Source organism: Acetobacterium sp. MES1 (assembly GCF_002237635.1).
Taxonomy (GTDB): domain Bacteria; phylum Bacillota; class Clostridia; order Eubacteriales; family Eubacteriaceae; genus Acetobacterium; species Acetobacterium wieringae.
Map to the genome: position 1 here is coordinate 1 of NZ_MJUY01000017.1, position 52233 is coordinate 52233.

Consider the following 52233-nt stretch of genomic DNA (forward strand, 5'->3'; position numbering starts at 1 on the left):
ACACTTATTTGTGCTTGGAAAGGCAATCTACACATATAAATATGCAGTCACTCCAGAATGGAGCGGTCTACTCCTCCTCACGTGATTTGTAGTTTACTGTTATCCCTATGGCTATAGAATAAAAACAATAACGCTCGAACGCAAGATGTTTCAGGACGTTTTGTGCCTTGAGTGAAACGAAAGGAATGGTTATAAATATGAATATAACAGTATTGAATATTGCAGTTATCCTGATTATTCTTTTTTTATTTGGTCTGGGGCTGTATTTTATTCTTAAAAGAGGCAGAAAACGAAAAAAAGAACGGGAGATACGTCGGTTTAATGAGCTGGTTCAGACCTTCATCGAGTCTGAGGAGATTCCGGTATCCCTAAAAGATGATCAATTAAACTATATTTTTATCAACCTGGCCATGGAAGATTTTTATGGGATCAACTCCGAAGATATTATTGGTCAGGGTGATTTCGAAATCCTGGAAGAAAAGATGGCGATCAAAGAGCGAGAAACCGATAAAAAGGTTTTAGCGACCAAAACCTTTGTGACCGATGAGATGTTATGGAAGGGTAAGATTTTTAAAACCACCAAATTTCCAGTGGATCTGCTAAACGGCAAGTTTGGGGTTGGGGCCTATATCCGCTCGGCGTCGGAGAAGAATCGGGAAAAATACCTAAAAACATTGATGTCAATCAGTGATGGGGTTATGATTGTTGATCCCCTGGGTAAGATTGAGATGCTTAATAACACGGCGGAGGAAATGACCGGCTGGCCGGTCAGAGAAGCGCTGGGGAAACACTATTCTCTGGTTTTCGTCCTGGAGGACGAAAAACAGGCGGATCTCGTGCCGGATCATATTGCAGAAGCCTTTCGAGATAACGCCATGAAAGAATTCGACACCCATGTGCTGCTGGTTTCCCGGGATGGAAGAAAATATCACCTGGAAGACAGTGTTGCCCCCATCAGTGACGAAGAGGGCCATATTGACGGAGCCATTGTTATCTTTAGAGATGTTACCGAAAAGAAAGAAAAAAGAGCGGCCATTGAGTATAACAGTTTTCATGATGCCCTCACCGGTTTATATAATCGACGCTTTTTTGAAGAAGAACTGATTCGCCTCAATACCGAAAGAAATCTGCCCCTGTCAGTTATTATTGGTGATGTGGACGGGTTAAAACTGACGAATGATATTTTTGGCCATGATGCTGGCGATGAATTGATCAAAAAGGTTTCGGAAATATTTAAAAAGGTCTGTCGGGCCGATGATATTATTGCCCGCTGGGGCGGAGACGAATTTGCCATTTTGCTGCCGCAAACCGAAAAAAAAGATGCCCAAAGGCTTTCGGATCGAATTAAAGATAATTTCAGCAAAGAAAAAATTAAGTCGATCCAGGGAAATGTGTCCCTGGGTGTTGCGACAAAATATGAGCCGGAAGAAAATATTGAAGTCATTATTGCCAGCGCTGAAGACAACATGTATATGAAAAAAACCATAAATCGGGGGAAAAAGAAGGAAGATACCTTTAATAATATTCTCGATAAGCTGTATGGTGAATTGCCAGCCGAAGCTGAGCATGCCCGGAGAACCAGTGAGATTTGCAAAAAAATTGCCCGCAAAATGAATTTGTCTGAAGCTGAGATTAACAAGGTGTCAAAGGCTGCGTATCTTCATGATATTGGAAAAGTGGCCTTGGATAAAGAAATCGCCAGAAAAAATGAATATGTGATTGATGACACCTATAAAGAGATGAAAATGCATCCGGTGGTTGGCTTTCGGATTCTCAATGCCTTTGATCATACCGTCGATTTGGCCAATATTGTTTTGGGACATCATGAACGTTGGGATGGAAGCGGCTATCCCCAAGGACTCATGGGTAAAGAAATACCCAAGCTGGCCCGGATTATTGCAGTTGGTGAACGATTTGACGATATGACAGCAGATACCGACTATCGTCCAGCGATCAGCATTGATGATGCACTGGAAGAAATGAAACGGAATGTGGGGACCCATTACGATCCGGATGTTGTTGCGGCCCTGGAAAAAGTGATTCGTGATGAGCAAACCTATACAACTAAAATAACCCGGTAAGGGCACAAAAAGGCCTCAGTAATAAATTATTGCTGAGGTCTTAAATGTTGTTCAATAACTTTGCAGAAAATTTTTACCATACCGGGATCAAATTGGGAACCGGCACAGGAAACAATTTCATTGATGGCGGTTTCGGGGGAAAGTGCGCCCCGGTAGGGGCGGTCATTGGTCATGGCATCGTAGGAATCGACAATCGATAGAACCCGACATTCAATCGGAATGTCTTCGCCAGCGAGGCCCAGGGGATAGCCGGTGCCATCCCATTTTTCCTGATGTTTCAAAATCAGATGGGAAATATCTTTCAATTCCGAGGATTCATTGGCAATCCGCTCGCCGATGGCGCAATGGGTTTTCATCACCTTCCATTCGTCGGGGGTTAAAGCACTGGGCTTCTTGAGGATGCTGTCGGGAATACCGACCTTGCCGATATCATGGAATTTGGTCAGCAATTGAATTCGATCCATAACATTCTGGGGTAAACGCAGAGCCTGTCCGATGAGGGTGGCCAGGGTATCCATGCGACTGGTATGGCCTTCGGTGACGTAATCTTTAGCTTCCAGGGCTTTCATTAAGGTTTTAACCAGATTGTTACGGGTGCTGGATTCTTTTAGCAGTTTGTTCTGATACATATTATTGTCGGCTTCCTGAAAGAGAAAGTTGGTGTTGACCAAGCCACAAGGGTGATAGGAGTAACCATAGGAAAGCGATATTTTAAAGGTTGCATCCGGCAGTTCATTTAAGCATTTTAGATGGGAATTCATTTTTTCCAGGGCTGATTCGATGATGTCCGACGGCTGATTTTTGACAATTACCCCGAATTCATCACCACCAATTCGGGAAACAATTCCCAATGCTTGAAAACACCGGCCAATAACCTGACTGGCCGAGACAATCACCTGGTCTCCCAGTAAATGTCCCAGCGTGTCATTGACAAATTTGAGGCCATCAATATCCAGTAATAAAATGGTTAAATTCTTGATCTCCCGGTTGTTGAGCTGTTCCAATTCAGCCTCAAAAAAGCGGCGATTGGCGATATGGGTCAGGGTATCTTTATCGACCAGATCCCGGAGTTTCTTTTCCATGATGACCCGTTCGGTCATATCCCGGATCATAATCAGAACTTCATCAAAGCTGGAAATCTGAACCCGGACTTCAAAATAATGAAGTGAATCTTTAAAGGTCATCGAAAAATAATAATCCGATAAAACCCGGGTTCGCATAACCAGATTAATCACCTGTTTTAAATCAGCCATCAGAATCTGACTGCGCATGATTTCCAGAAGGGCATACGATCCGGTATTCAACGAAGGATTAAGGGGGGTAATCTGTCCTTCGCCATTACTGATCAGCAGGATATCGGGGATGGTGGCAATTAAAGCCCGGGTTCGGCTGTTGATTCGTTCCAGATCCAGCAGTTTTGTTTGCAGTTCAGAGTAGTAATTTTTTTTAAAAGAGTTTTCGCCCAGGCCGATTATCGTTTCCCGGGTGATCTCTTTTTTATTTTTGTGATTCCAATACTCGTCCATAAATAGTTCTCACCTCTTCTTTTGTCAAGACTCTGGGATTGGTCACCATGCAGGGATCATTGAGAGCGTTTTCCACCAGATAGTCAAGGGTGCTTTCTTTGAGATTCGGCACCATAATACTGGCAGGAATATTCAGGTTTTTCCGCATCGAAGCGATCCGGGTCGTGATCATTTCAAGCAGTAAATAATCACTGACATTATCTACCAGCAGACCAAGTTGTCTGGCGATATCCCGATAGCGGTCAGGTACAGTTTCAAAATTAATGCGGATAATGTGCTCAAGCAGAATGCTGTTACATTCGCCATGGGGTAAATCCAGCAGACCGCCCATGGAATGGGACATGGCATGGACAGCACCGAGACTGGCATTGGAAAAGGCCAATCCGGCCTGGAGGGAACCCAGCATCAGATGAAACATCGTTTCAATGCTTCGTGCGGGTGTGACGGATTGTTCGACGGCTTGATTAATCAGACCGATGGATTCCAGGGCATGAACGTCGGTCAGGGCTGAATGGGTATTGGATACATAGGCTTCGATGGCATGGGTCAGGGCATCCATGGCAGTACAGGCGGTTAAATAGGGATCCATGGACATCAGCGGAACCGGATCGATCAGGGCCAGATCGGGAACCACCTTTTTACTGATGATCGCCCGTTTAATATTGGCAGCAGTATCCTTGATAATGGCAAACTGGGAAACATCGGCAGAGGATCCGGCGGTGGTGGGAATACAGATCAGCGGTGGCCCGGGCATCTGCACTTCATCAACCCCTTCGTAATCAAGGACATTGCCACCGTTGGTAGCCACAATACTGATGCATTTCGCACAGTCGATGGCGCTACCGCCCCCAATGGCAATGATCAGGTCGCACCCCAGCGACAAAAAAAGCTCTGCACCGATCATCGCTTCGATATCCTTGGGATTAGGGGTGGTTTCATCGAAAATACACAGTTTTTCAACATGGGGACGGATCTGATCGACGGTTTCGTGAAACCAGTCAAAGTCATGAATATTTTTATCGGTGACAATCAGCGGTTTTTTGGCATTAAAATGAGATATGTAACGACCAATCAACAAGCGGGCATCGACACCAATGATTATTTCCGGGATCACAAATTTTCTTAGTTCCAATAGAGTTTCAGCCATAACAATAACCTCTCATTCTCGTGTGAAAATCTGTTATTTAAGTATAACAGTTGATATTCTTTCTGTAAACATTTCGAAGATGTAAAATATTATAATTAAAAAAAGCTTTATCTAGAATAGGTACCCGTATCCGATGAAAATTAACGTAAATTTAACCGGATGATAATATTAATAACCAGCTCTCATGGTTATAATTTGTGACATCAACAATGGGGAGGAATGTGTTTGGATATCAATCAGAATAAAGAAGAAGAGCGGTTGAGAGGAGAGCTCTTGGAAATACTCTATCAGAAGAAAATCAGCACCGTTTTTCAGCCCATTGTGTCATTGCAAGACGGAACCGTCCATGGTTACGAGGCGCTGAGTCGGGGGCCGGTTGCTTCGTTGCTTCATAATCCGGATATGCTGTTCAAATGTGCCCAGAAATTCAATAAGCTTTGGGAGCTGGAATTTTTGTGTCGGTCAAAAGCCTTTGAAGCGGCCTTTAAAATCGAAAGCGAGTTCAAACTTTTTTTAAATGTGAACCCTAATATTATGCAGGATGTCCAATTCAGAAAAGGATTTACCCGGGAGTATCTGGAAAAATTTGATATTGATCCCAAGCGTATTATTTTCGAGATTACCGAAAGCGAGGCCATTAATCACCTGGCGGATTTTATTAAAACCATTGACAATTATAAAGAGCAGGATTATCGGATTGCCATCGATGATGCCGGGGCCGGGTATTCGGGATTGAATTTGATCTCGGATATTCATCCCAATTATATTAAGCTGGATATGAAACTGATCCGGGATATCGACAAAGACATGACAAAACAATCTCTGGTAAGATGTCTGAATGAGTTTTCAGAATATACTGAAACGGCACTGATTGCCGAGGGGATCGAGACGAAGGAAGAACTGCTGACACTCATCGAAATTGGGGTTTCGTATGGACAAGGTTATTTTATTCAAAAGCCCAATGGAATTCTAAATTCAATCTCAAAGGATGTGCTTGAAATTGTTATGAAAGAGAATGCCAGGAAAAGAAAGTTGTTGGATAATCGGGTTCTTGATGATCGGATTGAGAGCATCTGTAAGCAGGAGAAAACCATATCGCCGGATATCCTCGTTTCACAGGTTCATGAAATGTTTAAAGAAAATGAAACCCGCTCCGGCTTTTGTGTGGTTGAAGATCAGCTTCCGATCGGGGTGATTACCCGAAACGCCCTTTATAAACGGATTAGCGGTCAATACGGCTACATTCTTTATGCCAATAAACCGGTTCGCAATATCATGGATACCGATTTTATGGACGTGGATTGCCTGGCCACCATTGATGTTGTCGGGAAAAATGCGATGCAGCGGGATTTTGATAAAATTTATGATTTTATTGTGGTAACCCGGGATAATCAGTTTCAGGGCATTGTGACGGTTAAAGACCTGATGGAAAAACTGATCGAAATTGAGTTTGTCTATGCGAAACACCTGAATCCGCTGACTGAACTTCCGGGAAACCTGATGATTGAACAACAGCTGGAAAAGGCCCTTAAATCCAAGGACAAAAAAACGATTCTATATTTTGATCTGGATAATTTTAAGGCCTATAACGATCTGTATGGCTTTGAAAATGGCGATCGGGTATTGAAGGAGTTTGCCGAGATCTTAAAAACCCGGATTCCAAGCGAGTATTTTATTGGTCATATTGGTGGGGATGACTTTATTGCCATTGTCCCCAAAAAGAAAACCGAGCAGCTGTGTATCAGTATCATGCATGCCTTTAACGAGGCCGTGATTAAATATTACAGTAAGGAAGACATTGACAAAGGCTATATCACCTCCAAAGATCGCAAGGATGTGGAGGAGAATTTCCCCTTTTTGTCAGTTTCAATTGCCGGTGTGGCCAGCGATCACAGCAAAACGATTTTTGAACTGGCCGAAACAGCCGCAAAAATTAAAAAGAAATGCAAGAAAAAACCGGGTAGTAATTACCTGTTGAGTTAAACCGGGCAGTCCAAAAACAGATGCGCAGAGCGTGTCTGTTTTTTTTCGGCAACAGGACTGAGAGCTTTGATGATTGAAGCTTTTGGCAAATGGGTAAATAGGGTTTGAGATAAAGAAACGAGGTGACCAAAATGGAAAAGGAATTAAGACCCCAGGTTGTGGTCAGTAAATGCATGGGCTTTGATGCCTGCCGATATAATGGACAAACACTGCCGGATAAGTTTGTCGAAAAACTAAAAGACTATGTGGACTATCATCCGGTTTGCGCCGAGGTGGAAATTGGCCTGGGGGTGCCCCGCAACCCGGTTCGCCTGGTGATGGAAAACGAGCAGCTTGTTTTGTATCAACCGGCCTCGGATACCGAATATACCGGAGAAATGATTGCCTTTAGTGATGCTTTTTTTGACAGCCTGAAGGCCGTGGACGGTTTCATTTTAAAAGGGCGTTCACCATCCTGCGGTACCAAAGACGTCAAAGTTTATCTGGGTAAAGCTAAGACCACGGGTTCGATTAAAGGTCAGGGCATTTTTGCGGGTCAGGTATTTAAACGCTATCCCGATCTGGCCATCGAAGAAGAGGGCCGGTTAACTAATTTTAGAATTAGAGAGCATTTTCTGGCTAAACTCTATACGCTGTGCCGTTATCGCCAGGTGGAAAAAGCCAAAACAATGGCGGCGCTGGTTAAATTTCAGGCCCAAAACAAATATTTGCTGATGGCTTATAGTCAGAAAGAGCAAAAAGAATTGGGCCGAATTGTTGCCAATCATGATAAGTTGCCGCTCGAACAGGTTTTTAGTAGCTACAAAGCCCATCTTGGCATTGCTTTTTTGAGAATTCCCCGGTATAGTAATTATATTAATGTGATGCTGCATATTTTTGGTTATTTTTCAGAACAGCTTTCCAGCGGTGAAAAAAACTTTGTATTGGATAGTTTTGAAAAATATAAAAGTGGGAAAATCCCCCTCAGTGTACCGATCAATGTTCTTAAGTCTTATGTCATTAAATATAACGATCCCTATCTTCTGGATCAGACCATCTGGGCCCCGTTTCCGGAAGAACTGATGGATATCAGTGATTCGGGAAAGATGGCAGAACTAATCAGTAAATAAGCAAAGACTGGGGAGTATAAAAAATTTGAATTTTTAAGCCGAACTGTTCTCTGACTGGATTCTATGGTATGATTTATATGAGGTAGTAATGAACATTTATGAAATGCCCGAATTGCCCATCAAAGATGAACTGATCTCGGTGCTGGAGCACAATCAGACGATCCGGATCGAACGGATTATCAGTACGGGGCAGCAATCAAACTGGTATGATCAGCAGGAACACGAATATGTGGTTTTGCTGGAAGGCAGGGCTCAGTTAGTCTTTGAAGATGACCGGAAGGTCACGTTGGTAAAAGGGGATACTCTTTTGATTCTGCCGCATCAGAAACATCGGGTCGCTTATACCTCGACAGATCCGCCCTGTATCTGGCTGTGTGTATTTTATTAATAGGGTCGTTCATTACCCAATGGGCACAAACCGTAAAGATTAGATTCAATACCAAAGGATAAGCACGGAGATAAGAATGAAAAATGAAATGACAGGCAAAATAAAGATCTTAAAAGACGGGCCCTATGTGGTTACCGGGAATATTAAACTTTCTGAGAAAATAATTACGTCCCAGGGAAAAGGCTATGTTTATCGGGAGGGGCGGGAGTTGCCGCAGGCGAAAACCTATACCCTATGCCGCTGCGGAAAGTCAAAGAATCCGCCTTTTTGTGATGGCGCCCATTCAAAATGTGATTTTCATGGTGATGAAACCGCATCAAAAGCCGATTTTGTCGATCGGGCCGAAGTGCTCATTGGGGCTGATTTGGATATGCGAGATGACCACCGCTGTGCATTTGCCAGATTCTGTCACCGCAATGATGGTACCGCATGGGAGCTGATCAGGCAGTCCGATAATCCCACCCTCAAAAATGAAGCCATTAAAGCCGCCAGCGAGTGTCCGGCCGGGCGGTTAGTGGCAGTAGAAAAAAGTGGCGCATTCATTGAACCGGAATATGAACCCGAAATTGTGATTCTTCAGGATCCGGAGCGGGGGGCCAGTTGTGGTATTTTTGTTAAGGGGGGGATTCCCCTTCAATCGGCAGATGGCAGCCTATATGAAAAGCGCAATCGCCTAGTATTGTGTCGCTGTGGCGAATCGGTCAATAAGCCCTTTTGTGATGCGACCCACATTCATATAAAATATCTGGATGACCAGGTGTAAAACTTGGTATATTTTTATGTAAAAAATAATACCAGACAAAGGTTCGTTTAACCTTTGTCTGGTATTATACAGGTTCAGTCAAGATTGATAATGCTGCTTTTTATCAGCTGATTGGTAACAGCAGAATTTTCGGACGCGTTCTGGAATGAGGAAGTGGATGGATTTACAAAAGGTATTCTTAAATTTAATCGTATATGCATTACCGATCATTGCGGCCGGCTATAGTGTTGTGGGAATAAAACTCTTAAAGCAAAAAGTCGAGGGCCAGTTTAATTATTTTTCGGCCCTGATGTTTTCTTCGGCAATTTATGCATTGGGGTACTTTCTGTCGCTCAACTCGCAAAACATTGAAATGATGATCCTGGCCCGGGATCTTGCGAATCTGGGCGTGATATTTATTCCAACGTTTGGAATCTTATTTGTTTCCCAATTTGCAAAAGTCAAAATTTCCCAGCCAATTAAATATTTGCTGGTAACTCTCTCAGGGGGACTCTGGATACTCTATATTACCAATCCGATTCATCATCTGGCGTTTAACTGGGTGGAATTGATCAAAGTTAATGGTTTTTCGGTTGCCAGTACCTCCAAAAACATCGTCTATTATCTGATTCTTGCCTACTACATTGTTTTTCTGCTGTTTTTAATAGTCACATTGATCAAAGCATATCAAAAAACGAATTCCCTAAGTTTGAAAAAAAGTTATCGTTTCATCCTTGTGTCAATACAGGTGTCATGGCTTGCGGTACTGGTGATCCTGATGGGGGGTGATAAATATGTCGATCCGACGCCAGTGGTGATTTTGTACATTTCAGCCATGATTGGTTTAAACGAAGTAAAAAATGATTTATTTGAATTGGAAATCAATCGTTGGAAACAAACCTTCTGGAATATCGGCGAGGTCGCCTTTCTGATCAATGGTGATGCGGAGATTATTTGTATGAATCCCGCTGCCAGGCTTTTTTTTGCGGGAAACAAGGAAAGTGTTTCTGAAATACTGAGAATTCTAAATCGGGGGGATCATAAACGCACGCCGGTAAAGGTCAGAACGGATGAAACCATCCGCTGGTTTTATGTAAATAAAAATGATTTCGATCTTAAGCGAAAGCTGGTCAGCTATATGCTGGTGGATTTTAGCGATCGTCATCAGGCAGAAATAGCTTTAAAAGAAAGTGAAGAAAAACACCGGCTACTGATCACCCAAATGGCCCAGGGACTGGCGGTGCACGAAGTTATTTTTGATCAGTCCGGCAATCCTGTGGATTTTAGATATCTGGATGCCAATGAAAGCTATGAAAAGCTGGTTGGTATGAAACGGAAGGAGATTATCGGCAAGACTGCCCTGGAAGTGGCACCGGCTATGGATAAGCAGTGGATCTTAAAATACGGTCAGGTAGCCATGACCGGTCAGCCAGTGCGGTTTGAGTTTTATGACCAGTTTGTGGGTAAATATTTTGAAGTTGTTGCCTATTCACCCCGATTCAAGCAATTTGCGGTGATTATTACAGATGTTACGGAGCGCAAACAGGCGGAACAGGAAATCCGCTATTTGAGTTACCATGATTATCTCACGGGTCTCCATAACCGGCGGTTTTATGAAGAGGAACTGGAGCGGCTGGATGTTCCGGATAATCTGCCTATTACGATGATCATGGCCGATGTCAACGGTCTTAAACTGATAAACGACTCCTTTGGTCATGCGATGGGAGACGAGTTGTTAAAAAAATCCGCCCGATTGATTACAGAAGCAGTTCCAAAGAACAGTATTGTTGCCAGACTGGGGGGCGATGAATTTATTGTGATTTTACCACAGACGGATATTTTTCAGGCAGTTGAGGTGATCAATGACCTGAAAGCAAAGACCTTAAATGAAAAAATCGACGCCTTTGATATTTCGATCTCATTTGGTTGCGAAATAAAGGAAAGCGAAAACCAGGACATTCAGGAGATATATAAGCGGGCTGAAGATGACATGTATCGGCATAAGCTCTATGAAAGTGCCAGCATCAAAAATAAAACCATCGAACTGATTATGAATACTCTTTATGAAAAGAGTTGTCGGGAAATGCTTCATTCCCGGAGAGTCAGCGAGATCTGTAAAGCCATTGCGATCGAGATGAACCTGAGTAAGGATGCGGTTAACCAAATTGGGGCGGCTGGGCTGATGCACGATATTGGCAAAATGGGGATTGATGAAAAAATCCTCAACAAGGTCGGCCATTTGAATTTCGAGGAGTGGCAGGAAATGCAGCGGCATCCTGAAATTGGTTATCGGATTTTGAGTTCTTCCAGTGAATTTTCCGAAATGGCAAGGTATGTCTATGAACATCATGAACGCTGGGATGGGAAAGGCTACCCCAAAAAATTGAAGCAGGAAGAAATATCCATGCAGGCAAGAATTATTGGGGTGGCGGATGCCTATGATGCCATGACCTGTGATCGCTCCTATCGTAGCGGATTGAGTCAGGCCGATGCCATTCATGAACTAAAAAAGCATGCCGGTACGCAGTTTGATCCGGAAGTGACACGGATCTTTATTGAAAAAGTGCTGACTAAAAAATGATAATTTGTTGGCAAATCACGGATACCGAATTAGAAAAAGAACGGCAGGTAAAAGTTACCTGTCTACAAAAAAGCAAAAAGAGCCTGAAATCTGGCTCTTTTTTAGGTCGAAAATAAATGAAATATCATTGATTTAACGACCATTTCACTTCAGTTTCGCAATCATTTCTGATATAATGAACGAAATCATTGGGGATATCGGATCGAACGGGTTTATTTATGCGACATAAGTGGCTGTTGGATGGAGATTTTTGATAATGGTTATTTTTTAGGCTTTAATAATCACTTTGAAAGTAAAAAGCGATTAAAGTAGTGGGAACGGATAGGAAAGAAGGTTATGATGAGGATAGGATATGCATGTTTAACGGTGGGTGTGCTTAATACGGAATTGAAAACGTGCTTGCTGAAAAATGCGTCCGAAGAAAAATTGACTGAATTGATTAAACACAATTTGAACGCCCTGGAAAAGATGATTGACTATAATATCGAAAATCAGATTGAGTTGTTTCGCATCAGCTCATCACTGATTCCGTTTGGATCAAATCCAGTCAACCGGATTGTCTGGTGGGAAGTTTTTGAAAAACAGTTTAAAAAAATCAGCAAGAAAATTGCCAAAAGTGGCATGCGCGTTTCCATGCACCCGGGACAGTATACTGTGTTAAACTCGGCGGACGAAAATATTGTGGCGAATGCCATTGCCGATTTGGACTATCATGCCTGTGTCATGGATAGCCTGGGACTGGGTCCGGAAAATAAGATTATCCTCCACGTCGGGGGAATATATAATGATAAAAAACAGGCAATTAAACGCTTTCTAAAAAATTACCAGCGGTTGAGTGAAACGGTTAAAAAACGATTGGTAATTGAAAACGACGATAAATCATACACCATCAGTGATGTTTTAATCATTGGAAAAGCCCTGGACATTCCGGTGATTTTTGACAACCTGCATCACCAGGTGAATCCGTGTGATGAAAAGCAGCCGGATACATATTGGATTGATATTTGCAAAACTACCTGGAAAAGTCAGGATGGTAAGCAAAAAATCCATTACTCCCAGCAGCATCCCGATAAAAAACCGGGTTCGCATTCCAAGACCATCGGAATAAACGAATTTATGGCCTTTCATCAGGAGCTGGATGGCAGAGATCTGGATATCATGCTGGAAGTGAAAGACAAGAATTTATCGGCGATGAAGTGCATTAATTGCATAACCACAAAGAAAGAAATTAATCGCTTGGAACATGAGTGGAGTAAATATAAATATGCAGTATTGGAAAGATCTCCCCTTGATTATCTGGAGATTCGAAAACTGCTGAACAATAAGGACAGCTATCCCTGCATGGAGTTTTATAATCTGATTGAAGCATCTTTTCAAAAAGAAACCACTATGGGCAACTCAATTAATGTGGCGCAACATATCTGGGGGTATTTCAGAACGATTGCCTTGCCCAGTGAGAAGAAGTATTTTCTAAAACTACTGGATCAATACGAAAAAGGGGAAGCCTCCATTAAAAAGGTGAAGAAAAATCTGTGGAAAATGACGGTTAAGTATGAGCAAACCTACCTGTTGGATTCGTATTACTATGTTATTATCTGAATAAAATGAATGGGAACAGATTGGCAAAAAAACGTTTCGATGATGAGTCAGAAAGTTGTGAAGGGAAGATCATGTTAAATGCTGAAATCAGAGAATTGATTAAATACCTGAAAAGCATCGTTGCGGAGGAAAAACCGGACAATGATGTTTTAGAAAAATACGGAAATGATCCGGATTTTATTGAGCTCAATGAGATGATCGGGGGTATTCGCAGTGCCTGTAAAAAGCATTTTGAGATGATTTTTGACTTATTTCCTGACCCAACCATTATCACCACCATGGAAGATGGAAAATTAGTGTCCTATAACCGGGCCTTCCATAAATTGATAACAACCAGAGGGAAAAATATCATGACTGGTGTGACGAATATTCATGATTTATACTTTGAATTGGATAAACGGGATCAGCTAATTGAAGAATTGAAGCGAACCGGTGTCAGTGAGAACATGGAAATCATGGTAAATGATGTCAATGGTGAAATGTTTGTCGGACTGGTATCAGCCCAGGCCATCAGCATTGAGGGTGAAGCGCACATCTTGAGTGTCATCAGGGACATTACTGCAATCAAAAGACTGGAAGAGGAAATCAAAAAGCTGTCGATTAAGGACAAACTGACCCAGGTGTTTAATCGTCAAAAACTCGATGAATTTTTGCAATTTGAATTGGAACGCTCCGAGCGGACAAAGGCACCTTTTTCGGTTATGCTGGTTGATGTGGACTCGCTTCGTACGATCAATGAGACTTACGGGCATCAGGTTGGGGATGAGATGCTGGTGGCAGTGGCCGCGATGCTTATGGACAACGTTCGGGTGACGGATATTGTGGGACGCTGGAGCGGAGAGGAATTTTTAGTGATCCTTCCCGATACCGATGAAAAAGGTGCCATTACACTGGCAGAAAAAACCCGGACAATTCTTGAAAATACTCGTTTCAATACCGTTGGGAAGCTTACCGCCAGTTTTGGGGTTTCCGCCTATCGCAAAGACTTACTGCCGGCAACCTTGATTTCGCGAGCCCATACAGCCCGAAACCGGGCGAAAGAGAAGGGGCAAAACCGGGTGGAATATCAGTAGTGATCAATAATATAAAAAATCATGGACGAGGTGACCTGTGGAAACAAGACAATTAAAGATTTTAGTGATTGATGACAACCCGGATAATGTGATTGTCTTAAAAGCCATGATTCGTGATGTGTTTTCAGATGCTACTGTTTTGATGGCTTTTACTGGGCGAACGGGGTTTGAAATGGCGGTGTCGGAAGACCCGGATATTATTCTCATGGATATTATCATGCCGGAGATGGATGGTTTTGAGGTGTGTCGTCAATTAAAAGCCAGCCCCGATCTGGCCGATATTCCGGTGGTCTTTGTGACCGCTGCCCGAGGCGATCGGGAACATCGGATTTTGGCGCTGGAATGCGGCGGTGAAGGTTTTATATCAAAGCCGATTGATGAACAGGAACTGCTTTCTCAGCTTCGGGCAATGGCAAAAATCCGCTGGGCCAATCTTCAAAAACGCAATGAAAAAGAGCGACTTAACAACCGGGTCAGAAAGCAGAATGTGGCCCTAAAGGCCGCCCATGCTCGAACCCTCAAACTGCTGAAATCGCTGGAAAAAGAAAATGAAGCCCGGAAAAAAAGTGAGAAAGCGCTGGTCGAAGCGCAAAAACTGGCGCATCTGGGAAGTTATGAGTTTGATTTCAAAAATGACAAAATCAGCTGTTCGGAAGAAGTGCTGAATATCTTTGGGATTGCTTCCATTGATGAAGTGGATACCAAAGAGCAATTTCTCCGGTTTGCCCAGCCAGAAGAGATTCCTGTTATTCTTGAAAATATCAATAAGGTAATGGTCGAAAAATCAACAGCTGATTTTATTTTCCGGATCTTTCGTCAGGATGGTGAAGAGCGAATTATCAATATGCGGATGATTCCCCAGTTTGACGAAGAGAAAAACCATATTGGAAATTTTGGAACCGTTCAGGATATTACCCGAATTAGAAAAACGGAGGAAGAAATCAGGTATTTGAGTTACCATGATTATCTGACCGGTTTGTTCAACCGACGCTTTTATGAAGAAGTCCTGATAAAACTGGATACGGAAAATAATTACCCATTAACCCTGGTTATGGCCGATGTCAATGGCTTAAAAATGATCAATGATTCCTTTGGCCATGCAGTAGGGGATGAATTGCTCCAGAAAGCTTCCAATGTTATCAAAAGCGGTTGTCGTGAGAACGATGTAATTGCCCGACTGGGTGGTGACGAATTTGTTATTATTCTAACTCGAACGGATGCTGAAACAGCGGCTCTGATTATCAAAAGACTGGAAGTATTGGCAGCCCGGGAAAAAATTCGCGGATTGAAACTTTCCATTGCTTTTGGTAGTCGCACGAAAACCAGAAAAGAAGAGAATATCCAGCAGATATTAAAAAATGCTGAAGATGATATGTATCGTCATAAGCTCTACGAAAGTGCCAGCATGCGCAGTAAAACCATCGAATTGATTATGAACACCCTTTATGAAAAAAGCAATCGGGAAATGATGCATTCAAGCCGGGTTGGTCACATTTGTGAAAAAATTGGTTTGCGAATGAAGCTGGATCAGGATGAAATCAATCAGATCCGGACAGCAGGACTGATCCATGATATCGGAAAAATGGGAATTGATGAAAAAATCCTGAATAAAACTGGCGCTCTGAGTGATGAAGAGTGGCAGGAAATTAAGCGACATCCTGAAATTGGATATCGGATTCTCAGCTCGGTAAATGAGTTTTCGGAAATGGCCAATTGTATCCTGGAACATCATGAACGTTGGGATGGACATGGATATCCCAAAGGTCTAAAGGGGGAAGAAATCTCGCTGCAGGGAAGAATTGTGGCGGTGGCCGATTCCTTTGATGCCATGACCAGTGATCGGGCCTATCGCAAAGCACTGGCCTATGATGAGGCCATTACGGAAATCAAACGCTGTGCCGGAACCCATTTTGATCCCCTGGTGGCCAAAATGCTGGTTGAAGTTGTGCATTCGGAAATGATTCGTTAGCGACACCTGCTGATTTGGACATCAGGTAGGATACTAGGGGGATACGGATGGGAACACAGGCAAATAAAACCATTTTTGAGCTGATTCGGATTATGAAAGAGGTTTATAAAAAAGATCTGACTATTTATGATGATGCTTTTCTGATTAAATCACTGGAGCGGCGGATGGCAGGCATTAAGCTTAGTGCTGCGGAATACCCCTTGTATTTACAGCAAAATCGCTTGGAAGCCGATTTATTAATGGCATCTTTTCAGATCACTTACAGCCAGTTCTTTAGAAACGCATTGACCTTTGCGGTGCTCGAAAAGCTGATTTTGCCGCAGCTCTTCAGTCAAAAACCGGAAAACGGGGAAATCAGAGTATGGTCGGCAGGTTGTTCCACTGGCCAGGAAGCTTATTCGATCGGAATTTTGTTAGAAGAAGGGATCAAGTCTGTGTCAAAGCCGAGGCGATTTCGAATTTTTGCCACCGATCTTTCATCGGAAGCCTTAAGCGTTGCCAGAACGGGCCTTTATGATGGCGATGATATTGCAAATATTCGTATGAAACAGCTGAAAAATTATTTCGAAAAACAGGGCGATGCTTACGCCATTGGATCGGAACTAAAAGAAAAAATCGATTTTTCGGAGTATGATTTATTGGATTCCCATTCGAGCAATCCTCCAGATAGCATTTTTGGTGATTTTGACATCATATTTTGTTGTAATCTGCTTTTTTATTATAGCACCGATGTGAGACGGTCAATAATCAGAAAACTAAAACGCTCTCTGGCCAAAGGCGGTTATTTGGTCACGGGCGAGGCTGAATCCATCTTTATGGCAAAAGATCAGGATTTAAAGATGCTGTCTTCCAGTGTGCCTATTTTTCAGATCAGTCGGTAATGGGATGAACAGAATATAATACCAAAATTCTTTTGCACAAAAGAAAGACTAACTACCATTGTGCGGTGTTGTCAAAATTGTTGCACCTCATAGTCATGGTTCCGGGAGAAAAGATGAACATTAAAAATTTAAAAGTAAAGACTCAGCTTGCGATTGGTTTTGTGAGTATCATATTTTTTGTTATTTTATTGGGGATTTTGGTTTATATGCAAACCAATACCATTGTAAATCAGGCAGAAACCATGTATGACCACCCCTTTAAGGTTACCCGGGCAATTGATCGGCTGGATGCGGACATTTTGAGTATGCGGGTGGGCGTTAGAGATCTGCTCTTGGCCAATACCCAGGAAGAACGTAATAGCGCCATTGAAGCGATGCAGCAATATGATGCCGATATCCAGATCCAATTTGATATTTTGCGGGAGCTTTATCTAGGGCCTAAACAGGATGTGGATGCGGCCTATAATGCTTACATCAACTGGGAAACGGCCCGGGCCGATATCGTGGCAAATGCTCTGGCCGGAGACCTGGAAACCGCCCGAAAAAGTCTGCTGCCGGGTGAAAAGGTGGGAGTCTATCGGGAGACCTTAACTGAAAAAATGGCAGTAATCGAAAATTTCGCCAGTAATAAAGCCGATGAACTCTATCAGGGCACAACGGACTTATATAGCCGAATAAAACTGCAATTAGTCATGATTGTATTAATCATTATGGTGTTATCCGTATTGATAAGCGTTCTTTTACTTCGAAATATTCAGGAACCGTTAAATGAGCTCACCCGAACAACGGATGAATTTCAAAACGGAAATCACAATGCCCGAAGTGTTTATGCTTACACGAATGAATTTGGGATCCTATCGGCTTCTTTTAATACGCTGGCTGATGACATTCAAAAAAACCTGGAGCTGAATGAACGAACAGCCAATTTTATTAAAATTATGCTAGCTGAAGAAGATGCCCAAATTTTCTTTAGAAAGACCCTCAATACCCTGTCCCGCTATACCGATTCCCAGGTGGCGGCGGTTTATCTGAGAAACGCCGATACGAATCAATTTGAGCATTTTGAATCAATCGGATTGGATGAAATAGGCCGGGCGGCGTTTGCCGGAGACACCCTGGAAGGAGAATTCGGAGCATCGCTTGCCAGTGGTCATTACACCCATATCAAGGATATCCCGGAGGATTCTCGATTTGTCTTTTATACGGTCAGTGGGAAGTTTATGCCCCGGGAAATTATCACCATTCCGATTATTTTTGGCGGTGAGGTTATTGCTGTGGTGTCCCTGGCCGCCATCGGAAAATACAATCAAAAAGCCATTGATTTTATCGAAAAGACCATTAGCACCATGAGTGCCCGAATTGAAGGGATTTTAGCCTATCGTACCATCAAAGCCTTTTCCCAGAAGTTGGAACATCAGAATCGGGAGCTGGATGCGCAGAAGAATGAAATGGAAGAACAGTCGGTGGAACTCATTCATCAGAACATCGAGTTGGAAATGCAGAAAAAAGAACTCAATGAGGCGAACCAACTTAAAACGAACTTTTTATCCAATATGAGTCATGAATTGCGGACACCGCTTAACTCGGTCATTGCCCTATCCGGAATTTTAAACCGGCGCCTTAAAAATGAGATTCCCGAAGAAGAATACAGCTATCTTGAAGTCATCGAACGGAATGGTAAAAATCTGTTGGCACTGATAAATGATATTCTGGACATTTCCCGGATCGAGGCGGGTCGTGAAGAGGTTGAAATCACCACCTTTAATATTAACCAATTGATCGATGAGGTGGTGGAAATGCTGGCACCTCAGGCCCGTGAGAAAAATGTGATCTGTCGTAACGGATCGGGCAACACGGCCGTTTATATTAACAGTGACAGCGATAAGTGCCGTCATATTCTGGAAAACCTGGCTGGCAATGCGGTTAAATTCACCGAGCAGGGTCAGGTCGAGTTATTCATTGGTCAAGATGACGAAAACATAGAGATTCGGGTTACTGACACCGGCATCGGAATTGATGAAAACTATCTGCCCTATATTTTTGATGAGTTCAGACAGGGAGATGGTAGTACTTCCCGTAAGTTTGGGGGCACCGGGCTGGGGTTGGCCATTGCACAAAAATATGCCCACCTGTTAGGGGGAACCGTTCGTGTGAAAAGCGTGGTCAATGAGGGATCTGAATTTATTTTGTCACTACCGATGAATTACGCACCGGATAAAAAGGTAGGAGAACCCGCCTATCAAGGACAACGGGGAAGCGGTCAATCAGCAACGAGTATATCAGCACCCCAATTGTCCGGAAAACCTTCAGCAGATCCCTCAAGCAAAACCCTGTTGATGGTTGAGGATAGCGAACCGGCGGTGATTCAGATTAGAGATTTGCTGGCTGAAAGCGGCCATACGATTAAGGTAGCCCGGAATGCCCAAGAAGCGTTTGAAATCATGGAAGAAGTGATTCCGGATGCCATGGTTCTGGATTTGATGATGCCGGGAATTGATGGATTTGAACTGCTTCAGACCCTCCGGGAAGCTGAAGCGACAGCGCATGTACCGGTGCTGATTCTGACTGCTAAGCATATTACCCAGGATGAGCTCAACTGTCTGACTAGAAATAACATTCATCAATTGATTCAAAAAGGTGATGTCAACCGGGATGAACTCAAAAAAGCCATCGATTCCATGCTTTATCCGGTAACGCATAAAAAAGAGATTAAGCCCCGGAAACCCCGGACGGATCAGCGTAAGCCATTGGTGCTGGCGGTGGAAGATAACCCGGACAATATGATCACGGTGAAAGCTTTGCTAAGCGATCATTTTCGGGTGTTGGAAGCAGCCGATGGTCAGGAGAGTATTGAGATGGCCAAACAGTTTGTTCCCGATCTGATTTTGATGGATATTGCCCTACCGGGAATTGATGGGATCCAGGCCTTTAAAGCGATTCGGGCCGTGCCGGGATTGGAGAAGATCCCGATCATTGCGTTAACCGCCAGTGCCATGACCCAGGATCGGGAAGGAATTTTAGCCCAGGGCTTTGATGCCTTTATCCCAAAACCGATCATTGAACGGGAGTTTTTAAAAGTAATACGGGAGGTACTCTATGGCTGATAGACAATTGAAATTTTTAGCAATTGATGATAATCAGGATAATCTGATCACCATGCGGGCACTGATCCGGGAAGCCTTTTCCGAAGCCAGGGTGCTGACAGCCACCACCGGAATCGAGGGGATTGCGATTGCCGGGGCAGAAGATCCCGATGTCATTCTACTGGACATTGTGATGCCGGAAATGGATGGCTTTGAAGTATGTCAAAGACTTAAGAGCGATCCTCAGACAAAAGAAATTCCAGTTGTTTTTGTCACCGCCATTAAAGGGGATCGGGAGCACCGTATTCTGGCGCTTGAGTCTGGTGCGGAAGCATTTTTAGCCAAACCCATCGATGAATCAGAATTGACTGCCCAACTCCGGGCGATGGTCAAAATAAAAGCCGCCAACCGTCAAAAGCAGGACGAACAAGGCCGCTTGACCCAGATGGTGGAAGAAAAAACGGCGGCCCTGAAGGCCGCCCATATCAAGACCATGGAACTGCTTAACAGCCTTAAAATCAGTGAAGAAAGAAACCGCCGACTGATTACTCAGATGGAGCAGGGCCTGGCCGTACATGAGGTTCTGGTCGATCATAATGGGAAACCAGCAGATTGCAACTTTTTGTATGTTAACCCCAGCTTTGAACGGCTGACCGGATTAAAAAGTCAGGATATTCTGGGGAAAACCCTATCAGAAATCATGCCCGATTCAACGAATTTTCTGGTTGAAAAATATGCGCAACTAATCAAAACAGGCGCATCAATGCGCTATGAAATGTATTTTGAGCAGTTTGCAAAATACTTTGAAGTGGTGGCTTATTCCCCAGAGCCCCAGCAGGTGGCGGTGATTATTTCCGACATTACCGAAAGAAAACAGACCGAAGAAAAGATCCGCTACTTAAGCAATCATGATTATCTCACCGGGGTTTACAATCGCCGCTATTATGAAGAAGCCCTGATTAACATTGATCGGGATGAAAATCTGCCGCTGAGTCTGGTTATTTCTGATGTCAATGGTTTAAAGCTGGTTAATGAATCGTTTGGGCATGCCTTGGGTGATGAGTTGCTAAAAAAAGTGGCCGGGATCATCCAGGCAGAGTGCCGGAATCAGGACGTGGTGGCCCGGCTTAGTGGGGATGAATTCATTGTACTGCTACCCCAGACGGATGAGGATCAAACGGCAAAAATTGTCAAACGGATGAAAGTCGCAGCACTGGAACAATCCGTTGGAAACATTGATTTCTCGATTTCGTTTGGCTATGAAACCAAAACCGAAAGTCACCAGACTATTCAGGAGGTGCTAAAGAACGCTGAAGATAACATGTATCGTCACAAACTCTATGAAAGTGCCAGCATTAAAAACAGAACCATCGATTTGATTATGAATACGCTTTATGAAAAAAGCAGCCGTGAAATGCTGCATTCTCAGCGAGTCAGTGAAATCTGCGAAAAAATCGCAGCAAAAATGAATTTTGATCAGGATGATATCAGTCAGGTAAAGGCCGCCGGATTAATTCATGACATTGGAAAAATGGGGATCGATGAAAAAATACTCAATAAACCTGGGGGACTGAATCCGGACGAATGGAAAAAAATCCAACGACATCCTGAAATTGGCTATCGGATTTTAAGTTCATCCAGCGAATTTTCAGAGTTGGCCAGATACGTACTGGAGCATCAGGAACGCTGGGATGGAAAAGGTTACCCGAAACAACTGATGGGGGAAGAAATCTCAATCCAGGCTCGGATTATCGGGGTGGCGGATGCCTTTGATGCGATGACCTGTGACCGGGCTTATCGTAAAGGGTTGAGTGTTCATGAGGCGGTGGCTGAAATAAAAAAATGTGCTGGCAGTCAGTTTGATCCGGAAGTCGCCAATGTCTTTATCGAAAAAGTTTTAAATGAGTATCCCGCCCAAGTGATTGATTAAAAAATACTCAATGGCGATTGTTGATACGATAAAACTCCAGGCAGGGTTTTAAGCAAGTGCGTCGATAACCTCCATTGAGTAGATCACTCAATGAAATATATAAATCACGACTAAATTTGAAAAGAGGTTTGCTATGTGTGAAAAAAAACAGGATGTCATTGAAGCGGTAATAAAGAAGTTACAACAGGGGAATCAGGTCTTTGTGACAGCGGAAAAAAACCCTGGTGATGTTTCTCCAAAGGTACGAAGCAAAAATGTGGAAGCGGGTCAGAAACCCGATGCGGTAGTTGTGACCTGTTCGGATTCCCGGGTGCCGCCGGAACATATTTTTTCGGCTGGAATCGGTGAGTTGTTTGTGATTCGAACGGCTGGCAATGTGATTGGTGATTTTGAACTGGGCAGTATTGAATATGCCGTTGGTCATTTGGGGACATCCGTAGTGTTGGTGCTGGGGCATAATCACTGTGGGGCAGTGGCTGCCGCCATGCAGGGGCATGGTCACGGGTATATTACATCGATTGTGGAAGAAATACAACCAGCCATTGCAGGCGAGGAAAATGTTGCTACATGTGAAAACCTTAACATTGATAATAGCATTAAGAGAATTCTTCAAAGTGAGGCCATTAATGAACGAATCAATGCGGGCGAGGTCAGGGTTTTGGGTGCAAAATACAATCTGGAATCGGGAGTCGTGGAGTTTTTCGGGTAATCGCTTAAAGTAAAACGTAGTTATGGTGTGCCAGTGGGGTTAAAGAAAAAGGAGACCAAGATGAAACGAAAACTGCTAATACTGATGGGCGTGTTTGGAATGGCGGCTCTGTTATTTATGGGCTCTGGTTGCAAAAAAAACGAGATATCAAAACCATCGACAGAGGTGTTGAATTCGTTTGACACATCCTTGGTTGAAAAGACCAATGACTTTGGATTCAATCTCTATAAAAAGCTGGCAACGGAAAAGAAAAACAGCATGATCTCACCTGTTGGCATCTCCCTGGCCATGGAAATGGCCTATAATGGCGCAACCGGAGAAACCCGGGAGGCGATGGCAAAAGCCTTAAATATTCAGGGCATTGATGGTGACCGTCTAAACGAAAACAATCAGGCCCTGTTGTATTTTTTAACCTCGACAGACCCCAAGCTGACCTTAAATATTGCCAATTCGATCTGGATGAGGGAAGACTTTAAATTTTCAGAAGCGTTTGTCAAAACCGTGAAGCAAGATTATCAGGCGGATGCCCAAAAATTGGATTTTGCTGATCCCAAGTCGGCCGATGTCATTAACAAATGGGTTAAAGATGAAACTCAGGGCAATATTGATCAGATTGTTACCCCGCCCATTGACCCGGAAACGATCATGTTTTTGATAAATGCCGTCTATTTTAAAGGAGCCTGGAGCAGTCCTTTTGAAAAGGATCTTACCAGCGATCAGAGTTTTACTCTGGCTGATGGACAGAGCGTGACGGTGCCGACAATGTACCAGACCGGTTCCTTTGACTATTTAAAAACAGCCAGTTTTCAGGCCTTGCGGCTTCCCTATGGTGAAAATGAGCAGATGGCCATGGTGTTATTTTTACCCAACGAAGATTCCAGCCTGAGTGACTTCCAGCAGCAGCTCAATCAGGATAACTGGTCAAACTGGATGAGTCTTTTTGAAAAAAAAGAGGGCAGCCTGATGCTGCCGAAGTTTACTTTGGAATATGAAAATTCATTGAACCAGGCCTTAACGGATCTGGGGATGGGAGTTGCTTTCCAACCGGGAAAAGCGGATTTTTCAGGAATGGCAGCAACCGACACCGCAGCTGATATTTATATCAGCGATGTTAAGCACAAGACCTTTGTTCAGGTAGATGAGGCCGGTACCGAAGCCGCCGCCGTGACCTCGGTGGAAATCAGCGTTACCAGCATGCCTGCCTATGATTTTGAACTTAAATTCGACCGACCATTTTTCTATGTCATTCAGGACAGCAAAACCGGAGCCATTGTTTTTATGGGAACGGTGTTTGACCCAAGTAAATAATAATTAATTCCGGTGTTATTATGACTGATAGCACCGGTTTTTTTTCTTTGGTTTTATTTAAGATTCCGGTCTGTTTTCAGCATTATTCCATAAAAACATTGTAATTTCGGGCATAAAAAAGTAAACTAAATGATATGAGTTTATTTTTTGTTTCAAGGAGATGTGATCGCAATCGGATCGGTCTTCGAGACAAAGCGACTTAAAATTACAGGCAAGAGAGAGGAAAAAATGGGGTTTGTAGAAATTTTAAAGGCAATCTTTCTGGGGATTGTGGAAGGTGTAACCGAGTGGCTGCCAATCAGCAGCACTGGGCATATGATATTAGTGGATGATTTTATAAAACTGAATATGTCCGACCCGTTCATTGAAATGTTTTTATACGTCGTTCAGTTGGGCGCCATTCTGGCAGTGGTTTATATCTATTGGCATAAACTGGTGCCGTTTTCATTTAAAGATAAAAAAATAATGATCCGTAAAAACACGGTCATCCTCTGGTCAAAAATTGCGGTGGCTTGTATTCCGGGAATCCTGGCCTATTTGCTGCTGGATAGTCTCTTCGATACCTATTTTATGAATTCAATCGTTGTGGCAGCGATGCTGATTCTCTATGGGATTCTTTTTATTGTGATTGAAAATTACAACAAAAAGCGTAAACCGGAGATTGTCAAGTTATCGGAACTCAGTTATAAACGGGCCCTGCAGATTGGTGCCTTTCAGGCTTTATCGATTGTACCGGGGACATCTCGATCCGGGGTAACCATTCTGGGGGGGATGATTTTGGGGACATCCCGAACGGTGGCTGCCGAATTTACCTTTTTTATGGCCGTTCCGGTCATGTTCGGGATCAGTTTATTAAAACTGATTAAATTTGGTTTTGCCTTTACCCTTTGGGAAGTGGTAATATTATTAGTAGGAATGATCTCGGCCTTTATTACTTCCATATTGGCCATTAAATTTCTGATGACCTATATTAAAAAGCATGATTTTAAAATTTTCGGCTGGTACCGCATTGTACTGGGTGTCATCGTGTTGTTCTATTTCTTTATCACCGGTAATTAGGATAATTTGAAATGGCATTTGATGTTGAAAGGAAGAAAAAATGATTAAGATTGATCAGGAAAAATGTATTGGTTGTGGCGCATGTGTTGAAGATTGCTTTACTCGGGATCTGGTGATTGAAGCGGACAAGGCCAAAGTCCTTAACAAAACCTGTATTAAATGCGGCCATTGTATCGCCATCTGTCCGGTAAATGCCGTCAGCATCAGCGACTACGACATGAGCGAAGTGAAGGAATATGAAGCCGCCAGCTTTGACATCGAACCGGAAAATCTGCTGAATTTCATTAAATTTAGGCGGTCGGTCCGACAGTTTAAAGACCAGCCCATCGAAAAAGAAAAACTGGAGACGATTATTGAGGCTGGCCGATTTACCCCAACTGGCGGAAACCGTCAGCCGGTGTCTTTTGTGGTGGTTCAGGATCAACTTTCAGAGTTGACCGGACTGGCCCTGGAAAGCCTTAACAATCTGGGAAAAGTGCTGCTGGCCGATAGGGAAAAGACCCCACCGCTGATTGCCTATTATGCGGAGCGGTGGCTGCAGATGTATGAAGGCTATCTGGCAAATCCGCAAAAAACCACCGATTTGTTTTTTAATGCCCAAGCCGTTGTGATTATCGTCTCGGAATCACCCATTGATGGTGGCCTGGCTTCATCGTCGATGGAACTGATGACCCATGCCCAAGGACTGGGAATGTTCTACAGTGGCTTTTTTGTCCGGGCTGCGGCCAACAGCGAAAAAATAAGACGTTTTCTGGGGATTGAAGAGACCAACAAACAAGTGATTGCCTGTCAGGTGATGGGCTATCCCAAGGTCTCTTATCAGCGCACCGTGCCCCGAAAGAAGCCGGTAGTATCCTGGCGATAAGGCGATCAGCCGGAGTGTAACAGCGTTTAAAATGAGGTAAAAGATGGCCTATCTGGAATTTCGGAATATTTTCTTAAACTATGATCAGCGGACAATCTTTTCCGGTTTTAATCTGGAAATTGAGCGTCAGGAAAAGGTTCTGCTCTGTGCGCCGTCCGGCCGGGGCAAGACCAGTCTGGTTAAAATGCTGCTGGGTTTTGTGGTACCGGAAGCCGGGGAAATCCTGGTTGACGGGATGCGGCTGACCGGGAAAACGGTTAATGACATTCGCCGCAAAATTGCTTATGTGAGTCAGGATGCTGATATTCCCAGGGGAATAGTCAGTGAAGTTTTCGCGAGCGTTTTTAATTTTCCGGTCAACCGTCATTTAAGTTATCAGGAAGCGGTTTTACGGGACTGGCTTAAAACCATGTCCCTGCCGGAAGATACCCTCGAGAAAAACATCGATGCCCTTTCCGGCGGCGAACGGCAACGGCTGGCCCTGGTTCTGGGGATTCTGCTGGATCGGGAGATCTGGATTCTTGATGAAATTACCACCGGTCTGGATCAGGAGCTGAAGAAAAAAATGGTGGAGCTGCTTTTAAGCTACGACAAAACCATTTTAGTGGTCTCCCACGACGATATTTATAAAAATCAGAGACTCCGGGAGGTGAGCTGGTAATGGGCGTTCAGGAAATACCCTTTTATACCCCTTTTTATCTGCTGATTTTTGTGCTGCCGATGGCCATTATCAATTTTAAACTGGGAATCGGCCTTAATAAACGGACGATTTATGCCCTCTTCCGGATGACCATCCAGCTGGTGCTGGTGGGCTTTTTTCTGCAGTACATCTTCTTGTTCAACAACCTCTGGGTAAACTCGGCTTATGTTTTATTTATGATTGGGGCGGCCGGTTTATCCACCGTTAAAACCTGTGGATTAACCGTCAAAAAACAGTTATTACCGATTGTCATCGGCTTTGGTCTGCCCAACCTGGGGATGATTCTCTTTATCAATCAATTTGTCATCGGTTTGGACAACATCTTTGACGCCCAGTATTATATTCCCCTGATGGGAATGCTGCTGGGCAACAGCCTCAGCGGCAACATTATCGGCATCAATACTTTTTACAATGGCTTAAGGCAAAATGAACGGCTCTATCAGTATCGGCTGGCTTTAGCCGCCAATCAGTGGGAAGCCACCCTGCCCTGGTATAAAGAAGCCGTTATTGCCTGTATGAACCCCATCATTGCTTCCACCGAAACTATTGGTCTGGTATCCCTGCCCGGCATGATGACGGGCCAGATTCTTGGCGGTTCGATGCCGATGACAGCCATTGTCTACCAGATTGTGATCATGGGTGCGATTCTGATTTCCCGTTATTTCGGCATTCATTTCTCGATTTTATTAACCCGGAAGCAGGCCTTTGATGACTATGATCGGTTAATCCGGTAGAATCGATGCAAAAAATTCCCATTAGTCAAATAATTAGTTCATTTATTTCGCCCTCGCAACGTGATAAACTATAAAATATTGAATTCGTTTAAAAATGCGAGGTAGCAGATGTCCTATAAAGATTTAACACCCAGTACCGTCATTGAGTACATCAAAGCAAATACGGATATTTTTCCAGCTGCGGCCAAACTTGAAGTTTATGAAGTTGGCGGCGGCGAAGACGACGGCGATGGTTTTGTCAATCACATCTATCGGGTATGGGATGAAAGCGGGCGATCGGTTATTCTCAAACAGGCCAAACCCTACCTGAAACTATTTGGCGAAGGGGCACCGCTGACGGCCAAGCGCAACCAGCTGGAATCGGAAATGATCAAGTTAAGAACGGCTATCACTCCGGAATATCTGCCGGAAATGTATCACCTTGATCCAGACAATAATCTTTTTATTTATGAAGACTGCGGACGCCTGAAAATTATGCGTTTTGAATTGACCAAGGGGAAACGGTTTCCTAAATTCCCCCAACAGATGGGTGAATTTTTGGCCAAATCGAATTTTTATACCTCTGAGATCTATCTGGATCAGGTTGCCCACAAGGTACTGGCATGTAAATTTATGAACCCGGAAATGCGGGTGATTATGGAAACCATTTTGTTCCTGCGGGAATCTTTTATTGAGGGGGAAGTCGATTTACCGCCGGGAGATCCCAATCATCTGGTGATGAGTGATCTGCTCTGGGAAAAACGGGAACTGCGGGTTGAGCTCCTGAAGCTGCGGGGCATTTTCATGAAAAAGAGTGAGTGTCTGGTGCATGGCGATCTGCATACCTCCAACATTATGATTGACGAAAATGAAATGAAGATCATTGACATGGAATATCCCTTCATGGGGCCGTCCTCATCTGATAGCGGCTATCTGTTGGGGAACCTGATCTATGAATATATTGCCTGGTTCCACCATGATGAAGGAACCAAATCGTCTCGGAAAGCCTATCGTCAGGAAATACTGGGCTACATCCGCGATTTCATCAGCGAGTATCAGCGGGTTTACTGTGCAAGCTGGGATCAGGATGCTAAACCAATGTATCGTGAGTATACCGAATATCGCGATGAGCTGTTACGTACCTACATCAAAGAGGTCTGCGGTTTCGCTGGTTGCCAGATTATCAGTCGGGTCGGTAACATTGTGCCACTGCCGGATTTTGATGTGATTAAAAACCCGGTCAGCCGCAACTGTGCAAGACGTCTGTCGTTGCTGATTGCTGATGCGTTGGTTATGAAACGGGAAGAAATGGAATCGGTAGAAGACATCATTTCCTTAATCGAAACCATTACCTACCGCTATTTTGATGTGATGAAGGCGTTAAAGAACCGCAGTAAAAGCGGCCAGGCAAATTAGAAGGAATCATAAACTCAAGCGATTTTTGGCTTGAGTTTTTTGTTTGCTGAAATGTCGGCAGGGGAATGTTTATTTTTACGGAAATGTGGTAGAATAAGAATACGAAAATAGGTTGGAACGAACGGAAATCTTTTTTATAAAAAAAGGAGGGCTAAGCGAAACAAGAGGTTATAAAAAGCCGGATGAGTAACTGAAAGCATGTCTGAAATCGGTTGCAAGTAAATTAGCCGGTCAAGCTGCAGTTAAGAATTTAGGATAACAGGCAGAAAGGGGATTCCAGCTATTCGCGTAAAATTATCATTCAGGAGGAAAAAGTCATGAAAAAAAATAAATTAACACTTTATCTTGTGGCCATAACGATTATGATGGTTTCGGTTCTTTTGATGGGGGCCAGCTGCAGCGCAACATCAGCCAACGTCAGCAATGCAGTGATGACAACCGGGGTAGATGACAGTTCATTGCCGATTGATGAAGTCACTTCATTTCCAGTCAATACCGACGTTTATGTAGCAGCGGAACTCCACAACGCCCCGGATGATACCGATATTACCTTTATCTGGTATCTGGAAGATCAGGTAGTCGATTCTGTGACCATCAATAACGGTGATGTCAGTGATGCACCGCTGTGGGGCATTCTGCCAGCTGAGCTGGTTACCACACCAGGCAACTATGCCGTTGAAATTTATATTGATGACCGGGAAGATCCCGATACGGTTACTGAATTTACGGTTAAGTAAAAAAATAAAAGCGCAGGTCGCCTGCGCTTTTATAATGCCCTTAAAAGGCTGCGTTAGATAATTCAAACGGTGTTTCCTGATAAACGTAGTAATTCAGCCAGTTGCTAAACAGCAGGTTGGCATGGCCCCGCCAGCGCACCACCGGTGGCTGAGTCGGGTCGTCATTGGGGTAGTAGTTGATGGGAATATTGATTGGTTTACCCTGGGAAACATCACGGTCATATTCACCCTTTAGGGTTAGGGGGTCGTATTCGCTGTGGCCGGTGACAAAAATCTGGCGACCGTTTTGGGCCATGACAATATAGACCCCGGATTCAGGGGATGCCGCCATGATTTCCAGATCGGGATGGGCCTCAAGTAGTTCCCGGCGGATTCCGGTGTGTCGGGAATGGGGCACATAGAAGGTATCGTCAAAGCCCCGAAAGAGTTTGACATAGGCCTGTTCCAGGTGGTGTTCAAAAACACCAAAGGCTTTTTCGGGCAACAAATACTTCTCAATTCCATAATGATAATAGAGTCCGGCCTGGGCACCCCAACAGATATGCAGGGTGGAAAAGACATTGGTTTTGCTCCAGTCCATAATCTCGGTGAGCTCGTCCCAGTAGTCTACCGCTTCAAATTGCAGGGTTTCAATCGGGGCGCCGGTAATAATCAGGCCATCAAACCGCTGCGCTTTGATATCTTCAAAATAACAATAGAAAGAGCCTAGATGTTCGGACGGGGTGTTTTTACTTTCATAGGTTTTTGTTTGCAGTAGGGTTACCTCAATTTGCAGCGGTGTATTTCCTAAAAGCCGCAACAGCTGGGTTTCAGTGGTGATTTTAGTCGGCATCAGATTGAGAATGGCAATTTTTAAGGGCCGGATATCCTGATGACTGGCCCGGTCAGCATCCATCACAAAGATGTTTTCATTGGCCAGAATCTGACTGGCGGGCAGATTAGTGGGTATTTTTATCGGCATTGGTTCACCTCCGGGTGATTGATTAAAAACTAAAGCGCCTGAGAAAAGGCCTGATCGAGATCAGCCAGAATGTCGTCACTGTGTTCCAGTCCAATCGACAATCGGATCATATCTTCAGTAACACCGGCAGCAATCAGGTCATCACCAGACAATTGCTGATGGGTGGTGGTGGCGGGATGAATCACCAGCGATTTGGCATCGGCAACGTTGGCCAGATGGGTAAACAGGGTCAGGCTGTCAATAAATTTACGGGCGGCGGCGATGCCGCCTTTGATGCCAAAGGTGAAGATCGAACCAGGGCCTTTTTTAAAGTATTCGTCAGAAAGAGACTTATATGGATTATCAGAAAGTGACGGATAGTTAACCCAGGAAACCTGAGGGTGGTTGGTCAAGTAAGAGACCACTTTCTGAGTGTTTTCAAGATGCCGATCCAGGCGTAACGACAGGGTTTCCAGACCCTGTAACAGTAGAAAGGCATTAAAGGGACTGATGCAGGCACCAGTATCCCGGAGCAACTGAACCCGGGCTTTGACAATAAAGGCCGCGGCACCAATGTCGGTGGCGTAGGTAATGCCGTGATAGCTGGCATCGGGGGTGGTAAACAGCGGGAAGCGGCCGCTGCCAGCCCAGTCAAAACTGCCGCCGTCAACGATGATGCCGCCGATGGTGGTGCCGTGTCCGCCGATAAATTTGGTAGCCGAATAAACTACGATGTCGGCACCAAAATCCAGTGGCCTAAATAAGTAGGGGGTGGCAAAGGTGTTGTCAACAATCAGTGGCAACCCGTTATCGTGGGCGATTTGGGCCACGGCTTTGACATCAACAATATTAATAGCCGGATTCCCCAGTGATTCGATATAGATGGCCTTGGTATTTTCATTGATGGCAGTGCGGAAATTCTCAGGGTCATCCGGGTTAACAAAGGTTGTTGTAATACCGAGCCGGGGCAGGGTGGCGCTTAAGAGATTATAGGTACCACCATAAAGGGTGGATGCGGCCACCAGTTCATCTCCGCTACCGGCGATATTGAGAATGGTGGCAGTAATGGCTGCCGAGCCGGAAGCAAAGGCCAGGGCACCGACGCCGCCTTCTAAAAGCGCCATCCGTTCTTCTAGCACACTGGTGGTGGGATTCATAATCCGGGTATAGATATTGCCCGGTTCTTCCAGGCCAAATAGCCTTTGGGCGTGTTCGCTGTTGTCAAAAACATAAGAGGTGGTCTGATAAATGGGAACCGCCACCGCATGGGTGGTGGGATCAGGGCTTTGACCGCCATGGAGTTGGAGCGTTTCAAATTTTCGGGTATCCTTCATAATCGTATCTCCTTATATCATTATTAATAAATTACATATCATTCCAGTAGGAATTATAAGCAATATAACATAAATAACCAGATCTTGTCAATATGTAAAGCAAAGAATGAAAAATTAACACGTTTTTAATCACTATTTATTTGACATTGATAAAAATTAGGTCTATAATAAACCAAAATACACGTTACAGGTCAACAAGGTTGTGGAAAAGTTCATTTTCTTTGTTGTAAGGTGTCCTGAGAGGAATATCATGGCAGAGTTAAGAAGAAACTTAAATGAATATTATTACGTTAACACCCAAAGCTATTGGTTTTTTAGCTTTGGTTATTTTGCGTACAATCAATTAAGTTCCTTTGAGAATCCCAACCCATGAGAAATTTTTAGCGATACCGGTGTATTGAGTAAAAGTTGATTTTTAGGAGGCTTCTTAGGAAGTCTCCTTTTTTTTCGCAAGTCAAAGGCCAAAGATCATGCTGGCAATTTGGACGCTGACTGCGAATCACCAGAAATCAGAAAGGCGCTTTCTGGTGGTCTTCGGTGCACAGAAGATAAAAATGGGGCCAAGTGATCAGTTCGTAAATTAATGGAGGAAGAAAATGATAATAGTTGTTAAACCCAACACCAAAGAAGAAGATATTCAGAGGTTAATCAAGATGATTGAAACACAGGGGTTAAACATTCATTACTCAAAAGGTGTGGATCACACCATTCTAGGAATAGTAGGGGATACAACCTTGGCAGATGTGGAAAAAATCCGTTCAAACCGTATTGTAGAAAATGTACTCAGAGTTCAGGAACCCTATAAGAAAGCCAATCGTCTCTTTCATCCCGATGACACCATCATTAACGTTAAGGGCCGAAAAATCGGTGAAGGGACAATCAGTGTGATGGCTGGCCCCTGTTCGGTGGAGAGCGAAGAACAGGTTGTAGCGATTGCCAGAAGTGTCAAAGCTTCCGGAGCTACTTTTCTGCGGGGCGGAGCTTTCAAGCCACGAACATCACCCTATGCGTTTCAGGGGTTGGGATATGAAGGGCTAGAGTTACTTAAGATCGCCAGAAAAGAAACCGGATTGCCAATTGTTAGCGAACTGATGTCGCTGGAGCATTTGCAAGCTTTTGAAGATGTCGATATTATTCAGGTAGGTGCCAGAAACATGCAGAATTTTGATTTGCTCCGGGAATTGGGAAAAATTGACAAGCCGATCCTGCTTAAACGGGGGATGTCATCGACGATGCAGGAATTCCTGATGTCGGCTGAATACATCATGAAGGAGGGCAATGATAAGGTCATTCTCTGTGAACGGGGCATTCGCACCTTTGAAACCGCCACCCGAAATACCCTGGACATCAGCTGTATTCCGGTGCTCAAGCAAAAGAGTCACTTACCGATTATTATTGACCCCAGTCATGCCACCGGGCTGTCCTGGACGGTTGAAGCATTGACCAAGGCCGCCATCGCTGCCGGTGCCGATGGGGTGATGATTGAGGTTCATAACAATCCGGAAGAAGCCCTGTGTGACGGCGAACAGTCGATTACCCCGGAACAATTCCATAAAATTATGATCACGGTCAAAAAATACGCCGAATTTGAGAACAAGGTGATGTAATGAAAAAACGTGAAGATTCCATCGTTGGCTTTATCGGCCTGGGTCTGATGGGTGGGGCTTTGGCCATGGGACTCAGGAAGCAGGGGCCCCGAGAAATCTGGGCTTATGATTTAAACCCGTCGGTGATTAAAAAGGCCTTGGATCAGGGCGTGATTGATCAAGGGGTCTGGGACTCAGCGGGGCTTCAAAAAATGCTGCCCCAATGCGATCTGGTGTTTATCTGCCTGACCCCAATGGACACCCTGGCTTTTTTAGCCCTGTACATGGAAGACTTCAAGCCGGGGGCGATTGTCACGGATATTATCGGGGTCAAAGAAGTGGTCTTTAAAAACCTCGGCAATCTGTTGCGCAAAGATATCGATTATATTCCCGGACACCCGATGGCGGGCAGTGAAAAAGAAGGCTTCGGCGGGGCCGATGATCGGATCTTTAAGAACCGGAATTATATTTTGACCCCCTTACCCTCCAATCAGCCGGAGAATATTGGGTTGATCCGGGACATTGTTACGGATCTGGGTTTTAATCATATTGTTGAAACCACCACCGAAATTCACGACCAGAAAATAGCCTTCACCTCCCAGCTTTGCCATGTGATTGCGGCGGCCCTGGTTGATTGTGAGGATGATCTGTCGATTACTGATTTTGAGGGCGGCAGCTTTGGTGATCTGACCCGGATTGCCATGATCAATGCCCCCATGTGGACGGAATTGTTTATGTGCAACCGTAAAAATTTGCTTGATCAGATTGAGAAATTTGAGACCAGCCTGGCTGCCATGAAAGACATGATCCGTTTGGATGAAAAGGAAGAATTGATTGATCGACTTCAATCAGTTCGGGAAAAACGCATTGCCATGGGGGAGATTCGGGCGGCGAAAAGCTTAAAAAATCTGTGAGTTTGCTTAAGAGATGCGCTGTGAAAACTATTACATCAGCCTGAAAATGATTACGCTATTGACTTAATTGAATATGGGAGTATACTCTAGGTAAAGAAACATTTGAAATCATAATTTTTAGTGGGAACAAAACGAAGAGGGTAAAAGTTAAATAAATAATTGGAGCAAAAAGATCATGAAATTATGTCATCTGCCATCCCTTGGTATGAGAAACATAAAAACGGTGCTGGCAGTATTCATCTGTGTGGTGGTATTTGCAATAATGGGACCGGAGTTTAATCCACTGTTTGCTGCAATTGCAGCGGTGCTTACCATGGGGCCGAGCATTGAAAATTCCATCGAAACTGGTTGGAATCGGATATTGGGAACCATCTTTGGTGGAGCAGCGGGACTGCTGGGCATTTTTGCCGCTAACTTAATTCCTTATGAATTTGCCTATGTGGCTATTATTCCGCTGGGTATTATGTTACTGATCTATCTATGTAATAATTTTCATAAAGCAGGTGCCATTGTTATTACCTGTGTGATGTTTCTCAGTGTCATGACCACCTATCCCCAGGACGCTGGCAGCTACATGCTGGCAATGTTAAGGCTGCTGGAAACAGCATTTGGGATCATTGTGGCGTTTTTAATCAATCGTTTTATCAAGGTTCCGGAATGCGACGAAAAGTCAGCTGATGAGGGATCAGAAACAGAAAAAGAGCTGGTCACCGAGGCAGAAAAACCGGGTAATGACCATCAGAAGTTTAAAGTATCAAGTTTTTTGTATATGCTATTCAAACCATAGGTTTTACGTTTATTCTGGATTTTTGTGACGTCTGGACAAACTAAAATATAATTACCCCTCCCCTTAAAAAAGAGACCACCCGAATACCAGGTGGTCTTTTTTTAGTAAAAAAAATTATTTAAGATGACCGATTACCGTCAGTTTTGCGTTGAAGACCGCCGCCAGTTCGGGTAAGGCAAAAGGTTTGATACTGGCAATTACGGTGGTGGCCGGACCGGCAGAATCCACTACATTCAGATTATTGGGCATCGCTTCAAATTGGTACTGATGAATGGCGGCAAGATTGGTGGCTTCGTATAAAATTCCCTTGGAGCCGCAGGGGACAATCTCATTAACAGCGGGATTTTCGGTTAAGGTTTTAAGATCCTGATAATCGGCGATTTCCGGATCACCTTCGAGAACAAGAGCGGCCCCGAATTTGGGTTTGCCAATGCAGATCACTAAATCCCCGGGTGCAGAGGGGGTGATTCGTAATCGCTTGGCGATGCCCACAACAAAAATGCCAAAGCCGGTCATACAGGTTTTGAAATTTTCTTCAGTTGAACCGTTAATGGGTAGTTCCCCGATGCCAGCCCGCGCCAGTTCTTCCTTAATTCCCTGGATCAGGGCAGCGCCAGTGGGCTCCATTTCACCGACGATGGTGTTGGAAAGACTGATAATCTCGGTGCCGCAGGATAGCAGCTCAAAAAGACAGACCCGGGCGGCAAAAATCGAAATATATTTTGTAGGAACACACAATTCGTCCCCGGGCTTCTCTCCGACACCACCACTGCTGTCACAGGCCGTGACCAGGAGGGTATCGGGAAGCTCAAGGACCGACAGGTCACGATATTGATAAGTTTTCATCAGATCCTCCTTTGGGGGATTGGTTTGCTAATAGTGAAAGTGTCCTGGGCTTGGTGAGTCATTTGGTAATAGCGGCAGTAGGGTAAACACTAGCCAGTTAAACCTGGGTTGAGGTTACCGAAGCGACCTGATTTTTAACTGACAGTGGTAAGGCTTTAAAGATCAGAGCGGCAATCAGAGCGTTGATGCCGCCGACCAGCGCCAGGGGAAACATCATTGCGATAACTCCAGGCCAGGTTAACATTGGAATCAGTAGCGGCGAACACAGTAACAAAAGGATCGGGCCGTTACAGACGGCGGCAACGATAACGCTGACAATCAGAGCGACAATTTCGCTACTGGCCTTTTTAACAAAAACATAAGTATACCAGGTGGCTACCATGATTAACCCCATTCCCAGGCCAATGGCCAGGTGAACCGGTAGGGTCATCGGGAATCCCGAGGTAAGGGCGGTTAAAAGATGACCAATAATCGCAATAATTGCGCCCGCCACAGGGCCCATCAGCAGGGTGCCTAAAAAAGCCGGTAGTGAATCAAAGGCAATGGTGCCAAAAACTTTTAACTGGGCGCCTACAAAAGAAAGGGCAATTAAAAGTGCCATAAAAACTAATTGTCGGGTGTTGATTTTCATAACGAACTCCTTGATTTTTATTATAAAGCATTTGATGGCCAAAGAAAAGACGAACCGATTCCGGTGCCAAACAAAAAAGCCCACATCCAATACAGATGTGAACTTTACCGTCGTCCAAATGGAATCATTTTTGGCAGGTCTCCTGAGTCCGTTTCATCGCATCTTGTCCCTTCCCGTGAGGTGGTGATGACAAGTGCTCCAACGATACAGTGGTGGGTCCCTACAGGATTTTAACCTGTTTCCCTATTCTCCTTTTACAAGGCACCAAAAAAGCTTTATTTACATGGAAGCATAATAGCATATCCGGGATTGGCTTGTCAAATTAAAATTGACCGGGACTAATAATCAATACAAGCAAAAAAGCAAAGCGGGAATGAAGAATTCCAGGATTGGGGGTAAATTCTGGTGTAAATCAAACCCGAAAAAACCGGACCAACCGAAAATTATCGCCAAATATTCCAGCTATAATTCATTGTCTAAAACCCTTGGAGTATGATACAATACAGCTCAAAATGATTAATACTATGAGGTATAAAAATTGATTCTAATGATCGACAACTATGATTCTTTCACCTATAATTTAGTCCAGTATCTGGAGGGACTCAATGAAACGGTGATCGTAAAAAGAAATGATAAGATCACTCTCGACGAGATTGCTGCGATGGCACCGTCGATGATTGTTTTATCACCGGGGCCATGTACGCCCAACGAATCCGGCATCTGTCTGGATGTGGTTCACCGTTTTAAGGGACAAATCCCGATTCTGGGAATTTGTCTGGGACATCAGATCATTGGTCAGGCCTTTGGCTGTACGATTACCAAAGCGCTGGAGCCAGTGCATGGCAAGGTTCATGCCATTGCCCATGACAATGTCGGAGTCTTTGACGGTCTTAATAATCCCCTGAAGGTGACGCGCTACCATTCTCTGGTGGTGGAAAACCGGGATATTCCCGATTTTTTTGAGATTACCGCCAGAACCGATCAAAATGAGATTATGGGGATGCGCCATAAGGATTATCATATCGAAGGGGTGCAGTTTCATCCTGAAGCGATTCTCACCGAAATGGGCATGGAATTACTGGATAACTTTTTTCAAGCGACAAAAGAAAATGGTGTGCGATGCTAATACAAGAAATAAAAACCGACCTAACAAGTTTTGAAAGCTATCTTTTATTTAAGGATGAGCCCTACAGTTTCTTCCTCGACAGCGGGAGAGACCCGGACAGCTTGGGACGTTATTCATTTATCGGCGGGGATCCGCTGCTGGTCTTTACCAGCAAGGATAATGACATCACCATTAAAACCAAGACGGAGACGAAAACGGTTACTGGCGATCCTTTTGATGAACTGCAAAAACTATTAAAACAGTATAAAATGGATTATTCATCGCCGTTTCCGTTTATTGGCGGGGCGGGCGGGTATTTTGGCTATGATCTTTGTCATCATCTGGAAGCCTTCCCCCGGACGGCAGTGGATGATGTTAATGTCCCGGATTGTTTTATGGGCTTTTACGATGGCATTGTGATTATCGATCATAAAGAAGAAAAAACCTATGCGGCGGCTCTGGGGATTGAAGAAAACGAAGCCGATATTGTCAGCCGCTTAGCCGCTCGATTTGCCGGTGATCCCAAGGTCGCCATTCGTTCGGACTTTAAAATCAATGAAAATCTGGAATTCCGGGGTAATTTTACCAAACCGGAATATCTAAAAGCCCTGGATGCGGTGCATGAATATATTTTAGCTGGAGATATTTACCAGACCAATCTGACTCAGCGCTTTAATGCTGATTTACAGTTAAGCCCATTGGAATTATACAGTGAACTTAGAAAAATCAACCCGGCTCCCTTTGCCAGCTATATTGATTTTGGGGTCGGTCAGATTGTCTCCAGTTCGCCGGAGCGTTTTATTCTGGTTCAGGGAAAAAACATTGAAACCCGACCGATCAAGGGCACCATGCCCCGGGGCAAAACCCCGGAAGAAGATGCGGCCAATCGTGAGACCCTGGTCAACAGTGAAAAGGACAAAGCCGAGCTATTGATGATTGTCGATCTGGAACGGAATGATCTCGGTAAAATTGCCAAAACCGGCACCGTCAAGGTACCGGAATTGTTTAAGCTGGAAGAATATCAGACCGTTTTTCACCTGGTCTCCACAGTGACGGCCGAACTGAAGGACGAATTGGATGCCATTGACTGTGTCAAGGCGACCTTCCCTGGTGGTTCAATTACCGGGGCACCAAAGATTCGGGCGATGGAGATTATTGATGAATTGGAGCCGACCCAGCGAAACATTTATACCGGTTCGATTGGCTATATTGGTTTTAACGGTGATCTGGATCTGAACATCGTCATCCGCACGATTGTCTGTAAGGATGGCAAAGGCTATTTTCAGGTCGGCGGCGGAATCGTCTGGGATTCCGACAACGAGTCCGAGTATCAGGAAACCTTCGATAAGGGTCGTGCCCTGATGGATGCATTGAAACGGTATTAAAATGGACTACGTCAGTTATAACGGGGAAATTTCAAAAAAACCGCAGATGCCGCTGGATCAGGGCTTTCTTTATGGCTATGGGGTGTTTGAAACCATCAACGTAGCCCAGGGCAGGCTGGTTTTCTTTGAGGATCACATGGAACGGTTCAAACAGAGTGCCCTGGTGTTGGGCCTGAAGTTGACCATTAATCCTGATCAGATCCGAAGCGAGTGTCAGCAGATTATTGACAAAAATGCGATGATTCGGGGTGGCCTAAGGGTTACTCTCAGTAAGGGCGTAAAAGCGGATAACCTGCTGATCACGGCCCGGGAAAACCATTATGACCGTCGGATGTTTGAGCAGGGTGTAAAAATTTGCACCGCTGATACCATCCGCAATGAAAAATCCCGGCTGGTGAGCATTAAGTCCAACAATTATCTGGAGAATCTGCTGATTTTAAATGAAGCCAAAGCCCTGGGCTTTAGCGAAGCGGTTTTTTATAACACCCAGGGCTATCTGGCTGAGGGCTGTATGACCAATATCTTTTTAATTAAAAACGGAACCGTCTACACCCCGGCAAGAGATTGCGGACTGCTGGCCGGGATTGTCAGAAACCGGGTGATCGAGTTGCTAAATACCAACCAGATCCCGATTGCCGAAGGGTATTACAGCAGGGATTGCTTGCTGGCAGCGGATGAAGTTTTTATCACCAATTCGCTGATGGAAATCATGCCGGTGAAGCAGCTCGATAAACGATGTTACGGGGTTGGCCCGGAAACTCTGACGGCCCGGATCGATGGGTTATTTCAACAAGCCTGGGGGCAGTGTTGAGAAGTTGTAGAGTTTGAATGATTAATTAACAAAATTAAACACCAGCCTTGCCATGGAGAGAAAAATTCGTGGCAGGGCTTTTTGCTGATGAAAAAAGCCTAATAATTTGTGCCAGCTTTTGTCGATTGGACGAAAACTGTGTTAAAATACCTTTAATAAGCGAAGTAAATAGTAAAACCAAGGCAATGGTTGTTTTGGCATTGCAAAATGGCAAGCGGCCAATTAATTTTAAGAAGCATGAGGTGATAAAATGAGTACACAATTGGATCGTGAAAAAGCACTGGCATTATTAAAAGAATACAATGAAAGTGAATCACTGGTTAATCATGGCCTGGCAGTTTCAGGGGTGATGGAACATTTTGCCCGGCTGGAAGGGGAAGATCCGGACTACTGGGGCATTGTTGGACTGCTGCATGATCTGGATTATGAAAAGTACCCCGATCAGCACTGTGTTAAGGTGGTCGAAATTCTGGAAGCCAACGATTACGAGCGCGCTTTTATCAATAGTGTGGTCAGCCATGGCTTTGGTCTTTGCGCTGACGTTGAGCCCACCCACCAGATGGAAAAAATTCTCTATGCAACCGATGAGCTGGCCGGACTGATTACTGCCTGTGCCTATATGCGGCCATCCAAAAGCGTTAATGATCTGGAACTGAAATCGGTGAAAAAGAAATTTAAAACTGCCAGTTTTGCCGCCGGGGTTAATCGTGAGGTGGTTACCAAAGGCGCCGAAATGGCCGGTTATTCGCTGGACGAGCTGATGCAGGAAACGATTCTGGGTATGCGGGCCGTGGCCGATGAGATCGGCCTGGGAAGTAATGAAGCTTAATCTCCCGGTTGCGGTAGAAAAGGCCTTTAAACAACTGGAAAGCTGTGGATTCTGTGGATATCTGGTGGGCGGCTGTGTCCGGGATTTTCTGCTGGGCACCCCGCCGACGGACTTTGATATGACCACCGACGCCACCCCAGATGAAATTATCGCCTGTTTTTCTGACCATCGGGTCGTTGAAACCGGCATCCGCCACGGTACCGTAACCGTCATGATTGAAGGGATGGCGATTGAAATAACCACCCATCGGACTGAAGGTGATTATTCGGATAATCGCCGTCCGGATACGGTAGCATTTACCCGAAATCTGGCCGATGACCTGGCCCGGCGGGATTTTACCATCAATGCGATGGCCTATCATCCTAAAAAAGGTTTGATCGATCTGTTTGCGGGCAGTCAGGATATTAAGAATAAAATGATCCGCTGTGTTGGCGATCCGCACAAGAGAATGGCCGAAGACGCCCTGCGGATTCTGCGGGGCCTGCGTTTTGCCGCAGTTCTGGGCTTTACCCTGGAAACGGAAACCGGCATAGCAATCCGGCAGAATTGTGGACAACTTTGTTATATTTCGGCGGAGCGGATTGCCGCTGAACTGGATAAACTGATCTGTGGAAAAAATGCCAAAGCGATCATCCTGGCCGAAACCACCGTACTGGGGGTGGTGATCCCGGAGCTGTTGCCAGCTAAAAACTTTGATCAGATGAATCCCCACCACTGCTATGATGTCCTGACCCATACGGCGGTGGCCATGGAAACGCTGGCGCCGGTGCCCCGGTTGCGCTGGGCGATGTTGTTTCACGATCTGGGAAAACCCGCAACCTTTACCCGGGATGAAGCTGGTGTTGGTCATTTTAAAGGTCATAGCAAGGTATCGGAAGCGATGGCCCGGGAACGATTAACTGCTCTGCGGATCCGTAAAAGTATTATTGATTCGGTCTGTCTGCTGATAAAATACCACGATACCCTGATTGAGTCTGATAAAAAGAGTGTCAAGCGGTGGCTGAACCGCTTGTCGGAGCCCCTGTTTCGGGATCTGATTGCAATTAAGCGGGGTGATAACCTGGCCCAGGCGCCAGAGTATCGTGATCGGTTGGCATCGCTGCAAAGACTGGAAGTGCTGCTGGATCAGGTGATTGCCGAAGCGGCCTGCTTTTCACTAAAAGATCTGGCTGTTAATGGTCATGATCTGATTGGCCTGGGGATCACCAACGGGGCTGAAATCGGCCGGATTCTGAAACAGTTGCTGGCCGGTGTCATCGATGAAGTTTATCAAAACGAAAAAAAAGTTTTAATGGAAAAAGCAAAGGAGATACACAAATGCTAATTGACAGCCATGCTCATATTGACGATCAGAAATTTAACGAGGACCGGGAAGCGGTGCTGGAAAACGCCCGGGCTGCCGGAGTGGAGTTGATCATTAATCCCGGTGCGGATGAAGCCTCCAGCTTCCGGGCCGTGGCCATGAGTGAAAAATACCCGATGGTTTATGCCACTGTGGGGATTCATCCACATGATGCCAAGGATTACGACGCTCACAAACACGATGCCCTGTTAAGGGAATGGGCAAAAAAAGAAAAGGTGGTGGCGATTGGCGAAATTGGTCTGGACTACCACTATGACTATTCCCCCCGGGATGTCCAGCAGGAGGTCTTTATCCGCCAGCTGATCATCGCCAAAGCGGTGGCGCTGCCGATTGTGATTCATAACCGGGAATCGATGGAGGATATGATTAGGATCTTAAAGGAATATTTTGCGCCGGAGTACGGTGGCATCATGCACAGCTACAGTGGCTCGGTGGAAATGGCCAAGGTCTTTCTGGAGATGGGCTTTCATCTATCGATTTCCGGGCCACTGACCTTCAGCAACGCCCGGAAACTGCCGGAAGTCGTCGCCATGATGCCCTTGGAGCGGTTACTGATCGAAACCGACAGTCCCTATCTGACACCCACCCCCCATCGCGGCAAACGGAATGAGCCAGCCTATGTGGGTTTGGTGGCGGCCGAAATTGCCCGGATCCGGGGGATGGCGGTGGAAGAGGTGGCCGAAATTACCACCTGTAATGCCAAAAGAGTGTTTGGTATCAGCGAAAAGACGAAATAAATAAAAAAAGCAAATCAATTATTCATTTTCCTTGACAATCAATGTAAATTCAGATAAAATGTTTAGCGTACCTTCGGGACAGAAAATGAATAAAGGGGTATCGCCAAGCGGTAAGGCAATGGACTCTGACTCCATCACTCGCAGGTTCGAATCCTGCTACCTCTGCCAAATGAAAGCTAACCTGCTTTTTAAGATACCTTAAAAAGCAGGTTTTGTTATATCTGTGCAGCTGGAAAGACCCGTTGCACAAAGTAATAATCAGGAGAACAAGATGACGGATCAGAAAATCAGCGCTTTTGATATTTATGAGTATTTGCCGCATACCAACTGTAAAAATTGTGGTGAAAATAACTGTATGGCTTTTGCTGAAAAACTGCTGCAGGGTAAAAAGAACATTGGCGGCTGTTCAGCCCTTAGAGGTGACCAGTATGAAAAAAAACGCCAGGAAATTCAAACACTCATCGATGTAACCAGAGACTAAAGAGCGGGCAAACAATCAGCATTGTTTGCCCGCTCTTATCTTTTTTAGTATAATCTAAATATCGATACATAGAAATGATCCCGACTCGTCTGATGAAGATTGACCTGTGGTAAGCGGGATTGCCCAACGAAAGAATCAGGTCAGCAAGGGAGAAGAAATGGAAAACCAAAAAAACCGGATTTTTATCGCCGATGTCCGCAGCTTATCTAAACCCCACCGTTTAGCAGCAGCCCTGAGGGCGGTATCAACAGAACGGCAGAAAAAAGCCCGGCGGTTAAAAACCCCGGCAGCCAAGGCGCTATCGGTGGGTGCTGAAATATTATTGCAAAAGGCGGTAGCCCAGAGTTATGGTATCGATGGCCCACTGGTGCTCGAGGCCGGAGCATCTGGTAAACCATGGCTGGTTGATTATCCACAGATCTGCTTTAACCTTTCCCATTCCGGCGATTATGTGGTCTGCGGTCTGGGTTCCCGACCAGTCGGGGTGGACATTCAAAAAATGGCTCAACCGAAACTAAGGCTGGCTAAACGTTTTTTTGCCCCGAGTGAGGTAGACTGGCTCCTGACCTTGCCGCAGGAAGAACAGCAGCAGGGTTTTTATGATCTCTGGGCGCTAAAAGAAGCGTATATGAAATACACCGGAAAGGGCTTCAATTTACCGCTGCATACTTTTGCGATCGATTGTCACCGGGAAGCGGCAATAACCGCCGCAACGGCTAGCATCTCTGAAGGGGATAGAATATCCGTGGTGATTAAAAATTATCCGGAGCTGGAAGGTTATGTTATCTGGGCTGTCACGGATACAGGTGCTTTTCAGGAGTGTCTGGAATGGATCACATTATAGGAGCGAATTAATGGGAATATCAACAAATCAAAAGGAAAAACTGCAAACCCTGTTCATTACCTTTTTTAAAATCGGTCTGTTCACCTTTGGTGGCGGTTATGCGATGATCCCACTGATCGAATACGAAACAGTCGAACGGCATCGGTGGATAAAAAGCGAGGATATTCTGGATATTTTTGCCATCGCCGAAGCCACCCCCGGAGTCATTGCCATCAATACGGCAACCTTTGTTGGTTACAAAGTGGCTGGTTTTTGGGGTTCTTTGTTGGCAACCCTGGGGGTGGTGATTCCGTCCTTTACAATTATCAGTGTAATTGCTCTGTTCTTCCAGGCGTTTCAAAGCCTGGAATGGGTAGGGTATGCCTTTAAAGGGATTCGGGCCGGGGTTATTGTGTTAATCCTGGGGGCGGTGGTTAAAATGGGCAAAAAGGGGGAGTACACACCCCTGACGGTGTTGATCTTGATGCTGGCCTTTTGTCTAGCTTCCTTTACTGACATCAATGTCATTTACCTGTTACTGGGTGGTGCTGTATCGGGCCTTTTATATCAGGTCTGGTTAAACCGAAAACAAGCGGATGATAAACGTGACGAGGTGAAAAAATGATGTATCTCGATTTATTTATCACCTTTTTCAAAATCGGCTTGTTTACCATCGGCGGCGGATATGCGATGATTCCGCTGATTCAGCAGGAAGTGGTGGCTCACGGATGGCTGACGCTATTGGAGCTGACTGATTTTATTGCCGTGGCGGAATCGACCCCGGGGCCCTTTGCGGTAAATATTGCCACCTTTGTGGGCATGGAGATGGGGGGGCTTCCGGGAGCACTGACCACCACCACAGCGGTGGTGTTGCCTTCATTTATCATTATTTTGCTTATTGCCAAAGCGTTTACCAACTTTCAGCAGAACAAATGGGTGCAGGGCGCTCTTTATGGAATGCGACCGGTGGTAATCGGGTTGATTGCCTCGGCAGTATTGCTGTTGATGTCCAGTGGGTTTATTGGTCATGAGGCCAAAATTCACTCGGTCAGCGATTTCTTTGCCAGTCTCCAATATCTGGAAATTATTATTTTTAGTATTGGTGTCTTTGTCTATTTCCGCTACAAACTCCATCCGATCAAACTGATTCTGATCTCTGCGGCCTTGGGGATGTTGTTTTTTGGGGTAGTGCCGATGTTTTATTAGGTACCGAGATCTACTGCTATGCAGTAGATCTTATTTTTTTGTCAAAAACGCCGATGCGATTTTGGCAGAAATGACTTAAGGAATAATTAAAAGGGTGTGATGATCACAGAAACATCACAAAAGCATGATATATTAATGAAATTGACACAAAGATGTCATAATCGCCTGCTATGATAAATAAAAAAGGAGGAATTGAGATGACTGTTATCATTAATGTATTAACGGCCTGGCTAAGCGTCATTTTTGCCGCTTTGTTGGCCATCATCTACTTATTGCGAATTGTCAATAAGGGCACCAGAAAAAATGAATTCATCGCAAAAATCAATCGAAATTTGAGAAATTCACATAAAACCATGGGAATCGCTTTTGTGATCACCGCCTGTGTTCATGGGTTCTTTTCCTCGGGAGCAATTCTGTCATTTAACTTTGGAACCCTCTGTATGATGATGGGAGTTCTGTTGGGACTAACCTATTTTCTCAGAAAAATGCTGCGGGGTAAGTGTGCCTGGATTAAACCACACCGCTGGTTAACCGTGGTACTGATTGTTTTTCTGGGGGTTCATCTTTGGGAGGTTGGCGGAATCATGGGCCCAGAAGCTTTTTTTAACAGTTCGTTAAAGGAAGTGGAGGCTTCAGTGGAAAAATTATATGGAACAAAAACGGTTTCGGCGACAGCCGCTGATCAGAGCAATTCCGTAACAGCAGAAAATTCCAGTGCATCGACAACGGAAAGCACCCCGGTAACGACACCGGATGCCTCGGTGACCGATACAGTGGTGACCAAAGCCAATCTATTTTTGGGCAGCGTCGATTTGCAGGATGGCACCTATACCGGGGTAGCCGAAGGTTACGGACCGGAGCTGACCGTTAGTGTGTCGGTGGCCGAAAATGTGATTACTGCTGTTTCGGTGGTTTCTCACAATGAAAACAATGTCAAATATTATGGCAAGGCCATTGATGCGGTACCGGCCGCCATCATTGCCGCCCAGACTCCGCTGGTTGATACCGTTTCCGGGGCAACTTATACTTCAACGGGAATTATGCAGGCCGTTATCAATGCACTGGAGCCAGCCGTGATTTCGGGAACCTTGCCCAGCCTGTAAGACAGTTAAGTTGATTTTAGTTACCACGAAAAAAATGGTCATAAGCGATAAAACACCTCTGCTCTTTAAGTTTCTTAACGAAAGAAATTTAAAGCGTAGGGGTCTTTTTTTAAATAAAAATTATTTCAATATTTAGGAAAAAAGAGGGTAGAAATATTTAAAAAGCGCAATTTAAGTAGGCAAAAAAATTTTAAGGAGGGTCAGACATGCCAAAAATGTCAAATATTGAAACGATAAAACAGCGGGAACAGCCCACACTGGTTATTCGAACGATTACCAGGGTCGAAGAATTGCCGCAGTTAATCGGTGAGAGCTACGGAAAGATTGTCGCCTATCTCAACGAGATCGGGGAATTGATGACCGATATACCATTTGTTGCCTATCATAACATGGATATGCAACATCTTGATGTAGAAATCGGATTTCCGGTAGCCAAATCATTTCCCGGACAGGGCGATGTCAAACCGGGTCTGATTCCGGAAGGAAAAATCATCTTTTGTATGTATCGGGGGCCTTACGCTGAAATGGAACCGGTTTATGGGGAGATGGCACAATGGTTTGAGACCAATCACTGTCAACCGGAAGGAATTGCCTACGAATATTATTATAATGATCCCGCGTTTCCGGAAAGTGAATGGCTCACTAAAATTGTAATGCCGATTAAAGAATGAGTGATCAGTTTTACAAAGGGTAAACTGATCTGTCAAAAAATGTCAGATCGCATGTTTTTGCCAGACAAAAGCTCTTTTTAACAGGGCATTGGTTTGACATAGCATGACTAATTCTAAACAGGAGGAAGAAAGATGAAATTTGAATTAAGAGATTGGAAACTGGATGATGCGGAAAATTTGGTTCGTTATGCCAATAACCCCAAGGTTGCCTGCTTCTTGCGAAACTCGTTTCCATCACCCTACACGTTGGATGATGCCCATATGTTTATTGACCAGTGTATGCACCGGGATCAGACCAAACAGTCAATTAAAGCCATTGTCATTGACAATGAACCGATTGGTTCGGTAGGATTGCTGCTGCAGGATGATGTCAGCTGCAAGACGGCCGAATTGGGGTATTGGTTGGGTGAACCTTTCTGGGGAAAAGGGATTATGACCAAAGCGATTATGCAAACCTGTGAAAATGGCTTTGCCAATTTTGATATTTTTAGAATTTATGGTCGTCCTTTCGTTGTTAATACTGGTTCCCGAAGAGCCCTGGAAAAGGCTGGCTTCCAGCTGGAAGGAATCTGTAAGAAAGCGATATTCAAAAACGGTAAGATCACTGACTATTGCATGTATGCCCTGATTAAATAAATAGAATAATAAAATGGCAAAAAGATGCTGGATGAGGTAAAAATCATTCAGCATCTTTTTGATTATTCCTAAGCTGAACAATTGCTTAAAAAAATGTTGGGAAAACTTACACAAACTGAGGTGTTGTTAAGGTAAAACAGCCTATGTTATGGTTCGACATGAAGTTGTCACGATGCAAATTTACGACTTCAACCAATTTAAAAACATCCTATGTTATGGTTCAGCCACAACGGCAGATTGCCCTATTTAAAAGCCATCGCTCTAAGCTTTTTTCTTCCCAAAATCCCGACAGTCGTGGCAGTCCTGTCAGCAACCATTCAAAACTGTCGGCACTGACGGGACTGACGGCAAATACGGGAGAAATTTTTTGGAGATCAAGCATTTGTTCAGTGATTGGTGGCACTCCATCTGCCCACTGATTCCGTCATCATACATTAAATCAGATACCTAAGAACTTCCTGACATCTTCGATCGAGTTTAAATCATCGATTTCGTAATTCAACATTTCCAGAGAATTCAGATCAAGGGTATTGATTTTTTCCCGATACTCTGAAGGCATTATTCCAAATCTCTTGGTCAATCGATTAATTGCAAGACCAATCGCCAGTTCTTTTTTTCCTTCTTCAATTCCTTCTTTTTTTCCTTTTTCAAAACCTTCTTCAAAACCTTCTTCTCTTAAAACTTCAGCTAATGTCATGGTTACTTCACTCCCTTTCTTGTAGGTTACGGCTAATTGCTTAATAACGGTATTCAATTGATCCTTTGACAGCGGTAGACCGGATGTTAGAATATAACGCATGCAGGTTTCAAAATACTGAAGTCCAGTTTCCATTTCCTCCAACTCATCCAGGGCTCTGGCTGCCTTAAAAATCGTTTCCAGAAATTCCTGACTAGTTTTCTTGAAAACATCTCTGAAAATGGACAATGCAATCATCAATTCTGCATTTCCTTTAATTTCTTCATCTGAAAACTGTGATAAGTCATAGAGCTGGTAGCGATAATCCGGTGTCATTTGTTTGACTTCTTCCGGTAACATTTCAAAATCCATAATCAGATCGCTAAGCATCGGTCCAATCTTCCATTGCGTTTTTCCATGGTAAATCACCAGCGGGATGATCACTGGGATATGGGTGTCATTTTCTCTGTTGACTTTCTGGTTCCAGATTCGAACCATGTACGTCAGTAACTGCAGTGCAACCATTCTGTCAGGATAGCTCTTGTGTTCAAACAGAAAATAAAGATAACCGTCCCGCTGATTGATTTTTGTCCTGAATAACATGTCTGAGAATAACTCACTGAGTTCTGCATCAACGTGGCTACCATTCTGAATTTCCAGTTCATTTAGATCAACTATTTTAAAATCGGTTCAGGTAGGTAGTTCTCGATGAAATCTCTGGCCACTAACGGATTAGAGAATATTTCCTTGAAAAACTTGTCATGGGGATTCTGTATTTTTGTCTCACTATTTTTCATTCGTTCACCTTCTTCAATGTTGATATCATTATAATTGATTTCCCTTTAAAATGCTATTAAAACTGCTGGCATCTTCTTTGCTGATGAATTGATCATGTCAATCCTTTGATTATCTCACTCCCATCTTTTTTCCTCCGTAATTGCCGTCAATCCCGTCCATCCCATCAGAAAATTGTCACGACTGACGGTATTGACGGGAAATATGGAACAACTTTTTGGGGGAATTCGGAGTTTGAAATCGTTAGATCAACGTTTCTGTAGCAGTTTGTCCACTTCCCGCTGATAGCCATAGCGTTTAAAATATTCAATTAGAGCAGCATCCACGACATCCCGCTGTTTGAGATTCCGGCTGTCACAGAATTCCTTCATCAGTCGCACCAGCAGTTCGGACATGTAGAGGATTTGGGTCTTGGTTGTTCTGGGAACAGCATACTTGGGAACCGTCCCATCAGATTGGGGCATGAGCAGGGTGATTAAGCGCTCTTTGTTTTGAAGCAACATGTCTAAGATCAGGAGATAGATTGTTAATTAGCAAATTATAAGTGTCAAAACAGTCTTGATTTAATCAAACTATTCCGGCTAAACCCGGCTTTTCAACTATGGTATAATGATTAATCATTAAGCACTTTAAGGAAGCATCAACCATGGTTCACCTGGAACACTTTTCTGACCACCCGCTGGATTACATCACTGAATTCTACATCGCCGAAAAAGTTCGCATTGACAACTGTTCTCATCTTATGTTATGGTTCAGCTCCACCAATCGAAGAACCAGTAGACCCACCTCCCATATTAAAAAACATCTTATGTTACGGTTCAGCGATACCAATTGTGGAATTATTGGAGCATTATCACCATTTAAAAACATCTTATGTTATGGTTCAGCATGCTTTGGTGCTGTCTGTGGCTTAATAACATCTTTATTTAAAAACATCTTATGTTATGGTTCAGCACACTGGCCCCGATTATGGGTGGCAATACTGAGTTATTTAAAAACATCTTATGTTATGGTTCAGCAAGCCAGCGGGAAACAATCAGGGAACAGCAGGAGTATTTAAAAACATCTTATGTTATGGTTCAGCTTAATCGCTGAGCGGATTTTCAAGGCCTTTGGCGAATTTAAAAACATCTTATGTTATGGTTCAGCCGTCCAATCTCGGAACGTGCTGGGTGTTCTCCCAAATTTAAAAACATCTTATGTTATGGTTAAGCCCCGGGGATGTCCGTCGCGATGGTATCACGATTGGCATTTAAAAACATCTTATGTTATGGTTCAGCGGATCAATCGGCACACCATCCTGCAGTATTTCAAAGATTTAAAAACATCTTATGTTATGGTGTAAATTTTCGCATTATTTCGGACTGGTTTAATCACAATAAAACGGATCGAAATGTGCGAAAGAGTGTGAAAAATATGGTGAGTTGAAAATATAATGCCAGTTTTTAATCACATAATCACGCTTCATTTCTCCAGAAAAAAAGGGAAGTAACGCCATAGGCGTTAAATCCCAGCTTCCGCAGAAGCGGCAAAAACAATCTCTTCATCAATGAGGTCGGTTTGCTTCTGAAAAGCAAGAATCAGACACTGGGTAACCAGATTACCGACCAGTCGCGGATAACCGCCAGTGGATGACGAAATGGCTTCATAGGCGTTCTCGTTGATCAGATTCCGTGAAACACCGGCATGCTTGAACCGGTGTCTGATATAGTCCCTGACCTCATCCGGTGTAAGCGGCGAGAAATGAAACCGGGTCACCAGTCGCTGATCGAGGGAACGATTCTGATTTAAACCCAGGCGGTTGGCCAGCGTTGGTAAACCGGTGAGAATCAGAATAAAAGGGTTGCGTTTATCCATGTCAAAGTTAAAAATGATGCTCAGATCGTGAAGAAACTGGGCGGTCGCCGACTGCATCTCATCGAGGATAAAGACCGGCGTGATGCGGCGCTTATCATAAAGATCGGTAATGGCGTTCTGAATCTGAAAGAACAGCTCCACTTTGCGGAATTTCGGCTGTTCCCCAAGCGAAAAGGCCAGACCCCGGTAAAAATCCATGGTTGTTCCGGAAGACATGGGGAAATACATGACCTTGTATAATGACGGGTTTAAACTGTCGGCAAAGACCCGCAGGGTCGAAGTTTTACCAACCCCGGGATCACCGGTAATCAGACCAAAACCTCTGGTGGTTTTGAGATAATCCAGACGGGCCAGAACTTCCCTGTAAGCTTCCGATTGAAAGAGCATCGATGAATCAATACCCTTCTCAAAGGGCGCCTGCTGGAATCCGAAAAACGATTTATACATGAGGCACACCACCTAACGCGCTGTAGCTGATGGGATTGTTATTGCGTCTGGCAATGGCATTGTCCGTCATGATGACTTTTTTGCAGGTAAGAATCCGGACACTGTTTTCATAAAGATAGATCTCATCCGGACATTCATTGGGATAACGGATATCGACGCTTTTACCAATAAACATCGGCGAAGCTTCGAAAAGGGCATTGTGCAGCGAGATGGTGGCATCCGACTTGACCTTCCGGGTAACCCGGATTAGAAAGGCTTCATCAATGATCCGGGGATCCGAAAAATGCTTAATCCGGTCACTCCCCCGCAGATAAAAGATCATCGGCGCTTCATTGATGGACGAATGAACCTTGTGATGATAGTCCCGAGCCAGCCAGGCCTCAAAGCGTTGGTTGAGCACATCAAGATCCATCAAGTCACTATCGGTCAAAAGTGGATAGAAACGGCTGCGGACGGTTTTGAAAAAGCGCTCGATTTTGCCCTTGTTATGTAAAGCTTAACATAACAAGGGTTATGTTAAGTATTCCGTTATGTAAAGATACGTATCATAAACGCCTGAATCCCTGATGTTTATAATATATTTCTTTACATAATATACCCGCCATGATAATCATAAATCATCACAATTTAAGGAGGATCGATTTATGGTTACAGATGTTAAAGAATTAATC

Annotated in this window: 45 protein-coding genes, 1 tRNA gene, 2 pseudogenes, 1 CRISPR repeat array and 1 riboswitch; of the genes and pseudogenes, 37 read left to right on the forward strand and 11 right to left on the reverse strand. The window is 44.4% G+C overall.

Translation table 11 applies throughout. The annotated features are described in order from the left end of the window. Window positions 1–197 precede the first annotated feature (197 nt). Window positions 198–2081, forward strand: coding sequence for a sensor domain-containing diguanylate cyclase/phosphohydrolase (locus BI182_RS06925; RefSeq protein ID WP_286806478.1), 1884 nt, complete (start codon window positions 198–200; stop codon window positions 2079–2081). Between the two features lie 26 nt (window positions 2082–2107). Here BI182_RS06925 and BI182_RS06930 read toward each other — a convergent pair whose 3' ends face one another. Continuing rightward, complete coding sequence (locus BI182_RS06930) at window positions 2108–3607, reverse strand: bifunctional diguanylate cyclase/phosphohydrolase (RefSeq protein WP_286806480.1); 1500 nt, start codon at window positions 3605–3607, stop codon at window positions 2108–2110. Further along, the gene (locus BI182_RS06935; RefSeq protein ID WP_286806482.1) at window positions 3579–4754 is read right to left on the reverse strand and encodes an iron-containing alcohol dehydrogenase; all 1176 of its coding nucleotides are present in this window, start codon (window positions 4752–4754) and stop codon (window positions 3579–3581) included. The genes BI182_RS06930 and BI182_RS06935 overlap by 29 nt, the downstream gene beginning before the upstream one ends. Before the next feature lie 225 nt (window positions 4755–4979). Between BI182_RS06935 and BI182_RS06940 the strand changes: the two genes are divergently transcribed. From BI182_RS06940 to BI182_RS07030, 19 genes are all read left to right on the forward strand, one after another. Beyond that, window positions 4980–6737 carry a GGDEF domain-containing protein gene (locus tag BI182_RS06940; RefSeq protein ID WP_084633577.1) on the forward strand — a complete coding sequence of 586 codons (1758 nt, stop codon included), beginning with the start codon at window positions 4980–4982 and terminating at the stop codon, window positions 6735–6737. Between the two features lie 131 nt (window positions 6738–6868). After that, window positions 6869–7846 carry a YbgA family protein gene (locus BI182_RS06945; RefSeq protein WP_286806485.1) on the forward strand — a complete coding sequence of 326 codons (978 nt, stop codon included), beginning with the start codon at window positions 6869–6871 and terminating at the stop codon, window positions 7844–7846. 88 nt (window positions 7847–7934) lie between these two features. Further along, window positions 7935–8234 carry a cupin domain-containing protein gene (locus tag BI182_RS06950; RefSeq protein WP_070370967.1) on the forward strand — a complete coding sequence of 100 codons (300 nt, stop codon included), beginning with the start codon at window positions 7935–7937 and terminating at the stop codon, window positions 8232–8234. Between the two features lie 76 nt (window positions 8235–8310). Then, complete coding sequence (locus BI182_RS06955; RefSeq protein ID WP_070370968.1) at window positions 8311–8997, forward strand: CDGSH iron-sulfur domain-containing protein; 687 nt, start codon at window positions 8311–8313, stop codon at window positions 8995–8997. A gap of 157 nt (window positions 8998–9154) precedes the next feature. Next, complete coding sequence (locus BI182_RS06960; protein ID WP_286806488.1) at window positions 9155–11557, forward strand: HD domain-containing phosphohydrolase; 2403 nt, start codon at window positions 9155–9157, stop codon at window positions 11555–11557. A gap of 336 nt (window positions 11558–11893) precedes the next feature. Beyond that, window positions 11894–13156 (forward strand): UV DNA damage repair endonuclease UvsE, encoded by a 1263-nt coding sequence (uvsE, locus tag BI182_RS06965; RefSeq protein ID WP_338076090.1) that lies wholly within the window; start codon window positions 11894–11896, stop codon window positions 13154–13156. 20 nt (window positions 13157–13176) lie between these two features. Then, window positions 13177–14229, forward strand: coding sequence for a sensor domain-containing diguanylate cyclase (locus tag BI182_RS06970; RefSeq protein ID WP_187389304.1), 1053 nt, complete (start codon window positions 13177–13179; stop codon window positions 14227–14229). A gap of 37 nt (window positions 14230–14266) precedes the next feature. Further along, the gene (locus tag BI182_RS06975; protein WP_286806491.1) at window positions 14267–16198 is read left to right on the forward strand and encodes an HD domain-containing protein; all 1932 of its coding nucleotides are present in this window, start codon (window positions 14267–14269) and stop codon (window positions 16196–16198) included. A 47-nt stretch (window positions 16199–16245) separates the two neighbouring features. Then, entirely contained in the window at window positions 16246–17079 is an 834-nt protein-coding gene (locus tag BI182_RS06980; protein ID WP_286806493.1) for a CheR family methyltransferase, read from the forward strand. 113 nt (window positions 17080–17192) lie between these two features. Next, window positions 17193–20183, forward strand: coding sequence for a response regulator (locus tag BI182_RS06985; RefSeq protein ID WP_286806495.1), 2991 nt, complete (start codon window positions 17193–17195; stop codon window positions 20181–20183). Further along, window positions 20176–22092, forward strand: a complete 1917-nt coding sequence (locus tag BI182_RS06990) for an HD domain-containing protein (protein ID WP_148638136.1) — start codon at window positions 20176–20178, stop codon at window positions 22090–22092. Before BI182_RS06985 ends, BI182_RS06990 begins: the two co-directional genes overlap by 8 nt. A 133-nt stretch (window positions 22093–22225) precedes the next feature. Further along, window positions 22226–22801 carry a carbonic anhydrase gene (locus BI182_RS06995; protein ID WP_286806498.1) on the forward strand — a complete coding sequence of 192 codons (576 nt, stop codon included), beginning with the start codon at window positions 22226–22228 and terminating at the stop codon, window positions 22799–22801. A gap of 60 nt (window positions 22802–22861) precedes the next feature. Then, entirely contained in the window at window positions 22862–24109 is a 1248-nt protein-coding gene (locus BI182_RS07000) for a serpin family protein (RefSeq protein ID WP_084633581.1), read from the forward strand. Between the two features lie 228 nt (window positions 24110–24337). Continuing rightward, window positions 24338–25168 (forward strand): undecaprenyl-diphosphate phosphatase, encoded by an 831-nt coding sequence (locus BI182_RS07005; RefSeq protein WP_070370975.1) that lies wholly within the window; start codon window positions 24338–24340, stop codon window positions 25166–25168. Between the two features lie 40 nt (window positions 25169–25208). Continuing rightward, on the forward strand, window positions 25209–26033 hold the full coding sequence (locus tag BI182_RS07010) for a nitroreductase family protein (protein ID WP_286806502.1): 825 nt from the start codon (window positions 25209–25211) through the stop codon (window positions 26031–26033). A 43-nt stretch (window positions 26034–26076) separates the two neighbouring features. Then, window positions 26077–26694 carry an ABC transporter ATP-binding protein gene (locus BI182_RS07015; protein WP_148638133.1) on the forward strand — a complete coding sequence of 206 codons (618 nt, stop codon included), beginning with the start codon at window positions 26077–26079 and terminating at the stop codon, window positions 26692–26694. Then, window positions 26694–27467 (forward strand): ABC transporter permease, encoded by a 774-nt coding sequence (locus BI182_RS07020; protein ID WP_070370978.1) that lies wholly within the window; start codon window positions 26694–26696, stop codon window positions 27465–27467. The genes BI182_RS07015 and BI182_RS07020 overlap by 1 nt, the downstream gene beginning before the upstream one ends. Before the next feature lie 108 nt (window positions 27468–27575). Beyond that, window positions 27576–28862: an S-methyl-5-thioribose kinase gene (gene mtnK, locus BI182_RS07025; RefSeq protein WP_286806506.1), complete on the forward strand. Its 1287-nt coding sequence runs from the start codon at window positions 27576–27578 to the stop codon at window positions 28860–28862. A gap of 317 nt (window positions 28863–29179) precedes the next feature. Then, the gene (locus tag BI182_RS07030; protein ID WP_070370980.1) at window positions 29180–29599 is read left to right on the forward strand and encodes a hypothetical protein; all 420 of its coding nucleotides are present in this window, start codon (window positions 29180–29182) and stop codon (window positions 29597–29599) included. Between the two features lie 40 nt (window positions 29600–29639). Here BI182_RS07030 and metA read toward each other — a convergent pair whose 3' ends face one another. Together metA and BI182_RS07040 are read right to left on the reverse strand one after the other, a co-directional pair. Next, the gene (gene metA / locus BI182_RS07035; RefSeq protein ID WP_286806509.1) at window positions 29640–30560 is read right to left on the reverse strand and encodes a homoserine O-acetyltransferase MetA; all 921 of its coding nucleotides are present in this window, start codon (window positions 30558–30560) and stop codon (window positions 29640–29642) included. A 29-nt stretch (window positions 30561–30589) separates the two neighbouring features. Then, entirely contained in the window at window positions 30590–31873 is a 1284-nt protein-coding gene (locus BI182_RS07040) for an O-acetylhomoserine aminocarboxypropyltransferase/cysteine synthase family protein (protein ID WP_286806511.1), read from the reverse strand. 596 nt (window positions 31874–32469) lie between these two features. Between BI182_RS07040 and aroF the strand changes: the two genes are divergently transcribed. The 3 genes from aroF to BI182_RS07055 all read left to right on the forward strand — a co-directional run bounded on the left by aroF (window position 32470) and on the right by BI182_RS07055 (window position 35160). Beyond that, complete coding sequence (aroF, locus tag BI182_RS07045; protein WP_070370983.1) at window positions 32470–33480, forward strand: 3-deoxy-7-phosphoheptulonate synthase; 1011 nt, start codon at window positions 32470–32472, stop codon at window positions 33478–33480. Beyond that, window positions 33480–34373, forward strand: coding sequence for a prephenate dehydrogenase (locus BI182_RS07050; RefSeq protein ID WP_286806513.1), 894 nt, complete (start codon window positions 33480–33482; stop codon window positions 34371–34373). The genes aroF and BI182_RS07050 overlap by 1 nt, the downstream gene beginning before the upstream one ends. 175 nt (window positions 34374–34548) lie before the next feature. Then, complete coding sequence (locus tag BI182_RS07055) at window positions 34549–35160, forward strand: FUSC family protein (RefSeq protein WP_070370985.1); 612 nt, start codon at window positions 34549–34551, stop codon at window positions 35158–35160. 114 nt (window positions 35161–35274) lie between these two features. Here BI182_RS07055 and BI182_RS07060 read toward each other — a convergent pair whose 3' ends face one another. Together BI182_RS07060 and BI182_RS07065 are read right to left on the reverse strand one after the other, a co-directional pair. Further along, window positions 35275–36006, reverse strand: coding sequence for a hypothetical protein (locus BI182_RS07060; RefSeq protein ID WP_070370986.1), 732 nt, complete (start codon window positions 36004–36006; stop codon window positions 35275–35277). 97 nt (window positions 36007–36103) lie between these two features. After that, the gene (locus tag BI182_RS07065) at window positions 36104–36637 is read right to left on the reverse strand and encodes an ECF transporter S component (protein ID WP_084633582.1); all 534 of its coding nucleotides are present in this window, start codon (window positions 36635–36637) and stop codon (window positions 36104–36106) included. Between the two features lie 115 nt (window positions 36638–36752). Continuing rightward, window positions 36753–36921, reverse strand: a riboswitch (cobalamin riboswitch). Window positions 36922–37175: 254 nt separating this feature from the next. On the opposite strand from BI182_RS07065, the gene BI182_RS07070 reads away from it, so the two are divergent. The 14 genes from BI182_RS07070 to BI182_RS07135 all read left to right on the forward strand — a co-directional run bounded on the left by BI182_RS07070 (window position 37176) and on the right by BI182_RS07135 (window position 47787). After that, a complete protein-coding gene (locus BI182_RS07070) occupies window positions 37176–37763 on the forward strand; it encodes an anthranilate synthase component II (protein ID WP_070370987.1) in 588 nt (195 codons plus the stop codon). Next, on the forward strand, window positions 37757–39127 hold the full coding sequence (gene pabB, locus BI182_RS07075) for an aminodeoxychorismate synthase component I (protein WP_286806517.1): 1371 nt from the start codon (window positions 37757–37759) through the stop codon (window positions 39125–39127). Before BI182_RS07070 ends, pabB begins: the two co-directional genes overlap by 7 nt. A 1-nt stretch (window position 39128) precedes the next feature. Then, on the forward strand, window positions 39129–39938 hold the full coding sequence (locus BI182_RS07080) for an aminotransferase class IV (RefSeq protein ID WP_286806519.1): 810 nt from the start codon (window positions 39129–39131) through the stop codon (window positions 39936–39938). Window positions 39939–40188: 250 nt separating this feature from the next. Continuing rightward, on the forward strand, window positions 40189–40767 hold the full coding sequence (locus BI182_RS07085) for an HDIG domain-containing metalloprotein (RefSeq protein WP_228880288.1): 579 nt from the start codon (window positions 40189–40191) through the stop codon (window positions 40765–40767). Then, a complete protein-coding gene (locus BI182_RS07090) occupies window positions 40757–42091 on the forward strand; it encodes a CCA tRNA nucleotidyltransferase (protein WP_286806522.1) in 1335 nt (444 codons plus the stop codon). Before BI182_RS07085 ends, BI182_RS07090 begins: the two co-directional genes overlap by 11 nt. Further along, window positions 42085–42867 (forward strand): TatD family hydrolase, encoded by a 783-nt coding sequence (locus BI182_RS07095; protein ID WP_070370993.1) that lies wholly within the window; start codon window positions 42085–42087, stop codon window positions 42865–42867. Before BI182_RS07090 ends, BI182_RS07095 begins: the two co-directional genes overlap by 7 nt. 93 nt (window positions 42868–42960) lie before the next feature. Continuing rightward, window positions 42961–43035, forward strand: a tRNA-Gln gene (locus tag BI182_RS07100). 103 nt (window positions 43036–43138) lie between these two features. Beyond that, a complete protein-coding gene (locus tag BI182_RS07105) occupies window positions 43139–43348 on the forward strand; it encodes a (Fe-S)-binding protein (protein WP_286806524.1) in 210 nt (69 codons plus the stop codon). Between the two features lie 157 nt (window positions 43349–43505). Next, window positions 43506–44192 carry a 4'-phosphopantetheinyl transferase family protein gene (locus BI182_RS07110; RefSeq protein WP_286806526.1) on the forward strand — a complete coding sequence of 229 codons (687 nt, stop codon included), beginning with the start codon at window positions 43506–43508 and terminating at the stop codon, window positions 44190–44192. A gap of 10 nt (window positions 44193–44202) precedes the next feature. Next, a complete protein-coding gene (locus BI182_RS07115) occupies window positions 44203–44796 on the forward strand; it encodes a chromate transporter (RefSeq protein WP_286806528.1) in 594 nt (197 codons plus the stop codon). Continuing rightward, the gene (locus tag BI182_RS07120) at window positions 44793–45377 is read left to right on the forward strand and encodes a chromate transporter (protein WP_070370997.1); all 585 of its coding nucleotides are present in this window, start codon (window positions 44793–44795) and stop codon (window positions 45375–45377) included. Before BI182_RS07115 ends, BI182_RS07120 begins: the two co-directional genes overlap by 4 nt. A gap of 197 nt (window positions 45378–45574) precedes the next feature. Beyond that, entirely contained in the window at window positions 45575–46480 is a 906-nt protein-coding gene (locus BI182_RS07125) for an FMN-binding protein (protein ID WP_286806530.1), read from the forward strand. Window positions 46481–46686: 206 nt separating this feature from the next. Continuing rightward, entirely contained in the window at window positions 46687–47151 is a 465-nt protein-coding gene (locus BI182_RS07130; RefSeq protein WP_286806532.1) for a GyrI-like domain-containing protein, read from the forward strand. A 132-nt stretch (window positions 47152–47283) separates the two neighbouring features. Next, the gene (locus tag BI182_RS07135; protein WP_286806535.1) at window positions 47284–47787 is read left to right on the forward strand and encodes a GNAT family N-acetyltransferase; all 504 of its coding nucleotides are present in this window, start codon (window positions 47284–47286) and stop codon (window positions 47785–47787) included. 439 nt (window positions 47788–48226) lie between these two features. Here the strand turns inward: BI182_RS07135 and BI182_RS07140 are convergent, their stop codons facing one another. The 5 genes and pseudogenes from BI182_RS07140 to BI182_RS07160 all read right to left on the reverse strand — a co-directional run. Further along, window positions 48227–48367: a DUF4351 domain-containing protein gene (locus BI182_RS07140; RefSeq protein ID WP_286806543.1), complete on the reverse strand. Its 141-nt coding sequence runs from the start codon at window positions 48365–48367 to the stop codon at window positions 48227–48229. 57 nt (window positions 48368–48424) lie between these two features. Continuing rightward, window positions 48425–49260, reverse strand: a pseudogene (locus BI182_RS07145) (Rpn family recombination-promoting nuclease/putative transposase); the annotation flags it as partial. A gap of 246 nt (window positions 49261–49506) precedes the next feature. Then, window positions 49507–49761, reverse strand: coding sequence for a hypothetical protein (locus tag BI182_RS07150; RefSeq protein ID WP_286806537.1), 255 nt, complete (start codon window positions 49759–49761; stop codon window positions 49507–49509). A 290-nt stretch (window positions 49762–50051) separates the two neighbouring features. Further along, window positions 50052–50599: a CRISPR direct-repeat array (repeat unit 25 nt; unit sequence ATTTAAAAACATCTTATGTTATGGT). A 162-nt stretch (window positions 50600–50761) separates the two neighbouring features. Continuing rightward, on the reverse strand, window positions 50762–51562 hold the full coding sequence (locus tag BI182_RS07155) for an ExeA family protein (protein ID WP_286806538.1): 801 nt from the start codon (window positions 51560–51562) through the stop codon (window positions 50762–50764). Further along, a pseudogene (locus BI182_RS07160) lies at window positions 51555–52049 on the reverse strand (Mu transposase C-terminal domain-containing protein); the annotation flags it as partial. The pseudogene BI182_RS07160 and the gene BI182_RS07155, both read right to left, overlap by 8 nt. Window positions 52050–52233 lie beyond the last annotated feature (184 nt).

Excerpts from the sequence above, each read along its gene's own strand:
- BI182_RS06925 (WP_286806478.1), top strand. The coding sequence starts at position 198 with ATGAATATAACAGTATTGAATATTGCAGTTATCCTGATTATTCTTTTT.
- mtnK (WP_286806506.1), top strand. The coding sequence starts at position 27,576 with ATGTCCTATAAAGATTTAACACCCAGTACCGTCATTGAGTACATCAAA.
- BI182_RS07130 (WP_286806532.1), top strand. The coding sequence starts at position 46,687 with ATGCCAAAAATGTCAAATATTGAAACGATAAAACAGCGGGAACAGCCC.
- BI182_RS06960 (WP_286806488.1), top strand. The coding sequence starts at position 9,155 with ATGGATTTACAAAAGGTATTCTTAAATTTAATCGTATATGCATTACCG.
- BI182_RS07135 (WP_286806535.1), top strand. The coding sequence starts at position 47,284 with ATGAAATTTGAATTAAGAGATTGGAAACTGGATGATGCGGAAAATTTG.
- BI182_RS07030 (WP_070370980.1), top strand. The coding sequence starts at position 29,180 with ATGAAAAAAAATAAATTAACACTTTATCTTGTGGCCATAACGATTATG.
- pabB (WP_286806517.1), top strand. The coding sequence starts at position 37,757 with ATGCTAATACAAGAAATAAAAACCGACCTAACAAGTTTTGAAAGCTAT.
- BI182_RS07125 (WP_286806530.1), top strand. The coding sequence starts at position 45,575 with ATGACTGTTATCATTAATGTATTAACGGCCTGGCTAAGCGTCATTTTT.
- BI182_RS06990 (WP_148638136.1), top strand. The coding sequence starts at position 20,176 with ATGGCTGATAGACAATTGAAATTTTTAGCAATTGATGATAATCAGGAT.
- BI182_RS07050 (WP_286806513.1), top strand. The coding sequence starts at position 33,480 with ATGAAAAAACGTGAAGATTCCATCGTTGGCTTTATCGGCCTGGGTCTG.
- BI182_RS07090 (WP_286806522.1), top strand. The coding sequence starts at position 40,757 with ATGAAGCTTAATCTCCCGGTTGCGGTAGAAAAGGCCTTTAAACAACTG.
- BI182_RS07120 (WP_070370997.1), top strand. The coding sequence starts at position 44,793 with ATGATGTATCTCGATTTATTTATCACCTTTTTCAAAATCGGCTTGTTT.
- metA (WP_286806509.1), bottom strand. The coding sequence starts at position 30,560 with ATGCCGATAAAAATACCCACTAATCTGCCCGCCAGTCAGATTCTGGCC.
- BI182_RS07085 (WP_228880288.1), top strand. The coding sequence starts at position 40,189 with ATGAGTACACAATTGGATCGTGAAAAAGCACTGGCATTATTAAAAGAA.
- BI182_RS06955 (WP_070370968.1), top strand. The coding sequence starts at position 8,311 with ATGAAAAATGAAATGACAGGCAAAATAAAGATCTTAAAAGACGGGCCC.
- BI182_RS06930 (WP_286806480.1), bottom strand. The coding sequence starts at position 3,607 with ATGGACGAGTATTGGAATCACAAAAATAAAAAAGAGATCACCCGGGAA.
- BI182_RS06935 (WP_286806482.1), bottom strand. The coding sequence starts at position 4,754 with ATGGCTGAAACTCTATTGGAACTAAGAAAATTTGTGATCCCGGAAATA.
- uvsE (WP_338076090.1), top strand. The coding sequence starts at position 11,894 with ATGATGAGGATAGGATATGCATGTTTAACGGTGGGTGTGCTTAATACG.
- BI182_RS06950 (WP_070370967.1), top strand. The coding sequence starts at position 7,935 with ATGAACATTTATGAAATGCCCGAATTGCCCATCAAAGATGAACTGATC.
- BI182_RS07000 (WP_084633581.1), top strand. The coding sequence starts at position 22,862 with ATGAAACGAAAACTGCTAATACTGATGGGCGTGTTTGGAATGGCGGCT.
- BI182_RS07060 (WP_070370986.1), bottom strand. The coding sequence starts at position 36,006 with ATGAAAACTTATCAATATCGTGACCTGTCGGTCCTTGAGCTTCCCGAT.
- BI182_RS07020 (WP_070370978.1), top strand. The coding sequence starts at position 26,694 with ATGGGCGTTCAGGAAATACCCTTTTATACCCCTTTTTATCTGCTGATT.
- BI182_RS06980 (WP_286806493.1), top strand. The coding sequence starts at position 16,246 with ATGGGAACACAGGCAAATAAAACCATTTTTGAGCTGATTCGGATTATG.
- BI182_RS07080 (WP_286806519.1), top strand. The coding sequence starts at position 39,129 with ATGGACTACGTCAGTTATAACGGGGAAATTTCAAAAAAACCGCAGATG.
- BI182_RS07095 (WP_070370993.1), top strand. The coding sequence starts at position 42,085 with ATGCTAATTGACAGCCATGCTCATATTGACGATCAGAAATTTAACGAG.
- BI182_RS07065 (WP_084633582.1), bottom strand. The coding sequence starts at position 36,637 with ATGAAAATCAACACCCGACAATTAGTTTTTATGGCACTTTTAATTGCC.
- BI182_RS06945 (WP_286806485.1), top strand. The coding sequence starts at position 6,869 with ATGGAAAAGGAATTAAGACCCCAGGTTGTGGTCAGTAAATGCATGGGC.
- BI182_RS07155 (WP_286806538.1), bottom strand. The coding sequence starts at position 51,562 with ATGTATAAATCGTTTTTCGGATTCCAGCAGGCGCCCTTTGAGAAGGGT.
- BI182_RS06995 (WP_286806498.1), top strand. The coding sequence starts at position 22,226 with ATGTGTGAAAAAAAACAGGATGTCATTGAAGCGGTAATAAAGAAGTTA.
- BI182_RS07055 (WP_070370985.1), top strand. The coding sequence starts at position 34,549 with ATGAAATTATGTCATCTGCCATCCCTTGGTATGAGAAACATAAAAACG.
- BI182_RS07015 (WP_148638133.1), top strand. The coding sequence starts at position 26,077 with ATGGCCTATCTGGAATTTCGGAATATTTTCTTAAACTATGATCAGCGG.
- BI182_RS07040 (WP_286806511.1), bottom strand. The coding sequence starts at position 31,873 with ATGAAGGATACCCGAAAATTTGAAACGCTCCAACTCCATGGCGGTCAA.
- BI182_RS07150 (WP_286806537.1), bottom strand. The coding sequence starts at position 49,761 with ATGTTGCTTCAAAACAAAGAGCGCTTAATCACCCTGCTCATGCCCCAA.
- aroF (WP_070370983.1), top strand. The coding sequence starts at position 32,470 with ATGATAATAGTTGTTAAACCCAACACCAAAGAAGAAGATATTCAGAGG.
- BI182_RS07115 (WP_286806528.1), top strand. The coding sequence starts at position 44,203 with ATGGGAATATCAACAAATCAAAAGGAAAAACTGCAAACCCTGTTCATT.
- BI182_RS07110 (WP_286806526.1), top strand. The coding sequence starts at position 43,506 with ATGGAAAACCAAAAAAACCGGATTTTTATCGCCGATGTCCGCAGCTTA.
- BI182_RS07005 (WP_070370975.1), top strand. The coding sequence starts at position 24,338 with ATGGGGTTTGTAGAAATTTTAAAGGCAATCTTTCTGGGGATTGTGGAA.
- BI182_RS07105 (WP_286806524.1), top strand. The coding sequence starts at position 43,139 with ATGACGGATCAGAAAATCAGCGCTTTTGATATTTATGAGTATTTGCCG.
- BI182_RS06985 (WP_286806495.1), top strand. The coding sequence starts at position 17,193 with ATGAACATTAAAAATTTAAAAGTAAAGACTCAGCTTGCGATTGGTTTT.
- BI182_RS07010 (WP_286806502.1), top strand. The coding sequence starts at position 25,209 with ATGATTAAGATTGATCAGGAAAAATGTATTGGTTGTGGCGCATGTGTT.